Origin of the sequence: Lacticaseibacillus yichunensis, assembly GCF_003946405.1 — a bacterium.
Lineage (GTDB): Bacteria > Bacillota > Bacilli > Lactobacillales > Lactobacillaceae > Lacticaseibacillus > Lacticaseibacillus yichunensis.
In genome coordinates, this window is sequence record NZ_RHOG01000004.1 from 1 (window position 1) to 57,671 (window position 57,671).

General features: G+C 56.2%; 49 protein-coding genes, 1 pseudogene and 1 riboswitch. Of the genes and pseudogenes, 12 read left to right on the top strand and 38 right to left on the bottom strand.

Going from position 1 to position 57,671, the window contains the following annotated elements:
- Positions 1-94: 94 nt before the first annotated feature.
- The 5 genes from EKM95_RS02115 to EKM95_RS02135 form a co-directional block, all read right to left on the bottom strand.
- Entirely contained in the window at positions 95-1,384 is a 1,290-nt protein-coding gene (locus tag EKM95_RS02115) for an exonuclease domain-containing protein (RefSeq protein WP_125696186.1), read from the bottom strand.
- A gap of 2 nt (positions 1,385-1,386) precedes the next feature.
- Positions 1,387-1,758: a hypothetical protein gene (locus EKM95_RS02120; protein ID WP_125696187.1), complete on the bottom strand. Its 372-nt coding sequence runs from the start codon at positions 1,756-1,758 to the stop codon at positions 1,387-1,389.
- Positions 1,759-2,106: 348 nt separating this feature from the next.
- Positions 2,107-2,676 carry a hypothetical protein gene (locus EKM95_RS02125; RefSeq protein ID WP_125696188.1) on the bottom strand — a complete coding sequence of 190 codons (570 nt, stop codon included), beginning with the start codon at positions 2,674-2,676 and terminating at the stop codon, positions 2,107-2,109.
- The gene (locus EKM95_RS02130; protein ID WP_125696189.1) at positions 2,673-3,173 is read right to left on the bottom strand and encodes an immunity protein YezG family protein; all 501 of its coding nucleotides are present in this window, start codon (positions 3,171-3,173) and stop codon (positions 2,673-2,675) included. The genes EKM95_RS02125 and EKM95_RS02130 overlap by 4 nt, the downstream gene beginning before the upstream one ends.
- 121 nt (positions 3,174-3,294) lie before the next feature.
- Complete coding sequence (locus EKM95_RS02135; protein ID WP_449818787.1) at positions 3,295-4,200, bottom strand: DUF7916 family protein; 906 nt, start codon at positions 4,198-4,200, stop codon at positions 3,295-3,297.
- Between the two features lie 331 nt (positions 4,201-4,531).
- Between EKM95_RS02135 and EKM95_RS02140 the strand changes: the two genes are divergently transcribed.
- The gene (locus EKM95_RS02140) at positions 4,532-5,725 is read left to right on the top strand and encodes an ROK family transcriptional regulator (protein WP_125696190.1); all 1,194 of its coding nucleotides are present in this window, start codon (positions 4,532-4,534) and stop codon (positions 5,723-5,725) included.
- A 129-nt stretch (positions 5,726-5,854) separates the two neighbouring features.
- Here the strand turns inward: EKM95_RS02140 and EKM95_RS02145 are convergent, their stop codons facing one another.
- The 8 genes from EKM95_RS02145 to rpsO form a co-directional block, all read right to left on the bottom strand.
- Positions 5,855-6,409 carry a DUF6508 domain-containing protein gene (locus EKM95_RS02145; RefSeq protein ID WP_125696191.1) on the bottom strand — a complete coding sequence of 185 codons (555 nt, stop codon included), beginning with the start codon at positions 6,407-6,409 and terminating at the stop codon, positions 5,855-5,857.
- A gap of 114 nt (positions 6,410-6,523) precedes the next feature.
- Complete coding sequence (locus EKM95_RS02150; RefSeq protein WP_125696192.1) at positions 6,524-7,285, bottom strand: hypothetical protein; 762 nt, start codon at positions 7,283-7,285, stop codon at positions 6,524-6,526.
- Positions 7,278-7,559, bottom strand: coding sequence for a PadR family transcriptional regulator (locus EKM95_RS02155; protein WP_318530890.1), 282 nt, complete (start codon positions 7,557-7,559; stop codon positions 7,278-7,280). The genes EKM95_RS02150 and EKM95_RS02155 overlap by 8 nt, the downstream gene beginning before the upstream one ends.
- Positions 7,560-8,194: 635 nt before the next feature.
- Positions 8,195-9,385 carry an elongation factor Tu gene (gene tuf, locus EKM95_RS02160; RefSeq protein WP_125696194.1) on the bottom strand — a complete coding sequence of 397 codons (1,191 nt, stop codon included), beginning with the start codon at positions 9,383-9,385 and terminating at the stop codon, positions 8,195-8,197.
- Between the two features lie 201 nt (positions 9,386-9,586).
- Entirely contained in the window at positions 9,587-10,501 is a 915-nt protein-coding gene (locus EKM95_RS02165; RefSeq protein ID WP_125696195.1) for a hypothetical protein, read from the bottom strand.
- Positions 10,502-10,564: 63 nt separating this feature from the next.
- Positions 10,565-11,107, bottom strand: coding sequence for a GNAT family N-acetyltransferase (locus tag EKM95_RS02170; protein WP_125696196.1), 543 nt, complete (start codon positions 11,105-11,107; stop codon positions 10,565-10,567).
- Between the two features lie 164 nt (positions 11,108-11,271).
- Positions 11,272-12,954: a ribonuclease J gene (locus EKM95_RS02175; protein ID WP_125696197.1), complete on the bottom strand. Its 1,683-nt coding sequence runs from the start codon at positions 12,952-12,954 to the stop codon at positions 11,272-11,274.
- 1,025 nt (positions 12,955-13,979) lie between these two features.
- The gene (rpsO, locus tag EKM95_RS02180; RefSeq protein WP_125696198.1) at positions 13,980-14,249 is read right to left on the bottom strand and encodes a 30S ribosomal protein S15; all 270 of its coding nucleotides are present in this window, start codon (positions 14,247-14,249) and stop codon (positions 13,980-13,982) included.
- A 249-nt stretch (positions 14,250-14,498) separates the two neighbouring features.
- On the opposite strand from rpsO, the gene rpsT reads away from it, so the two are divergent.
- A complete protein-coding gene (rpsT, locus tag EKM95_RS02185) occupies positions 14,499-14,753 on the top strand; it encodes a 30S ribosomal protein S20 (protein WP_125696199.1) in 255 nt (84 codons plus the stop codon).
- Between the two features lie 102 nt (positions 14,754-14,855).
- On the opposite strand, the gene EKM95_RS02190 is transcribed toward rpsT, so the two are convergent.
- The 10 genes and pseudogenes from EKM95_RS02190 to EKM95_RS02235 form a co-directional block, all read right to left on the bottom strand.
- Positions 14,856-15,359, bottom strand: coding sequence for a hypothetical protein (locus EKM95_RS02190; RefSeq protein WP_125696200.1), 504 nt, complete (start codon positions 15,357-15,359; stop codon positions 14,856-14,858).
- 80 nt (positions 15,360-15,439) lie between these two features.
- Entirely contained in the window at positions 15,440-16,465 is a 1,026-nt protein-coding gene (gene holA, locus EKM95_RS02195; RefSeq protein ID WP_125696201.1) for a DNA polymerase III subunit delta, read from the bottom strand.
- Positions 16,466-16,485: 20 nt separating this feature from the next.
- Positions 16,486-18,651 carry a DNA internalization-related competence protein ComEC/Rec2 gene (locus EKM95_RS02200; protein ID WP_125696202.1) on the bottom strand — a complete coding sequence of 722 codons (2,166 nt, stop codon included), beginning with the start codon at positions 18,649-18,651 and terminating at the stop codon, positions 16,486-16,488.
- Positions 18,648-19,307 (bottom strand): helix-hairpin-helix domain-containing protein, encoded by a 660-nt coding sequence (locus EKM95_RS02205; RefSeq protein WP_125696203.1) that lies wholly within the window; start codon positions 19,305-19,307, stop codon positions 18,648-18,650. Before EKM95_RS02205 ends, EKM95_RS02200 begins: the two co-directional genes overlap by 4 nt.
- A 225-nt stretch (positions 19,308-19,532) precedes the next feature.
- Positions 19,533-20,612: a SepM family pheromone-processing serine protease gene (locus EKM95_RS02210; protein ID WP_125696204.1), complete on the bottom strand. Its 1,080-nt coding sequence runs from the start codon at positions 20,610-20,612 to the stop codon at positions 19,533-19,535.
- The gene (coaD, locus tag EKM95_RS02215; RefSeq protein ID WP_125696205.1) at positions 20,599-21,102 is read right to left on the bottom strand and encodes a pantetheine-phosphate adenylyltransferase; all 504 of its coding nucleotides are present in this window, start codon (positions 21,100-21,102) and stop codon (positions 20,599-20,601) included. The genes EKM95_RS02210 and coaD overlap by 14 nt, the downstream gene beginning before the upstream one ends.
- Positions 21,099-21,659, bottom strand: coding sequence for a 16S rRNA (guanine(966)-N(2))-methyltransferase RsmD (rsmD, locus tag EKM95_RS02220; RefSeq protein ID WP_125696206.1), 561 nt, complete (start codon positions 21,657-21,659; stop codon positions 21,099-21,101). Before rsmD ends, coaD begins: the two co-directional genes overlap by 4 nt.
- A gap of 268 nt (positions 21,660-21,927) precedes the next feature.
- A pseudogene (locus EKM95_RS11770) lies at positions 21,928-22,194 on the bottom strand (YlbG family protein); the annotation flags it as partial.
- 212 nt (positions 22,195-22,406) lie between these two features.
- Positions 22,407-25,844 (bottom strand): pyruvate carboxylase, encoded by a 3,438-nt coding sequence (locus EKM95_RS02230; protein WP_125696208.1) that lies wholly within the window; start codon positions 25,842-25,844, stop codon positions 22,407-22,409.
- Positions 25,845-25,894: 50 nt separating this feature from the next.
- Entirely contained in the window at positions 25,895-27,091 is a 1,197-nt protein-coding gene (locus EKM95_RS02235; RefSeq protein WP_225423133.1) for an FtsW/RodA/SpoVE family cell cycle protein, read from the bottom strand.
- Positions 27,092-27,365: 274 nt separating this feature from the next.
- Between EKM95_RS02235 and EKM95_RS02240 the strand changes: the two genes are divergently transcribed.
- Entirely contained in the window at positions 27,366-28,688 is a 1,323-nt protein-coding gene (locus EKM95_RS02240) for a C1 family peptidase (protein WP_125696209.1), read from the top strand.
- A 241-nt stretch (positions 28,689-28,929) separates the two neighbouring features.
- Here the strand turns inward: EKM95_RS02240 and typA are convergent, their stop codons facing one another.
- From typA to EKM95_RS02285, 9 genes are all read right to left on the bottom strand, one after another.
- A complete protein-coding gene (gene typA, locus EKM95_RS02245) occupies positions 28,930-30,774 on the bottom strand; it encodes a translational GTPase TypA (protein WP_125696210.1) in 1,845 nt (614 codons plus the stop codon).
- An 890-nt stretch (positions 30,775-31,664) separates the two neighbouring features.
- The gene (locus EKM95_RS02250) at positions 31,665-32,444 is read right to left on the bottom strand and encodes an inositol monophosphatase family protein (protein WP_125696211.1); all 780 of its coding nucleotides are present in this window, start codon (positions 32,442-32,444) and stop codon (positions 31,665-31,667) included.
- Position 32,445: 1 nt separating this feature from the next.
- Positions 32,446-32,727 (bottom strand): UPF0223 family protein, encoded by a 282-nt coding sequence (locus EKM95_RS02255; RefSeq protein ID WP_125696212.1) that lies wholly within the window; start codon positions 32,725-32,727, stop codon positions 32,446-32,448.
- On the bottom strand, positions 32,717-33,598 hold the full coding sequence (locus EKM95_RS02260; RefSeq protein ID WP_125696213.1) for a Rossmann-fold NAD(P)-binding domain-containing protein: 882 nt from the start codon (positions 33,596-33,598) through the stop codon (positions 32,717-32,719). The genes EKM95_RS02255 and EKM95_RS02260 overlap by 11 nt, the downstream gene beginning before the upstream one ends.
- Before the next feature lie 107 nt (positions 33,599-33,705).
- Positions 33,706-35,109, bottom strand: a complete 1,404-nt coding sequence (lpdA, locus tag EKM95_RS02265) for a dihydrolipoyl dehydrogenase (protein ID WP_125696214.1) — start codon at positions 35,107-35,109, stop codon at positions 33,706-33,708.
- 4 nt (positions 35,110-35,113) lie between these two features.
- Complete coding sequence (locus tag EKM95_RS02270) at positions 35,114-36,796, bottom strand: dihydrolipoyllysine-residue acetyltransferase (protein WP_125696215.1); 1,683 nt, start codon at positions 36,794-36,796, stop codon at positions 35,114-35,116.
- 34 nt (positions 36,797-36,830) lie between these two features.
- Positions 36,831-37,808 (bottom strand): alpha-ketoacid dehydrogenase subunit beta, encoded by a 978-nt coding sequence (locus EKM95_RS02275; RefSeq protein WP_125696216.1) that lies wholly within the window; start codon positions 37,806-37,808, stop codon positions 36,831-36,833.
- 1 nt (position 37,809) lies between these two features.
- Positions 37,810-38,916 (bottom strand): pyruvate dehydrogenase (acetyl-transferring) E1 component subunit alpha, encoded by a 1,107-nt coding sequence (pdhA, locus tag EKM95_RS02280; RefSeq protein ID WP_125696217.1) that lies wholly within the window; start codon positions 38,914-38,916, stop codon positions 37,810-37,812.
- Positions 38,917-39,163: 247 nt separating this feature from the next.
- Positions 39,164-39,976, bottom strand: coding sequence for a hypothetical protein (locus EKM95_RS02285; RefSeq protein WP_125696218.1), 813 nt, complete (start codon positions 39,974-39,976; stop codon positions 39,164-39,166).
- 241 nt (positions 39,977-40,217) lie between these two features.
- A riboswitch (M-box (ykoK) riboswitch) is annotated at positions 40,218-40,381 on the bottom strand.
- Positions 40,382-41,269: 888 nt separating this feature from the next.
- Between EKM95_RS02285 and EKM95_RS02290 the strand changes: the two genes are divergently transcribed.
- The 5 genes from EKM95_RS02290 to EKM95_RS02310 all read left to right on the top strand — a co-directional run bounded on the left by EKM95_RS02290 (position 41,270) and on the right by EKM95_RS02310 (position 45,887).
- Positions 41,270-42,358: a hypothetical protein gene (locus EKM95_RS02290; RefSeq protein ID WP_125696219.1), complete on the top strand. Its 1,089-nt coding sequence runs from the start codon at positions 41,270-41,272 to the stop codon at positions 42,356-42,358.
- Positions 42,355-43,593, top strand: coding sequence for an ABC transporter permease subunit (locus tag EKM95_RS02295; protein WP_125696220.1), 1,239 nt, complete (start codon positions 42,355-42,357; stop codon positions 43,591-43,593). The genes EKM95_RS02290 and EKM95_RS02295 overlap by 4 nt, the downstream gene beginning before the upstream one ends.
- A 16-nt stretch (positions 43,594-43,609) precedes the next feature.
- On the top strand, positions 43,610-44,488 hold the full coding sequence (locus tag EKM95_RS02300; protein WP_125696221.1) for an ATP-binding cassette domain-containing protein: 879 nt from the start codon (positions 43,610-43,612) through the stop codon (positions 44,486-44,488).
- 181 nt (positions 44,489-44,669) lie between these two features.
- Positions 44,670-45,224: a peptide deformylase gene (gene def, locus EKM95_RS02305; RefSeq protein ID WP_125696222.1), complete on the top strand. Its 555-nt coding sequence runs from the start codon at positions 44,670-44,672 to the stop codon at positions 45,222-45,224.
- 150 nt (positions 45,225-45,374) lie between these two features.
- The gene (locus EKM95_RS02310) at positions 45,375-45,887 is read left to right on the top strand and encodes a GNAT family N-acetyltransferase (RefSeq protein ID WP_125696223.1); all 513 of its coding nucleotides are present in this window, start codon (positions 45,375-45,377) and stop codon (positions 45,885-45,887) included.
- Between the two features lie 421 nt (positions 45,888-46,308).
- Here the strand turns inward: EKM95_RS02310 and EKM95_RS02315 are convergent, their stop codons facing one another.
- Complete coding sequence (locus EKM95_RS02315) at positions 46,309-46,764, bottom strand: hypothetical protein (protein ID WP_125696224.1); 456 nt, start codon at positions 46,762-46,764, stop codon at positions 46,309-46,311.
- Positions 46,765-47,058: 294 nt separating this feature from the next.
- Between EKM95_RS02315 and EKM95_RS02320 the strand changes: the two genes are divergently transcribed.
- The 3 genes from EKM95_RS02320 (at position 47,059) to EKM95_RS02330 (ending at position 50,060) form a co-directional block, all read left to right on the top strand.
- Positions 47,059-47,280, top strand: a complete 222-nt coding sequence (locus EKM95_RS02320) for a DNA-dependent RNA polymerase subunit epsilon (protein ID WP_125696225.1) — start codon at positions 47,059-47,061, stop codon at positions 47,278-47,280.
- Positions 47,277-48,959, top strand: coding sequence for a ribonuclease J1 (rnjA, locus tag EKM95_RS02325; protein ID WP_125696226.1), 1,683 nt, complete (start codon positions 47,277-47,279; stop codon positions 48,957-48,959). The genes EKM95_RS02320 and rnjA overlap by 4 nt, the downstream gene beginning before the upstream one ends.
- 144 nt (positions 48,960-49,103) lie before the next feature.
- A complete protein-coding gene (locus EKM95_RS02330) occupies positions 49,104-50,060 on the top strand; it encodes a diacylglycerol/lipid kinase family protein (protein ID WP_125696227.1) in 957 nt (318 codons plus the stop codon).
- Between the two features lie 331 nt (positions 50,061-50,391).
- On the opposite strand, the gene EKM95_RS02335 is transcribed toward EKM95_RS02330, so the two are convergent.
- The 4 genes from EKM95_RS02335 to EKM95_RS02350 are packed head-to-tail and all read right to left on the bottom strand — an operon-like array spanning position 50,392 to position 55,485.
- Positions 50,392-51,603: a GNAT family N-acetyltransferase gene (locus EKM95_RS02335; RefSeq protein WP_125696228.1), complete on the bottom strand. Its 1,212-nt coding sequence runs from the start codon at positions 51,601-51,603 to the stop codon at positions 50,392-50,394.
- A gap of 1 nt (position 51,604) precedes the next feature.
- Positions 51,605-54,154 (bottom strand): SF1B family DNA helicase RecD2, encoded by a 2,550-nt coding sequence (gene recD2, locus EKM95_RS02340; RefSeq protein WP_125696229.1) that lies wholly within the window; start codon positions 54,152-54,154, stop codon positions 51,605-51,607.
- Positions 54,147-54,812, bottom strand: a complete 666-nt coding sequence (locus EKM95_RS02345) for a tetratricopeptide repeat protein (protein WP_125696230.1) — start codon at positions 54,810-54,812, stop codon at positions 54,147-54,149. Before EKM95_RS02345 ends, recD2 begins: the two co-directional genes overlap by 8 nt.
- A gap of 10 nt (positions 54,813-54,822) precedes the next feature.
- Positions 54,823-55,485 (bottom strand): histidine phosphatase family protein, encoded by a 663-nt coding sequence (locus EKM95_RS02350; protein WP_125696231.1) that lies wholly within the window; start codon positions 55,483-55,485, stop codon positions 54,823-54,825.
- Positions 55,486-55,696: 211 nt separating this feature from the next.
- Between EKM95_RS02350 and EKM95_RS02355 the strand changes: the two genes are divergently transcribed.
- Positions 55,697-55,951, top strand: a complete 255-nt coding sequence (locus tag EKM95_RS02355; protein WP_125696232.1) for a hypothetical protein — start codon at positions 55,697-55,699, stop codon at positions 55,949-55,951.
- A 219-nt stretch (positions 55,952-56,170) separates the two neighbouring features.
- On the opposite strand, the gene mnmA is transcribed toward EKM95_RS02355, so the two are convergent.
- Complete coding sequence (gene mnmA, locus EKM95_RS02360) at positions 56,171-57,301, bottom strand: tRNA 2-thiouridine(34) synthase MnmA (RefSeq protein WP_125696233.1); 1,131 nt, start codon at positions 57,299-57,301, stop codon at positions 56,171-56,173.
- Between the last annotated feature and the right edge of the window lie 370 nt (positions 57,302-57,671).

Genomic DNA, 57,671 nt, shown 5'->3' on the forward strand with positions numbered 1-57,671 from the left:
AGCCGGCAAAACATATCAAATTAACTATAAAGTCATCACTGAACGGTCAAAGTCAGCAGCCTAGTTCAGTACTGACTAGAGTAGTTACAACTCTCTATTCAAATTGTTCTTTGGAAGTCCTCAACAGTTTATCGAAATCCTGGCCATTCAGCTTATAGATATTGACGCCAGCTTGCTTTAGTGCCTGAAATTTTCTTTGCGAAGCGCTAGTTTTTCCATCGGTCAGATTGTGCGCTGTTTGGATTCCTTCAACATAATAATCAGTCTTAGCTGTTAAGTTTTTGCCGTGGGTTCCCCCGTGAGACTCAACAATATATTCCATTTGCTTTCGGGTGTACTGTCCATCATTGAAAGAACCTGTAAAGACAAAATGTAAATTTTCAAACAGCGGCGTAGTATCAGTATAGTTGAATACTGCGGGGCTGGTAGAAGCCATCTTGCCGCCTGTTGCCGCTGCTGCAACAGAGGGTAATGATAATAATAAAGCATACAGAACCGCCGTCGCTCTCGCGTCCGTTAATGCGTTATGCGAGAGTGCTTCGACGCCAAGCATATGCTTCACCGTCGTAAGTTGCGAATTGACCCCTTGATGCTTACGCCGGCGAGCGAGCATCATGACATCCAAGATCGTATTAGCTGTCAGATCAATACCTTTTGCGTTGAGGAACGGTAGATCGAAACTCTTTAAATTCCAGCCGATAACAAGGCGGTCTCCAATAAAGCTCATCAGCTCATCAGCCAATTCATTTAGCTTAGGGGCGTTATCGACGTCCTCTTGTCGAATTCCAGTAAGGGTAGTGATATGCGCTGGTACCGACCGACCGGGATCAACAAAACTTGTGAAATTTTCGGTTTCCAAGCCATTCATTACGTGCGTGGCCGAGACCTGAATCACATCGTCATAGGCATAATTCGTTCCCGTTGTTTCAATATCAAGCGAGATAAAATCCGAAGCTAGATCCGGGTGGCTCGGTAACTGGTAAATCGAGGCATTCCCTAGATTCCGCGAAATATCCCTGCTAGCCAAAGCCCTTCTCTTCTCATAGAAAAGATCCTGGCTGCCTTCTCGATGAGCCTTGATGATCCATTCAAATTCGCTGATCAAGGCGGACGCACGATTGGTCCCAATCAACCGTTCACCCTGCCTGACAAGGTATCCATCTTGGATGAATTTACCTAATTCTTTGGGCAGATCCACGGCGTAAATTCGACGGAAATATTTCGGCGCATAGACGTCTGGAAATTTTGGGTGTTGTGTAAACCACCAGAGAGCGACCACATCCCCAACCAATAAATTATTTTCGTCAATTCGGTCAGTTGGATATGGCGCATAGCTGGCAATCGTTTCATCAAATTCAGTTTTCGTTGTAGGTTGAACAAACATTATTAACTCTCCTCCACTTTGGTGTCATTATAACGGGTCGGATGAATCTCTTTTCCTGACCACGGATCGAAATTCGGCAACTGACTCCATAACGCAAAGGGAAGTGTCATGTCCAGCCCCATACTTTCCTCCAGTTCCGTCAACGGAAGAAAACGAACAACTCGTCCCTTTGCCTCTTGCCTGGTAACAACTCGGTCAAGCGTCTTGTTATGAAGAGCTCTCTCTTCTTCCGTCGCAAAAACAATGATGTCAATGGCCGCGCCTCGATCGGCAAGCTTAACGATTGTTCCCCCAAGTGCCTGAATCCGGGACGTTGTATCAATATCGACTTGCGTTTTCTTAAAATAGATGGACTTGCCAGAATACTTCCACACATCAATCCCCCCCAAATGTTTGCATATCCAAAATTTTCCGAATGCGGTATATCGTAACAATCATAGTCTTCACCGTTTGAAAACGGTACCAAAACGGAACAAATATTTGCAGTGCCCCGCCTATTAGTCATCACTCCTCAATGACATGGCATTTACGAGACCGTTGTCCCCATTGCGCTGACCCTAAGAGATTTCGCAAAAATTCAACAGAATTCCCGCATCCCCAAAATCAAAAACTGCACGTAAAAAAGGCTGAACCCCTTCTCTCCCAAGGCGTCCAGCCGTTTTCCCGTGTAGCTTTTGAATCTTTTCTTCTATTAAATAGGCAACAATCCGCCCGCCAACAACCTACTTCTTCTTCCGGCCCCAATCCTTTGCTGGGCCTGGCTTTGTGTTAGCCTTGGCTTTCGAAGTAATGGTCTTGTACTGATAATGGCCGTTGCCAAACAGGAACACACGGCGCGTATGGAGGGCGGCGCGGACTTCGCGCTCCCAGGTGCGGACGTATTTGTTGCCGGCCATTGGGGGGAGGTAGCCGTTCAGCTGGATTGGATCGCCATTTTCGATGGTGAACTCGACTTTCCAGCTACCAGAGTCCGTGACAAATTCCTCGAGGCCGGCCTCTTCGTTGAAGATCCACTGGAGGTCGTCCAGAATCTGAGCCGCAGCCGCAAGATCGATTGTCTCTTCGTCGACTTTGCCGATGCGATACTCACCGTTGTCGTATAACAGGCGGGTCAGGCTGGCTGTGCCATCACGGCGAACGACCAGCGTCTGGGCGACCTCCGCCCCTTCTGCTGGCTTAGCGCCACGCCAGACCAGATCTGTTTCCAGCCGCAACTGTGTCACCGGCTGTTCAATAATTGGCCGAATCGGTTTGAACGGCCGTCCGTATTTGGATGAATATGCACGCGTCATTGTTCACCTGCTCCCTTGCTGGCAAGTTTCGCCATTTTCTTCAACTTGTGATTGGCGCCCCAGCCGCTGAATGCCGTGCCGAGGTAGGTTGCCTGAAAATACATCATCTGATCATCGGGCGAAAAATTCGCTGCCGCCCAATCCACGTAACCGAGGGTGGTTTTCATGTCTGCCTGATAAACGGCGTGCAGCACGAGTTCATGAAACGCCGGATCACCGGCGGCTACCACCTGTTTTTGCAACGCCAAGGCCTGCTCGCGGAGCTTGGCCATGGCGGCGTCGAAGAGCTTCTTGTCCCCGCCGTAATCCCATGGCAGGCTGATGCCGCGCAGGTAGCGGGTCGGATCGTTGGCCGCGGTGTAAAAGAAGAACAGGACGACCTGCTCATCAGCGGAAATATTGGCGCCGAGCACCACGTCATGCCAGCCGACGGGAATCACATCGGTGGCGGTCTTCATCATTTGCGCTGTCGCGGTGGTCATTGCAGTCTCATCCATCTGTGTCGCTCCTTGCTTGTTGATGATTTCACTTGCTATCGTAGCACGGAATGCAAAAAAAAACAGCGCTGTTATGCAACACGCTGTTAAATAATTGTTGTGATGTCAACTCACCGAGGGCTCAGCGGTTGATGGAGCTGGCCATGCGGGCGATCGCGTGGCTTTCCCCGCGAATGGCGCGGCTGAGCGCATAAATATTTTCAAATGGGGATTGGATGTGCCAGGCGGCGTCCCCGACGTGCTGGATGTCTACGCCGTCAATCTTGTTGCGAATAGCGATGCTTTCGATGTAGCGGGCGCCGGAGCCTTCCTGGCTGGTGCCGATGGTGCTCATCACCAGTGCGCCTTGGCTATGAGCGAGCTTGACGATAGCCTTGATTTCATCGTCATCCAGGCCTGGCACGGTGCCGACCGCCGGAACGAGGATCACGTCGGCACCGGCGTCCAAGAAGGCCTGGGTCGCTTCTTCTGAGACAACGGGTTCGTTAACGCCGGCTGCGTGCATTTTGCCAGCGATGATCAGGCCGTGGAAAACACGCTTGGCAATGGCGATGTTCGCTGCGATCGCCGCATTAGTGACGCCGGTGCCGGGGTTGCCGGTCAAGCAGACAAAATTGAAGCCGAGGCGCTCGACTTCTTTCAGCGTTGTTTCGGAGGCTTGGTGGCCGGCGGAGATCACGCGACGCTCGGAGTCCATGTCGGCGTTTGGATCGACGGGTTCAAGGTTCACGCCGATCGGCCGGCCGACGAGGTGCTGGAGGCGGTGGATGCTTTCGCCGTCATGCCGGGGCTCGGTCTCGTTTTCGTCGTACAGGCCCATGATGACGGGGTTGAGGACGTCGAGGTCGTTGAGCAAAATCAGGTCCGCGCCGAATGCGGCCGCAACTTCGGATGTGGTGAGGCCTTCGATGCCGGGCTCCACGACGACATTTTCGCTGAGGACGACGCGCCCTTCGCTTGCTTTGATGCTTTGTTTGAGTTCGGCGCCTGTCATTGCCAGCACCTCGCTACTTGTGGTTGAGATCAATCATTTGACCATGTGAGTTCTCCTTTTCTGAGTGGGGCTCTCTCGCTTGATGACGAAGGCGCAAGCGCCACGCGCTGCCAATTCGCCTGCACCGGCACGCCGCCCCCTTGTTGCCTCTACCTTACCAAAGTGGCCCACACAGTCAAGATGGCGGGCGAAGCGCCGCGTGTAGACCACCGCCCGCCTTTTTTCCCAGACCCCGCAATGGCGCCGGGGCTTGCGGTTCTCGACCGATTAATTATTAAAATGCAATTTTGCGTAAAAATGTAACCGCTTGTTGTTTATATATTAGACATAATTCGCTATAATAAGCGCAAAGAAGGTGTCCAGTTTGAAGTTGACGAAAAAGCAAACGGAGCTGCGCCAGCGCATTCTCGATCAGATCTACGCGCGCGGCCCGATCTCCCGTATCGATATCGCCCATAATACGGGCATTACCCCCGCCACGACTAGCGATGTGACCGGCCATTTGATTCAGGAAGGGTTCATTCAGGAAATCGGCCAGAGTCAGGTCGACACTGGGCGCTCCGGGCGCAAGAAGATTATGCTCGCGATCGCCAATGGCCACGCGTATTATGTGGGCGCGGAGCTGACGGCGCGCAGCTACACCTTCTGTATCACGGACGACGCGGGCAAGGCCTATGTTGAAAAAACGGTGACGGCCAACGCCTCATACGACCCGGAAGTTATTCGCGGCGATGTGTTTGCGGCGAGTTTGCGCGACTTTATTGCGGATAACGCGAGCTATCGGCCGGTCGCGGTCGGCATCGCGCTGCCAGGGCATTTTGTCCCCGAAACGGCGAAAATCGCGACGATCAACCCGACTTGGTCCGAGTTCAAGCTGCAGCCCACGATCGATGCCATCGACTTGCCGCTGTATTTTGAAAACAACGTGCATTGCATGGCCTTGACGGAACGCCTGCTGGGGCCGGATCAGACGGATGACAATTTCATCTTCCTGCACGCGGCGCGCGGCCTGTTCGCGTCGGTGATGTACCGCGGCCACCTGTACAGCCCGGAAAACGCGTTGGTCGGCGAGATCGGCCACACGATCGTCAACCCGAACGGCGAGCTGTGCGATTGCGGGCGCCACGGCTGTCTGCAGACCTACGCCAGTCAGGAGTGGATCGTGAAAAAGGCGCGGCTTCTTTATCGCAACGCGGATCACACGTTTTTGCGCCAGCTGTCCCCGGATGTCTCGCAGCTGGACTTTGAAACGGTCCTGAAGGCGTATGAGCTCGGCGACGATGGCGTGATCGACCTGCTGGACACCGCGATCAAATACATCGCGATCACCGTCAACAACCTCGCCCTTGAAGTCGACGCGCGCCGCATCATCATCCACGGCCGAATTTTCGACCCGGCGGCCCTGCAGACCAAGCTCTCACAGACCTTGAATGAAAATATGTTCCAGCTGACCCCAGTCACGCCGCAGCGCCTGACCATCAAGCCGTACACCCAATACAATGGCGCGATTGCCGCCAGCATGTTGGCCGTGTCGGAGCAATTGCTCGGAACGGAATGACCGGCCACTGAAAAATAGGAATAGCCCGCCTCCACTTGGTTGTGAAGGCGGGCTATTTATGTAGTCTCGCGTAGCCAAGCCGCCGGGGTCACGCGCTGTCAAAGTTACCGGGCTGCGGGCGTCATCTGCCTAGTGGTCCACTTCCGCCAGTCGTGTCAGCCATGTGTGCAGATGTCCATCCTGTGCGAATTCCGCCAGCAGGCCATCCGAAAATCGATCGAGGCGGCTGATTGCGACCAGCATCGCCAGAATCACAGCGGCTGGGGCCTCCGCCACATCCGCCTTGGCCAGCGCGGACCGAGAGAAGCCAAGCCCCGCATCCGTCAATGTGGTCGAATAATCCGCGATCTCCGTATGCGTGAGCGCAAAGGTGTCAAAGTCATGCATAAAACTGTCCAGCGTCCATCTCACGCGGCCGTTGATCTCGATCTCGGGTTCCGCCTCTTCTGGAGTTTGGCCCAGCGCTTTCATGATGTCGCCATCATCGTCTTGGGTCTGTCCCAGGGCTTTGAGAATGTCCCCATCATCGTCTTGCGTTTGACCCAGCGCCTTGAGGATATCGCCACCGTCATCTGGCTTTTGGTTCAATGCGTTGTGCAGATCATCGTCTGCCGATATTTCCTCAGCCGAAGCGGCCGGCGCCGGGAAGCGGGATGCGTATTGCGTCAATAATTCGTATGCCATTTTTTCCTCCTAATTATCCGTTGCCGTGGCGGCAGACCTGACCCACCAGGCAACGTTCACGGCCAACAGCGCGATCCACAATGCTGTGAATAATTCGTATGCCATTTGTCCCCTCTAATTATCCGTTGCCTGAATGGCCGTCCACACCAACCAGCCGGCGTTCACGGCCAAAAGCGCGAGCCACGAGCCTGTTGGAAGCGATGGGCCGACCGCGGCGGTGATGGTCATCAGGCCCCAGAGCACAGGCCAGTAGAACCGAAGCGACCGGCGCCACAGATACGCGACGAGCGAAACGACCGTCATCGCGCCCCAGAAAATAAGCAGCACGCTGGCGCCGATCACCTGGTGGTCCAGCCGCGTCACCACCGCCGCAAGTCCCACGAACCCGCCGAAATACAGGAGCAGCCAGACGCCCAGTCGCAGCGTTGTTTTCCGCTTCAGCTGATTGAAGCCTCCCCCACGCACGACAGCGCCGACCACCCAGATGAGCAGAAACAGCGCAAACGTGGTCAGATCCGCCAAGTGCCAAGCGGGCGGCCGGCGCCAAAAAGCATCCAACGTCGCCCCCACCAGCGATAAATTGATCAGCGGCCACAAATAGTCGAGCCATTGCGCGCGACTGCGATTGGGCAACTCAGCGATGATCTCGTCTGCGGCGGCTTGCGGATCCTCGCCAAAATTATCGGGCAGGCGCTGGCCGGCTTGTTGCGCATCGATCATGTCATCCAAAATGGCCTCGATCGTGGTGGCGACTTCGCGTGGATCCTTGCTGGAAAAGCTCAGGAGATACCTTACCAGCGTTTCGGCGTACACGTGATCGACGCCATGAATTCCCGCCAATTTTGCCTGCATCGGCTTCGTCAGTTCCCTACTCATTGCCCTTGTCCCCCTCCAATTGCGCCATCGCGCCCACCAATTGCCGCCAGCTGGGTAAAAATTCTGCGATGCTGGCCTCACCTGTTGCGGTCAAATGATAATACTTGCGATCCGGGCCACTGGCAGAAGGATGCCGAACCGCTTCGATCTGCTTGTTGCGCTGCATCTTCAGCAGCAGCGGATAGATCGTCCCCTCAGGCACCTGCCCGAAGCCAAGCTCGGCCAGCGTTTCCTGAAGCGCGTACCCGTATGTCTCGCCGCGTCCAATGATCATGAGCAGCGCCCCTTCCAGCGTACCTTTCAGCAGCTGGCTTGGAATCTTCGCCAATGTCCTCACCTCCCGCGGGTTGCTATCTTGCAAAGCAAAGTATAGCCCCACGGAGGTACTTTGTAAAGCATGATAGTTGAAAGTTCGCTGACTGAAGGGAGACATCGCATACCTGGGGGTCCACCGGGGATTGCGACGTTGACGGGCCTCTGAGGACTGTGACAGCTGGAGAGTTCTGAGATCGGCGATTTCTCTTTTTGATGGGCGAAGCGCGAATTCGCGAACTCATGCAGCGGTGCGGTCCGGGCCGCTCTGTCGCCGGGGCGACCGGCTAGTGGCGTGGCGCCGGGGCGGCTGGCGCAGGCGAAAATTGGGCTCAGCCCTGAAATTATCGTTAGCGGCTCGGCCGCTAACGATAAGGCCGAGCTTGGAGACGGACGCGGCACCTTTCCGCGGGCGGCTCCAAGTCGTGCCCAGGGCGTTCCAGCCCGATTTTCGCCAAGCCAGCAAGCCCCTGTGCCCGCCACTCGCCGTCGCCCCCAACGCACCGCAACAACAGACGGCACCCGGCACCACACCAACCGCAAAAAGAGTGCAAAAAAAGCGCCCCACCGGAGTGAGACGCAATTGAAGGCTATTGATTAGTCGAGGATCTCGGAAACGACACCCGCGCCAACCGTACGGCCACCTTCGCGGACCGTGAACTTCGTACCCTTTTCAAGGGCAACCGGAGCAATCAGGTCTACTTCGAAGGTAACGTTATCGCCAGGCATAACCATTTCAACGCCGTCTGGGAGTTCGATGACACCCGTAACGTCGGTTGTATGGAAGTAGAACTGCGGACGATAGTTGGAGAAGAACGGTGTATGACGGCCGCCTTCTTCCTTGCTAAGGACATAAACTTCACCCTTAAACTTGTTGTGGGTCTTGATCGAACCTGGCTTTGCCAAAACTTGGCCACGCTCAACCTGATCGCGGTTCACACCACGAAGCAAGACACCAACGTTATCGCCGGCTTCGCCAAGGTCAAGGGTCTTACGGAACATTTCAAGACCGGTAACAGTGGACTTGATAACCTGTGGCTTCAAGCCGATGATCTCGACTTCATCACCAATCTTGACAGTCCCACGATCGATACGACCAGAAGCAACAGTGCCACGGCCGGTGATGGTGAAGACGTCTTCAACAGGCATCAAGAAAGGCTTGTCGGTGTCACGGACTGGCGTTGGGATATATTCGTCAACGGTGTCCATGAGTTCCTGAACAACGGCTTCCTGTTCTGGGTCGCCCTGAAGAGCCTTCAGCGCAGAACCACGGATAACAGGAATATCGTCACCAGGGAAATCGTATTCGGACAGAAGTTCACGAACTTCCATCTCGACCAAGTCAACCAATTCGTCATCGTCAACAAGATCAGTCTTGTTCAGGAAGACAACGATGTAGTCAACGCCGACCTGACGCGCAAGCAGGATGTGTTCGCGAGTCTGAGGCATCGGGCCATCAGTAGCGGCAACGACCAAGATCGCACCATCCATCTGAGCGGCACCGGTGATCATGTTCTTAACGTAGTCAGCATGCCCTGGCGCATCGATATGTGCGTAGTGGCGCTTTTCCGTTTCGTATTCAACGTGGGCGGTGTTGATGGTGATGCCACGTTCCTTTTCCTCAGGTGCGGCATCGATTGATGCGTAGTCCTGAGCTTCGGCCAATCCCTTTTCAGAGAGGACCTTGGTGATCGCCGCGGTCAGAGTAGTCTTACCGTGGTCAACGTGCCCGATGGTACCGATGTTGACGTGGGGCTTAGTGCGTTCATAATGTGCTTTTTCAGCCATGAAAAACGAACCTCCTGTATTTTATCGTAAAGATACGGGCAAACCCCGCAATCCTTTACGTACTAGTGTACTACATTTGCGCGCGAATACCAAAACAAATATTCCCGCGGGAAATGAATTCCGAAAACGATTATACCGAGAACCGGCGGCTTTGTAAACAGGCGGCGTCAAGAATTTTCTGTTTACACCTAAAAGCCGAACTTACGCCATATCGGCCAGTTTCGCTGTCTGTTCGCCCAGCCAGGCCAGCAGCGTTTGCATCGCCGGTGACAATGGCGCGCTGTCCTTATGTAGGTAATCATAAGCAAATTGCTTGGGATCGGTAATGGTCTGGTCAATGAACGGGTATAAATAACCTAATTCAAAGCGCAAGACCTGCACCGTCGCGCGCATCAATTCGGGATCGCCCAAGCCCACTTGCCGCTGGACCTGGTCGAGCACAGCCAAAAGCGTCGGATCATTCAGCACCCCTGGCAGCTCATCCGGCACCACCTCACCGGATGTCTGATAGCCCAACACGGTCACGGGTTCGCGATCACCCACCGCCGTCAACGCGTCGAGCAGCGAAATGCGCACCGCCGGATGGACGTCCTCGTCTGTCAGATTTGGCCTGGCCGCCTCGATCATTAGCTGGCGTGGCAGACGACCGAGCTCCTTGATCACCTGTTCCTGTTTGTGGGCATCAAAGCCGCCGAGATGTTTGAGTTCCTTGGCCAATTTTTCCAACGCCGGTTCGTTAGCCGCCAGATCCGCCGCCTCGGCGTCTTCGATGCGCTGCTGCAATGGCGGCCGCTGAATCACGGCGACATGTGCCAGCATCGCCCATGCGAAGCGGTAATCTGGTAGCGCGAGCAGTGTGTCATAAAGCAGCTCGGTGTCCTTGGCCGAGGCCAAAAAGTCTTCCATGTACTCGGACACGATCGGCAGCGCCGAGGCACTTTGCTCAAGGCCGTTATACGCCTGCACGAGCTCGCGCCCCACTTCAAAAACAGGCGTGCGCTGATAGGCTTTTTCCAGATGCGGAACCGCGGCCGCAAAATTGCTGTTGCGAAGCGCGCTTTCCCCGAGGCTGAGATGCCGGTCCACATTATCCGGCAGCGGGACGATTTTTCCCATGATAATAGCTCCTTTGTCGTATTCACCGTTCAGTTTCCGCCAACACGCGGGCAAAGGCAAGCCCTACCGCGGATCCGCTGAGCGCTTCGCCTCATATTCCGCGCGCGTCAGGCCAAAGCGCTGCTGGACCCGATAGCGCCCGTGCAGCAAAAAGCCGAAGCGACTCTCCCCTTCGCGTGTGAAGCCCAGGCGCGCGAGCACGTTTTCGGAAGGCCGGTTGCCCGCGGTCACATTGGCGTACACATAGGGCGCCTGGTTCTGGTCAAAAAGATACTGGAGCTCGCCCCATGCGGCCTCGGTTGCGTAACCCTGATGCCAGTATGCCGAGGTAAAAGTATAGCCGATCTCCCATGTTTTGAGCCAGGGATCCTGGTCCATGTTCAGCACGCCGATCATCCGGCCATCGCTTTTGCGGGTCACCGCGACAGCCGGCAGCACCAAATACAGTTGGGCAAACGTCTCGCGCGCCCGCTTTTCCGTTTGGGGGCGCTGGCTGCCCATCGCACCCCAAGCCATGCTGGCGGGATCGGAGACGAGCGCCAAGTAATCCGCAAAGTCTGTTTCGCGCCCCATCCGCATGATCAGGCGTTCTGTCTCAAATAGCATCGCAGGTCCTCCCTCTATTTTGGACTTAGCCTGTATTCTGAGCCGCTGTCCGTTTTAGCTTAGATCACAGGCCTGGCCGCTGTCCGTTTTGGCTTGGACGGCCACACACGGTCCTTATTCGTTGAAAGCAAAAACGCCAGCAAGGACTCGCTGACGTTCGCGTTTTACTGACGTTTGGTGCTGTTTTGATTGACTTCCATGATCACCGGCAAGATCACTGGCCGGCGCTTGGTCTGGTCAAACAGGAAATGGCTGAGGTCCTCGCGCACGGATTGTTTGAGCGTGCTCCAGTCGAATTCCTTGTTGTCGAGCTGCTTTTGAACGGTCTTGGTGACGAGATCGCCCGCTTCGGCCAACAGATCCTTGGAGGTCTTGATGTAAACGAAGCCGCGACTTGAGATCTTCGGGGTGGACACGATGCGTTTTTTCTTGCGATCGATGGTGACCACCGCGATGAAAATACCGTCCTCGGCCAACATCTTGCGGTCGCGCAAGACGATGTTGCCGATGTCGCCGACCCCGATGCCGTCGATCATGGTGTTGCCGGCATCGACATGACCCGCGTTGTGCATCTTCCCTTTTTCATAAGAAACAATGTCGCCAGGGTTCAGGATAAAAATATTCTGTGCCGGAATGCCAACTTCTTCCGCAATCTCCTGATGCGCCGCAAGCAAGCGGTATTCGCCTTGCACCGGAATGAGGTACTCCGGCTTGAGCAAGTTGAGCATCAACTGCAGGTCCGCCTTGTTGGCATGACCGGAGGCGTGGATGTCGTCCGAGATCGCCTTGACCTCGCCGCCTGCGCGGTAGATCATGTCGCGAGTCTTGGCCGCCATTGTCTCCATCGCATGGGAGATCGAGGTGGTAATGAAGACGAGGTCCCCTTCGTGAATGTGGACCAAGCGATGACGCGAGGTCGCCATCCGCTGAAGGGACTTGAGTGGCTCGCCCATCCGGCCCGTTTCAAGAATGACAACTTCTTCATCCTTGAGGGTCTTGAGTTCTTTCGTCGACGCCAAGATGTCCGGTTTTGGCAAGGTGATGTCCTTCAACCGAATGGCGGTGCGGACGATCTTTTCCACTTCCCGGCCGGTCAAAACAACGCGGCGATTGGTGGCGGCGGCTGCGTCCAACACCTGCTGGATGCGTTCGATGTTGCTCGCAACGCTGGCCACGATCACGCGGCCCGGCTGATACTTAATGGTCTCCTCGATCTTGGTCGCAATCTCGTGCTCACTCGCGTTTTGATAAGGCGACTCAGCGTTGGCGGAGTCGGATAACAGCGCGAGCACCTTGCCGTCCCCAATCTTCGCGAGGCGCGACAGGTCCGTTTGATACATCGGGCTTGCGCTTTGATCGAACTTGAAGTCGCCGGTGTAAACGATCTGGCCACTCGGGGTCTCGATATCGATGCCTAGCGACCCAGGAATACTGTGGGTCGTGCGGAAAAACGAGACTTTGTTCTTGCCAAAATCGATTACGGAATGCTCATCAATGACATGATAGTCGTTGAATTTTTTCGCCTGCGGATTGCCAGCCGCGGCCAGCTTCGCAAGCGCGATGGTCAGCTCGGAGCCAAACACCGGAACCGGATGCTCGCCGACAAAATATGGCAAGGCACCCACGGCATCCGCATGGCCGTGCGTGAGGAAAATGCCAGCGATCTTGTCTGCATTTTCTTCCAAATAGGTAAGATCCGGAATCACGATGTCGATGCCCAGCAGTTCGTTGTCCGGGTACTTCAGGCCGAAGTCCCCGACAAAAATTTGACCGTCCACGTCGATGGCGTACATGTTTTTTCCGTTTTCGCGGACGCCACCGAGTGCGATCACTTTGATTTTGCTCATGTGAAATACACCTCAGAAAATTTTATTGAATTTTTCTCGAGACTCGCGACCGGCTTCAACGTGGGGCTTCGCCTGCCACCGCCATGGACGCGGACTCAACGATAAACTTCTGTTATTAGTGTACCACACTCCGAAATGCGTTGCGAAAAGTGGCATATTGTGTAAAAAAACGAGTAAACGCCCGGGTGGGCTCCGGCCGAAAATCGGCTGGAACGCTCCCAAGCAACTTTGAGCCCGCGGAAAGCGCGGTCTTAAAGCTTGCTTTCGGCGTAAGCGGCACAGCCGCCAACGCCGACGAGGGGGCTGAGCCGTTTTCGGCCGGAGCCCACCCTACATCAAGCATTATAGATATGGCACTTTTGGCCGTCATTTCGCTGGATCGGTACGCTGTCATTTCGCGGGTCGGAGCCGGGACGTCGTGTGTCCCGAATTGTGTTGTGCTTGCTAGATATGTCCACCTCTCCTATCGATCTCGGCGAATTGAGAAGTCCAATCATTACCAGTTCTATTATTCCCCAGAATCAAAACAGGCACCGACTGTTATTGTCGGTGCCCATTATGTAGGTTAGTGCTTAACTGGAATTGGGATGAGGCGCCGGCTCTTTTGGTGCCAGACCACGGCGGCGGTGGTGGCTAGGACGGCGGCAGCGGCTGGGACAGTGATCAATAAGACTTTCATATAGGTCAGCTCCTTTGTTTTGATGAGTTCATCGTAACTGGGAGTTGTGCGCGTATTTTGCGCAGAAGATGAAGGTCTTGTGGTGTTTTGCTTGCGTTTTGGTTAAGCGGCCACGGGCACACCAATCAGAGTTTGGTGACGCAGCCTAATTCGAGTTGAGCTTCGCCGAGCAGGGGTGAGACATGTAGTCGCCCTAGTCGCCTGATGGCCAAGTGCGCCATCAACCGCCCAGGGCGAACTACCTGCCCACCCCTATGCGCTCGGCTGCGCACCCTAAAGTTGGGCTCCGGTGCGCACCCTAAAAAAAGAAGCACCCGCTGACGGATGCTTCCCATGATTTTTCAAATTAACGACGCAGGCCGAGGCTCTTGATCAGGTCGCGGTAACGCTGAACGTCTGTCTTACGCAGATAGGCGAGCAGGTTACGACGATGGCCGATCTTCTTCATCTGGCCGACATAGCTATGATGGTCCTTCTTGTTAGCCGCCATGTGATCCTGAAGGTTCAGGATGTCCGCAGTCAAAACCGCGATCTGGACCTCTGGTGAACCAGTGTCCCCTTCGTGACGTGCATACTTCTGGATGATCTCGTTCTTTTGTTCTTGTGAAATTGCCATGGTAATTTCCACCCTTCTTATAAATTGCCTGAGACTGAGCGAGGCGCGGTGAACCGCCAGACCAAGCGACAGGTTCGTAGTACTTGACTACTTTACCGGAAGGCCCGAGCAAAAGCAAGCTTTTCCCGCCTATCAAGCCATTTCCCTTTACAAGTTTTTATTGCATTGATAGAGGCGCTCCGGTATAATCGTTCCTGTTGAAACGAAATCAGTTCATCGAAAAATCCACTTTGCGGAGGTGAAATGCACATGCCACAAATCAAATCTGCGATCAAGCGCGTTAAGACCGCGACGGCTGCCCGCGAGGCAAACGTTGCGCAGACCAGCGCGATGCGTACCGCGGTCAAGAAGTTCAAGGCTGCGCAAGAATCTGGCGCGGACAACGCCCAGGACTTATTCAAGGCTGCGACCCGTTCGATCGATATGGCTGAGACCAAGGGCCTGATCACGAAGAACAAGGCTGGCCGCGACAAGAGCCGCCTGTCCGCTTTGATCAACAAATAATCAGTAACCTTAAAAATAAGCGACCTGCTTTTGCGGGTCGCTATTTTTTTGTGGAAAATTCGGTGCGGCCGGCCGCCATCAGCCGACGCTCGCGCTATTTGCCTAGTTCAACACAAACGCAAACACCGCATCCCCCGGCCACCAATACTGGTCATCGCAAACATACCCGCGCAGATGCAGCTGGCCCGCGACGTTGCGCAGGTAAAAGCCCCGCGGTGCGTCGAGGTCGCCGGGGGTGGCGGTGGCCACGGTGACAGCAAGATCAGGCACTGCTTGACGGTGCATCTCAAGGTCCTGGCTGGCCGGCTGATCACGCCACTGGAGGCGGAGAAAAACAGCCAGCGCAAGCGGCGCCAATTTGAGCCCCGCCCCGATCGCCGCCCGGTAGATCTGAGGTAAGGTGGCGCCGCCGGTCAGCCCCAGCGCCGCGATCGGCACCAGGCCGACGCGCACCTGATATGGCGGCTCTTGTGGATACAGTGGCATCATCTCAAGCAATTGGGCAGCATGCTTGTTGAGCTGAATATGCGCGGCGGCCAATTGCGCACGCAACTCGTCGCGCGTGGCACCGCCCATTTTGATCGTGATCACCATCATATCGGCCATTGTGCGCACCCCCTGCCTGCGAGCAGACCGCCTCAGTGCCGTCCGAACGCCGCCGATTTTTCCCCGACGCCTCTGACCCGTTACCGATGTTGCCCGCAATATTTCAAGACAAATAATTCAAACGCCAATTCCTTGTCGATGCGCCCAGTCTTCATAGCCGCCTCGGTGTCGACGAGCCCCAGATACGCGGCCCGCAGCGCAGAGCCTTCTACACCACGGCTTTCACGCATCGCCATTTCGATGCGGAACGGGGCGGCTTTCAGCGCCGCCGCAATGCCGCCCTGGTCGTAGCCTTTTCGCATCAGAATCTGCACCTGAAGCAACAGCCGAAATTGGCTGAGAAGCAGGCTGTTGAGCTTGATCGGTTCCTCTTTTTGCAAAAGGAGGTCGCGATAAATGGCCAGTGCCACATCGGCCCGCCGCCGAACCACCGCGTTGACCATGTCAAAGACCCGGTCCGTCAGTTGCTTGGGCACCAGCGCGCTCACCGCCTGTTCATCCAGCGCGCCGCCATTTTGCGCGTACAGTTCCAATTTTGGCAGCTCATGCATCATGACGGAATAATTGGCGTTGGTGCGCTGGGTGAAGGCCGCCATGCCGTCTCGCGTGAGCGCAAGTCCCTGCTTTTTCAGCTCGCGATTGATGGCCGCGGTGGCCTCCCCGCTTTTCATCAATTGGGCATCGACCGTCACGCTATTTTTCACCAGCGCGGTCGTGAGCTTCTTGCGCCGATCGAGTTTCGCGTAAGGCGCGACAATGACCATCACCGTTGACGGCGCCGGATCCTTGAAGTAGCGCTCAAGGCCGGCGAGGTCATGCTCGATCTTGCCAGCGTTTGTTTCACCAGTCAAAAAATAGGGCTGCGTGATCACGACTTCGCGGAGGTCGCCAAAAAACGGCTGCGAGGTGGCATCATCCAGCGCCACGCCGACCGGGGTTTGGCGCATGTCATAACTAGCCATGTTCATCGTCTGCTGGTCGTCCGGAATAAGCGCAGCCAACGCGGCCAGAGCCTCTTGTTGAAGGGCCGTTTCTTCGCCCAGCAATAGGACGAGCGGTGGTACCTTGCCTGTCTTCAATTGTTTTGCCAAGTCCGCAACGCGCATGATGGCCTCCTTCAGAAAGATCACTTGCCGGCTGCTGCGCCGGTCAATTGGGTGAAAACTTGCTGGCCGCTAACCCAGATCATTCCGCGGTCGGCGGTATTCAAAACTGGCACCCCCTGCGCCGCAAACGTTTCAAGCGTCTCTTCATGGGGGTGGCCGTACCGGTTATTGACGCCGGCCGAGATCAGCGCCAATTTGGGGTCGATCTGGGCGATAAACGCCGGGTCGCTGGAGGTGCGTGAGCCGTGGTGGCCGACTTTGAGCATGTCGACTCGGCCGATCAAAGGCGCGATCTTGGCCTCCACCGCCCGGTCCGCATCGCCGGTCAACAGCCAAAAATACTTATCTATCTTACCATAGAGCACCAGCGAGTCGGCGTTTTTCTCCTTGGCGTCTGCGGACTCTGGCGCGACAACTTTGAGTTTGAGTGGTCCCACGGTCAGGATGGCCGGCGCAAGCAGTGGCGTGTGGCTGGCGACCTGACCGGCTTTGGCGGCCAAAATATAGCGGTGGCGCGCGGCCAGCGTGGTGGTGACCAGCCGGCGAACTGGCATCAGTTGCGCCAACAGGCCCGCATCGCCCACGTGATCCGCATCCGCATGCGTCAACACCAGTATATCGAGGTGGTTCAGCCCGCGGGCATGCAAATAATTGACGATCGCCCGTTTGGCTGGCGGCTCACGCACTGTGCCAAAGCCCCGTCCGCCGGTGTCCACCAACACCGCCGCCTGCTTGAAGGGTGCCTCAATCAAAATGGCATCCCCTTGCCCCACATCAAACAACGTGACGCGCCACTGCGGATGGACATTGGCCACGAGCCACGCCGCCACCAGCCAGGCGATGAGCCATCTTTTCTGCCGGCGCGCCAAACTGACCAGTACGACCCCGACGCCCAGCACCGCAAGCGCCGCCGGGACCGCCCCGAAGATCACGTCCCCCGGCAGTGCCGTCAGCGCGTGCAACCCCTTCTCGCCTAGCTGTAAGCCCGGTTCCAGCGCCTCGGTCCATGGGCCGCCAGGAAAAATCAGGGTCACCAGCACCAGCGGCATCACGGCCAATTCAAATACCGGCACCAGGAGCCAATTGAAAAAGACCTGAAGTAAATGAAACCGAAACGTGTGCGCCAAGATCACGGGCAGCCCAATCAGCCCCAGGTGAAAATTGCGCTTCAGCCGCGGACCGGCTGGCAGGAGATACAAGGCCCCCGCGAGCAAATAGGTCAACTGGCCGCCAAACGTGTGCAGAATATACGGCTGAAGTGCGAGGTTCCCCATCAAGACCAGCGAAAAGCCATCCAGGCGTGACAGGGGCAACCGCATGCGCGCCGTCAACAATCTGACCTCACTGAGCCACACCGCCCGCACGATGCCGGCCCCGCCGCCGAGCAGAAGTGGCAACAGTGGCAACAGCGCGATCAGCGTCCACTCCGCCGCCTCTTTGGGAATGCGCAGGCGGTCCGTCAGCCAGATCAGCCCCGCAAGCAGTGCAAATAAATGCAGCCCGGACACGGAAAAGAGATGGAAAATGCCCAACTGCACGAGGTCCTCGCGCATGTCGTCCAGTTCTTCGTCGACCTGCCCCAGCAGCAAGCCTTTTGCATAGCGTCGAATCGTTTCCGGCAGCTGCTGGACCCGCGCCAACAATTTTGCCCGAAGCCCTGTGAGATGCTCGGTCAAGGTGCGCGGGGCAAATGCGGTGACCACCAGCGCCTGACGCGGACTCTCATAGGCCAGTCCGTCGTGAAACCAAACATACTGCGCATAATCAAATTCATATTGATTGCGCGCCGGCTGTAATCTTGTGAGGTCACCATGCCACTGCACCACTTGCGGCTGGGTCGTTGCGCGCAGGCGGTCGGCCTCTTCTTTGGTGACCACGGCACTCCCGCTCACTGGGACGCCATTCGCCGCGATGCCGGTATAGCGCAGCAGTGTGTCTGTACCACCCCAGTTCGTCGGGAGCACAATCACCGACCCGCTTGGTTTGGGCGGATCTCGGGTGGCCGCCGCCCCGCGCCAGCCAACGCTCATGCCCACCACAAATAGACCCAGCATCAGCGGCCACTTCGCCCAACGATTTTTCACCAACGCCCAGCCGACCAGTACGGCCCCGATCCACCACGGCTCCAGCCACAGGTACAACCCGCCGGCGAAAAAGGCAGCCGCAAATACCCAGCGGCGCGTCATGGGGACACCGTGATGCTGCCGGCGAGCTTTTCAAACGTTTTGTCGCCGATGCCCGAGACTTTCTTCAGGTCCTCGGTCGTTTGAAAGCCCCCGTTTTGTTCGCGATACGCGATGATGTCGGCCGCTTTTTTGGCCCCGATACCGCTGAGTGTCTGTAGTTCTTCCGCCGTCGCATGATTGAGATCCACCACCGCGCCAGTGGCCGGCCCAGCGCCAGACGCCGAGTTCCCGATTGCGCTTCCGGTACCCGCAGTTGACCCAGGTGGCGGCGTTTCGCCGGCCTTTGGAATATAGAGGCTTTCCTGATCGACCGCGACCTTCGCCAGATTGACGGCACTCGCATCCGCATTTTTCAACAGGCCACCCGCAGCTTTGACCACAGCCGCCCAGCGCGTGGTGCCATCGATTGGGTAGAGCCCCGGATGCGCCACCGCGCCTTTGAGCTCGACAAACCCGGGCGCGGTGGCGGCGCTTGAGCTGGCCGCCGCACTCGCGCTGGTCGAAGAACTGCCACTTTCGGCGCTACTTGAAAATTCCGCTATCGGCACAGGTGGCGGGCCGCTATTTTGTTGTTGCCACCAGAAATAGCCGACCAGCACGACAACCGCCAGCGGCACGAACCAAAATTGCCGAATCCATTCCTTCACCGTCTCCATCTCGCCACTCCCTTACCCAATTATTGGTGGATAAAAGAAATTACGCAAAAAGGGTGCGGAGGCTCGCGGAATGGTGGGCCAGCTAACTTGGCTTGGGGCGGATGGCGCGCTTTGCCATCAGGTCCGGGCCAATTAGATGCCCCGCCATGCGAGCCGAAGCCCGACTGGGAAAGTGGGCACGCCAAAAAAAGCGACCCGCGACATCTCATCGCGGATCACCTTCCTCTATTTCGCGTGTGCCTTCAAATAATCCAGTGCATCTTGCAGCGTCTTGACCGGGACGATCTTCATCTTGGACTTGAGCTGCTTGGCTGTTCTGACGGCTACGTCGTAATTATTTTCATAGGTCGGATCGAGCTTCAGCAGGGCCTTTGTCGCGGGTTCATCCGGTGCGAAAAAGACTTTGGCGCCGCTTTTTGAACAGATGTAGACCTTTTTATCGATGCCGCCGATCTGGCCGACATTGCCCTTCGCGTCGATGGTGCCGGTGCCGGCAATCTTTTGGCCATTGCGCCAATCCTGATGCGTGATCATCGTGTACGTCTGGACTGCAAACATCAGGCCAGCGCTTGGCCCGCCGATGTCACCGGCGTCAATCGTCACTTTTGGCGTGCTGGTGACGGTGGTATTTTCCGTCAGGCTGATGCCGATGCCGGGATGTTTTTCACCTGGCAACTTGGTCAGCTTGCCGGTCTCCGTCAGTTTCTTGCCATCACGCAATATGCTGAGTGTGACCGTGTCGCCGACCTTGTGCGCGCCGATCGCCTTGATGTAAGCGTCCGAGCTTGTGTAGGACTTGCCGTTGACCGCGGTGATGGTATCGCCTAGCTTCAGCTTGTCCTTGAAGGCAGAGGTGTCCATGATCGACATCACGTAAATGCCCTTGAGCTTCAGGGTCACCGGCTGCTTGGCCGCCTTGAACGCCGCGACCACCGCATTATTGGCGGCGCTGGTGATGTACCATTCCTGCAGCAAGTTGTATTCGTCGCTGTCATCATCACCCATCAGCTCTTCTTGCGTGTAGGTCTCAGAGTATGGCTGAAACTTGCCCCACAAGAGTTCCGCTGGGCTGGCCGGGCCGATGATGCCCACCGTCGTCAGCATGTACGTCCCTTTTTTGTCGTCCTTAATGCCCTCGACTTTGACAAATGGTTTCAGCGAATTGGCCCCGCCCGGCACTTCAATGTACCGATTTGTGCGCACGAAAAACAGCAGGCCAATCACGATCAGTCCCACCAGCAAGGCGATCAGCCAGGGAAAGGGGCACAGTGCGTTGTGCTTTTTTAGCGGCTTAGGTTGGATCATGGCGGTCACCTCCAAAATGGGCCTTCAGCGCGGCATTCACATTCGCCGGAACCAGCGTCGCCACATCCCCGCCAAAACTCGCGACTTCCCGAATGAGGCTCGAGGACAAAAAGCGCCACTTTGGATCCGCCGGCAAAAGCACCGTCTGAATGTCGCTAGCCAGCGTTTGGTTCATGGCCGCGATATCATTTTCGTAATTGAGGTCGGCGGTGTTGCGCACGCCGCGGACCATGTACTGCGCCCCGCTTTGCTTGGCAAACGCCACCGTCAGCATGTGCGGCTGTTCATAGACCTCGACGTTGGCAAGCCCCGCCGTAGCCGCCTCGATCATGGCCACTTTTTCCGCCCCGCTGAACACGGCGTTTTTATTGGTGTTGGTCATGACGGCCACCACCACTTTGTCGAACAGCTGGCTAGCTTTGGTCACCGTATCCAAATGGCCATTGGTGAACGGATCAAAGCTGCCGGGAAAAATCGCGATCTTTGTCATGCGTCTTCGCCTCTTTTTAAGATCAACACCTGTGCGACCCCATACGTCTGGTGGCGCAGCTTGGTGTAGCCGGGGATCACCTCGGGATAATCGACATCAAGGCCGGTCTCGAGCAACACCCGGCCGGCTGGTGCCAGTAGGTCCTCAGCCAAAAAAGCGGCCAGCTGGTCCATCACTTCCTGCTTGGCATACGGCGGGTCAGCCAAAATGAGGTCGAATTGCTGCCCCGCTTCGGCCAGTGTCTTGATGGCCTTATCCACTGGCATTTTCAAAACAGTGAACCGGTCCTCAGCCTTTGTCGTCGCAACATTTTGCTTGATTGCCTGAATCGCCGGGTACGCCTTGTCGACCAGCGTCGCGTGGGCCATCCCGCGGGATACCGCCTCGATGCCAAGCGCCCCGGTCCCAGCGTAAAGGTCCAGGGCCGAGCCCCCAGCGAAAAACTGGCCCAGCATGTTGAACATCGAGCCTTTGACTTTATCGGCTGTGGGACGCGTATTGTTGCCAGAAACGGCGACCAACTTGCGCCCACCGAAATCACCACTAATGATGCGCATGGGCCTTGCCCTCCTGTCGACTTGGCCGCCGATTGCGACTCGGGCGGGCGGCGCGGCGCGAGGATGGCGCGCCAGGAGTTTCACCCGCAGCCGGCGCGACTGTTGGTTCAGGCGCCTGTGCAGTCTGAAGCAGCGAAGCCGGCTCTGTGGCCTGAGAGGTCGCGGCCGCCTTGGCCACCGCAGTCTGAACCTCAGCCTTGCCTTTCGCATGCGCCAACTCGCCCTTGCGCGCCTGGACTTCTTCGACGCGTGCTTTGATGGCGTCATCGTCTTCTTCATCGTCGAGCGCCGCCCCGCTGGCTTGCCCAAATGAGGTCGCAAGCTCCGGCCGGTGCGAGACTTCCACGCTTTTGACGAAGCGCAGTTTAGCCAACTTGCCCATCGTCGCCTCGACATCTTTTGCATCCAGGTATAAATAGACATATTTCATGCGCCGCGACACGTACATGACCGTGCCATAATGGCGTAATGCCTTGATCTGTTTGAGCGAATAGACCCAAACGACCAGGCCTTGACGTTGCGTGATCTCCATAATGCCTCCTGAATGTTTCCGTTGATGCGTGACCGTTCAAACTTAGGTGGTGGGTACCGCCTCGCAGTATCGTGTATTGCTGTTACGGCAGTGTCGTGAGGCAAATGTCCGGGTCCGAGCAACTAAGGCTCCAATCACCTAGTCCAAAAATCGGACCTGGCGCTTGGAACACTTACCTGTCGGACCCAATAACGACATTTGCCTCACTTCTCGCTTTATTGCGCCGTTGCGCTTGGCTTGATGGTCGCAAGCAGCTCCCGCGTTTGCACCAGATCGCCCGCCGCCACATACAGATGCATGATGGTACCGGCAAACGGCGCATGCACGGTCGTTTCCATTTTCATCGCTTCGGTGGTGAACAGCGGATCGCCTTCCGCCACCGTGTCGCCGGCCGCCACTTCAAGACTGACGATGCGGCCACCCATCGGCGCACCGATCTGATTTTTATCCGTCGGCTCCGCCATCTTGATCGTGCTGGCGGTGTGGGCGCTTTTCGCGTCTTGGATCTGCGCCTCACGCTTTTGCCCATTGACGGTGAAATACAAGGTACGCCGCCCAGTCGCGTCGGGTTCGCCGATCGCGTCGAGCTGCATCAGGTACATGATCCCCGGGCGCACCCGAATGTGGATGCGTTCGCCGAGGCGCATGCCTTCAAAATAGGTCGGTGAATCAAGCGTTGTCACCGGTCCATAGACCAATTGGTTGGCGCGATACTGACGCAGGACATCCGGATATAAAATCTCCGCCAGCACCATTTCGTCCGTCGGTTCATGCACGCCGGCTTCGATCAAGGCCTGCTTGACCGCCGCCAGGTCCACAGGCTTGGCCAACGCCCCCGGCCGCGTAGTCAAAGGCTTGCGACCCTTGAGAATCTTTTCCTGCAGCACAGGCGGAAACCCGCCAACTGGCTGGCCGAGATCGCCGGCAAAAAAGTCGACGACGCTGGCCGGAAAATCGATGGTCTCGCCGTGATCCAGCACATCCTCAGGCGTCAGATGATTTTGCAGCAAAAAGAGTGCCATATCGCCCACCACCTTGGAGGACGGCGTCACCTTTACGATATCGCCAAACAGCGTGTTGACCTGCGCGTACATGCGCTTGACCGCCTCGAAATCGGTGATGCCCATGCTTTGCGCCTGTTGCTGAAGATTGCTGTACTGGCCGCCCGGCATCTGGACCGTGTAGATGTCCGTCAGTGGGCCACTGACCTTGTTGGCAAAGTCGGCGTAATACGGCCTGATCGTCTGAAAATAGCGATCGACCAGCTCCACCTTATCGATCTCAAGATCTGGCTGGCGCTTGTCGCCTTCCAGCGCGTAATACAAACTCGCCATGCTCGGCTGGCTCGTGGTGCCGGAAAAACTGGATTGCGCCACATCGACGACATCGACGCCGGCACGCACCGCCTGCACATAGGTGGCCACACCATTGCCGGTAGTGTCATGGGTGTGCAAATGCAGCGGCACAGCCACCGCGTCTTTCAGCGTGCTGATCAGTTCATAGGCCGCCTGTGGTTTCAACAGGCCCGCCATATCCTTGATCGCCAGCACGTTGGCGCCAGCATTGACCAACTCTTTAGCCAAATCCACGTAATAAGCCAAATCATATTTCGGATGGCCCGTCCCCAAGATGTCGCCCGTATAGCACATGGTTCCTTCGGCGATCTTGCCGACATTGCGCACCGCGTCGATGGAGTGCGTGAGCTGCGGCACCCAGTTCAGCGAGTCAAAAATTCGAAAGATGTCGATGCCATCGCGGGCGGCCACGTTGATGAACTGCTTGAGCACATTGTCCGGGTAGTTCTGATAGCCGACCGCATTGCTGCCGCGAAACAGCATCTGAAGCAGCGTGTGCGGCATCGCCTCGCGCAGCGCCGCCAAGCGCTGCCACGGATCTTCATTCAGGAAACGATACGCCACATCAAACGTCGCGCCGCCCCACATTTCCATGGAAAACAGGTTTGGCATCGCATTGGCCATGTCCGGCGCGATCGCCGTCATGTCCCGCGTCCGCATGCGGGTCGCAAACAAGCTCTGATGGGCATCGCGCAACGTGGTGTCCGTCAGCAGCACTTTTTCCTGGGCGCTTAGCCACTTGGCCACCGCATCCGGCCCCTCGTTGTGAAGCAGCGCCACCAGATCTGTTTTCGGCAAAGCGGTCGGCAACTGACTGCGATAATTCAGATCCGGGAAAGCCTTTTGCTCATGCCGGTCCAGCCCCGGGAAGCCGTTGACCGTGATCTCGCCGACATACGTCATCAGCTGCGTGGTTTTTGACAGCAGTGGCTTGAAGGAAAAAAGGCTCGGGGTGGTATCCAGGAAGGTGGTTTCCGCCTGGCCCGCCTGGAACGTCGGGGCGGCCAATACATTCAGCAAAAATGGCAGATTTGTTTTAACGCCGGTGATGCGGAATTCACGCAACGCGCGCTGCATTTTCCGCACGGCCGCCATGAAGCTTGCGGCATAAACAGAGGTCTTCACCAACAGTGAGTCAAAATATGGGCTGACAACGGCGCCGGCATATGCATTGCCGACATCCAGCCGCACGCCAAAGCCGCCCGGGCTCCGGTACGTCTGAATGGTGCCGGTGTCCGGCATGAAATTATTCGCCGGGTCCTCGGTGGTAATGCGGCACTGAATCGCCGCCCCGCGCATGGTCAGGTCTTCCTGGTGTGGCAGATGGAGGTCGTCAAACAGATCCGCGCCGGCCGCCACGCGCAGCTGACTTTGAACGATATCGACGTTGGTGATCAATTCCGTGATCGTGTGCTCAACTTGCACGCGCGGATTGACTTCAATGAAATAGAACTGGTCGCCTTCGACCAAAAATTCGACCGTCCCCGCATTTTCATAATGCAGGCTGGCCATCAGCTGTACGGCGGCGTCGCAGATCTTGTTTCGCAGGGCTTGGGGCAACCCGACAGCCGGGGCGATCTCGATCACTTTTTGATTGCGCCGCTGGACTGAGCAATCACGCTCAAATAGATGTAGTAGATGCCCGTGCTGATCGCCGAGCACTTGGACCTCAATATGTTTGGCGCTTTGGATATCCTTTTCAACATACATGCGGTCGTCGCCGAAGCTCGCCATCGCCTCGTTCACCGCATTCGGGTACACGTCGCGCAGCTCTTGTTCGGAGTGGACCACGCGCATCCCCTTGCCGCCGCCACCGGACGCCGCCTTGAGCATCACCGGAAAGCCGTGCGTCTGGGTAAACGCAAGGATCTCGTTAAAATCGCGGGTCGGCTCAGGCGTCCCAGGAATGACCTGAAGCCCCGCCTTGACTGCCGCCTCCTTGGCCGCCACCTTGTCACCGAAAATCTCAAGCAGCTCTGGGCGCGGCCCGACAAACGTCAATCCCGCGGCCGCAACCTTGCGCGCAAACGTCGCATTTTCCGACAACAAGCCGTAGCCCGGGTGAATGGCGTCCGCGCCGCTTAATTTGGCGATGCGAATGATATCGTCCATGTCCAGGTACGCCGCGATCGGCGCTTTGCCGGCCCCGACCTGATAACTTTCCTGCGCCTTGAATCGGTGAATCGATAATTCATCCTCTTTGGCGAAAATCCCGACCGTTTGCAATCCAAGTTCTTCAGCAGCACGGAAAATGCGAATCGCGATCTCGCCGCGATTGGCGACCAACACTTTTTTCACGTCACGGACCCCCTCAATGACTAGTGACTTTACAGTTGATTGGCGATGACTTACTTCGCTGGCTGGGCGGCAGCTTTCTTTTCGCTCACACGTTTTTCTGAAGCGGAGATGTTGAGCATGATGCCCATCGAAATGGCGAGCACGATCATCGACGACCCGCCATACGAGATGAACGGCAACGTGACCCCGGTGACTGGAATAAGCCCCAGCACCGCCCCGACGTTGAAGAACGTTTGAATCAACATCATCGTCGCGATCCCGTAAGCAAGCAGGGAATGATACGGGTTACGCGAGCGCACCCCAATCAGATAGCAGCGCAGGATGAGGAAAAAGATCAGCGCGATAACAAGGATGGCGCCGATCGCCCCAAGCTCCTCAGCGATGACCGCCAGGATGAAATCGGTATACGGCTGGGACAGATACCCCAATTTCTGTGAGCTCATGCCCAGTCCGACCCCAAAGAGGCCACCATGGTCGATCGCGACTAGGGAATTGAACACCTGGTTGCCGTCATTCGCCCGCGTCTGAAACGGATGAAGTGAGGAGACGATCCGGCGAACCCGGTAGTTGGTGATGATGCTCTTTGGCAGGTTCACGTTATCCAAGACCCAGTACACCGCTGCGACCAGGGCACCCACCAGCGCCATCCAGCTGAAGCCATACCGCAACGAGATGCCGCTTGCCGCCAACATGACGACCATGATCGCCGCGATGATCAAAAAGCCCCCAGTGTCAGGTTGGAAAAAGACCAAGATCAGGCAGATACCGACTAAGAGGATTGGTGCATATAAGTCGCGCACGTGGAAATCGGGTTGCCGCATCGCGTCTTGGCGCTGGGTAAAAATATGCGCCAGATAAATGATCACGACGAGTTTGGCAAACTCAGTTGGCTGAAGATTGAACGGGCCAATTGGAATCCAGGCACTGGCACCGTTGACGACTGAACTCGGATCAAGTCGGCCGATCAGAAACAGATAGACGAGCAATCCCAATAACACAAGCCAAACGAACCCGATCAGTTTATGATTGCGAAAATTACTCAGTTTAAAATAGAAGAAAAAGAGTGCCACGACTAGGCCGATGACCACAAACAGAAGCTGCTTGAGCATCACCGAGTTGGACGCTTGCCCATATTGATTTTGAATCCAAGAGGCGCTGGCGGAATAGTCCATCACAATGCCGATCGCGCAGAGCACCAAGTATGGTACGAGCAGATAATAATCCAGATAACGAAACTTCTTCAGCACAACCGTCGCCCTCTCCCGTACGTCTCACAATACTGAGAATTATAGCATAGATGGCGGCGGTGCGTAGCGTGGCGCTTAGGGCGGACGGTGAATGCCGCTGACGGGAAAAGTCAGCGGGCACGCAGTCATATGACCGGCTCGCCACCTTTTCCTGTGAGGCCCCTCATTTTCCCAGATTATTTTAATGCAGTGGCTGTTGCTTCCATTGATAAAGGCGTAGACTAGCGGTTGTAGCATTTCTGGCGCCACGCGCCAACTTCAAGGAGGTCTCTTAATGTCTAATGCAATTTCGTTTGACCAGATCGATGCGTTTCGCAAAGAACTAGCCGCCAAACCAGCCAGCGATGTTGTCGCCAAGGCCGTTCAAAACGTCGGCCCCAAAGCCACGATTCAATCCGCGCTGCACGACGAAGCCGTCACACCCGTCTTTTCCGTTGAGCTCGACACGGGCGCCGTTGCGAACCAGAAACATAGCGGTCGCTGCTGGCTATTTTCCGGGCTGAACACCATGCGGCATGCCGTGGCGAAGAAGATCGGGGTCAAGGACCTTGAATTTTCCCAGGCCTTCCTTGCGTTCTATGATCGCCTTGAAAAATCCAACCTGTTCCTTGAGGCCATCTTGACCAGCGCGGACAAGCCGCTGGACGACCGCGCGCTGAGTGATCTGTTGAGCCAGCCAAACGGCGACGGCGGCCAATTCGACAACGCGCCGGCGCTGATCGCCAAATACGGCATCGTGCCAAAGTCCGTGATGCCGGAAACGTACAACAGCGAAAACACCACCGAGCTCAACTCGGTGCTCAATCTCAAATTACGCAAAGACGCCAGCGATCTGCGCACCGCTTTTGGGACTGGCGCCTCGGCCGACACATTGGCCGCGACGAAGCAAGCGATGCTCAGCGACATCTACCGCATCTTGGCCTATGCGTATGGCACCGTCCCAGCAACATTTGATTTCGAATATCGCGATGACAAGAAGGAATATCACATCGATCGCGATCTGACCCCGAAGTCTTTTTATGAAAAATATGTCGGCTGGGACCTCGCCGAGTTCGTCACCCTTGTTTCCACACCAGAGGCTGGAAAAGAGTATTATCAGGCTTATACGATTCCATCACAAAACACCGTGGTCGGCGGCCGGCCGATCATCTTTGTCAACGTGCCGGAAGCGGACCTCAAGGAAGCGGCCATTGCGCAACTCCAAGGCGGCGAAGCGGTCTGGTTCGGCAATGATGTCTTGCAGGACATGGAGCGCAAGTCAGGTGCCCTCAAAGGCGGCCTGTACGATTTCGGCCAGCTGTTCGACCTGGATCTGACGATGGACAAGGCGACGCGTTTTGCCACTGGCGAAGCGGAAGTCTCCCATGCGATGACCCTCACCGGTGTCGACTTGGTCGATGGCCAGCCGCGCCGCTGGAAAGTCGAGAATTCCTGGGGCAAAGAAAACGGCAACGACGGGTATTATATCGCCGATGCCAACTGGTTCGATGATTATGTTTATGAAGCGGCCATCAATAAGGAATATCTCTCCGAGAAGATCTTGGCCGCCGCGGCCACCACGCCGATCGAGTTGCCGAGCTGGGACAGCCTGCACTAATCGCAATCTAGCTACCGGTTGAGTCAGCCCCGACGAAGTCATTCATCTGCGAAGGTGGATGGCTTTTTTGCTTCGCTGAAAGTGGGAACTGACCCCTCTGCCACAATGAGGCAACGCGCCGTGGTTCCCGCCCCCTGTCGAACTAAAGAATCGCGCTATTTTCCAGAGGCAACTACCCGAGCTGGATTCAAAAAAAGGCCACCACAGAATTTTTCCTGCGGTGGCCTTCGTTGTCTTTCAATTAGTCGTTCGTGGACATCTTCTTGCGTTTGTCGAACTTGCCACGCTCGTTGGTGTTCAAGATCTTCTTGCGCAGACGGACGCTCTTTGGTGTCACTTCGCAAAGCTCGTCTTCGTTCAAGAACTCAAGGGACTCTTCAAGGGTCAGGTCACGTGGGGTCTTGATAGCCGCCGCGTGGTCCTTACCAGACGCACGGGTGTTGGTCAGGTTCTTCCCCTTGGTCGCGTTGACGGCAATATCGTTTTCACGATTGTTTTCGCCGACGATCATGCCTTCGTAAACTTCAACGCCGGCATTGATGAACAGCGTGCCGCGGTCCTCGATGCTTTGCAAGGAGTACAGGGTCGCCGCGCCGGTGTTGATGGAGACCAACGCGCCGGTGTTACGGCCTGGCTGCCAGTTGCGGATAACTGGCAAGTATTTTTCGAAGGTGTGGTTCATGATGCCGTAGCCGCCAGTGGAGGAAAGGAACTCGGTCGAATAGCCGATCAAGCCGCGAGACGGGGCAAGGAAAATCAGACGAGTCTGACCGTTGCCCTCGTTTTGCATGTCCTTCATTTCCGCTTTGCGCTGAGACATCGCGTCGATGATCGAGCCGGTGTATTGCTCCGGCGTGTCGATCTGGACCTCTTCAAACGGTTCGCAGAGCTGACCGTCGATCTCGCGGTAAATAACTTCCGGACGACCGAGTTGCAGTTCAAAGCCTTCGCGACGCATCTCTTCAATCAAGATCGACAGATGCAATTCGCCACGACCAGAAACCATCCAGGCCCCTGCCTGGTCAGTGTCTTCAACGCGCAGGGAAACATCGGTCTGGAGCTGCGCCTTGAGTCGGTCTTCCAACTTGCGCGCTGTGACCTTGTCGCCTTCGCGACCGGCAAATGGGCTGTCGTTTTGCATGAACATCATCTGCAATGTCGGCGGATCGATCCGCAAGATCGGCAATGCTTCAGGGGTGTCCGCAGCCGCCACGGTCTCGCCGACGTAAATGTCGTCCATCCCGGAAACGGCGATCAGATCGCCAGCCTTGGCCGTCTGAACTTCCACCCGCTTCAAACCAAAGAAGCCGAAGATCTTGGTGACGCGGAAGTTTTTCTTCGAGCCGTCAAGCTTCAAAACAGAAACTTGGTCGCCGACAGAGATCGTGCCACGGAACACACGGCCGATCCCGATACGGCCAACATAGTCGTTGTAATCGAGCATCGCGACTTGGAACTGAAGCGGCTCGTCGGAGTTGTCGATCGGCGCCGGAATCGTCTTCACGATCGTATCAAACAGCGGCACCATCGTATGTTCCTGCTTTGCGGGATCCGAGTCATAGCTGGAAGTCCCATTAACGGCACTCGTGTACACGATCGGAAATTCAAGCTGATCGTCATCCGCACCCAATTCGATGAAAAGGGAGAGCACTTCGTCGACAACTTCTTCCGGACGTGCGCCTGGGCGGTCGATCTTGTTGATCACAACGACCGGGGTCAGATGCTGCTCGAGCGCTTTTTTCAAAACAAAGCGCGTCTGCGGCATGGTGCCTTCGAACGCATCAACGACCAGTAAAACGCCATCGACCATCTTCATGATTCGTTCTACTTCGCCGCCGAAATCGGCATGCCCTGGGGTGTCCACGATGTTGATCGTCGTGTCGCCGTATTTGACCGCCGTGTTCTTCGACAAGATAGTGATCCCGCGTTCCTTTTCGATCGCGTTGGAGTCGAGGGCACGGTCCCCGATCTGCATGTGTTCCGCCAAAGTATCGGATTGCTTCAGCATTTCGTTGACCAGCGTGGTCTTACCGTGGTCAACATGGGCAATGATCGCAATGTTGCGAATATCGTCGCGAGTTGTCAAGTATTCTACTCCCTTTCAAACGTGCACTTGGATGCGTAAACTGGTGACCGCCTGGCCAAAAATGGCTCTGCTTCTGGGAACACCGATGGCAATGCATTCGCACGATGCGTTTGCACTGCAACAACGGCTGTTGACCAAGGCGCGTCCCGCGCCATTGTGGTTCCGTGGTTTGACGGCTCATCGCCAACAAACGGCTTGTAACCGCAATGGCGGTTACGGACAATTCCGCGCTTCCTGAAAGAAATCGTGAATTGTCTTCATTAAAAAAGCGTGTCCTGCGACACAGTATCCGAATTGAAATTATAGCACACCAGCAAGCTTCTGTCTCGTTTTTCTGAAAAGTGCGCAGGTGGCGAAAAGAATGCCCTTTCATCGTGAGACCAGTGCGCAAGAAGAACCGTGCTCTGCCAGTGTCGGGTCGTCGCTGACGAGGCTTTTTGCGCCCTGTCGGAAATAATGTGATGGCATCACACAAGGTATCACGCCACCCAACAAATGTCCCCACGTCACACGAAGATACCGCCGTTTGCCAGATGACCCAGATCCGCCCAGGCGCATTTAACGCTCGGTTTGGATTCAAAAGCAAGATAACTGGTCGAAGCCGACCTTCTAGCGCGTCTCTGAGACATGTTGACCAGCACCCGAAACACCTATCTGACGCGACTTCAACCGTTTTGTCTCCCACCTCGACCCAGTCGCGCCCAAACTTCCTAGGCATAATGCCGATCTAGCAACCTTCCGCTAACCATCTTTCGGCCTGTACGAAACAAAAAAGCCAGCCCCAAAACAACGGTCTGACCCCGACGCAAACGGCCACCTAGTGTGTGATGGCATCACATTATTTTTCCTCCTTGGTGCGAGAATCACTGCGCACCACGCCGGATTTTTCCTTAATCGACCACGATCAACTTGCGAATGTCGCGGTAGGCACTCGGCAGTGCCGCAACCACGAAGCCGGGCTCGAGCATGTTGATTGCCTTGCCATCCGGACGCGTGACCTGAAGGCCGAAATGCGCGCCGATCGCCATCCCCGCCGCCACGTCCCATGGCTGGAGGTAGGAGATGTAGCCGATCTGCTGGCCTTCGATGATCGCCTTGAACTCTATACCGGCGCTGCCCGTGATGCGCGTGCCGGAGCTCGCCTCGTTGATCACCTGCACGTTTAGCTTGTTGTGAATCAGCAGCGGGCCGCTGGCGCCCATCAGCCCGTCTTTCAGTTCATGATCCTTGGGCAGCGGCAGGCGGCGGCCATTGCGTTTCGGCGCCACGGTCGGCCCACCCGTCAGGACCTCATTGCGCATGACATCGAGAATGGCGCCGAACCGCGGCGCCCCATTTTCATAGACCCCGATCATCACGGCAAAATTCGCATGTTGCTTGACGAAATTCATCGTGCCATCGATCGGATCGAGGAAAAAGACGGTGCCAGCCAGATCATGGACTTTTTCAGCGGTGCCCTCTTCGCCTTCAATGCGCGCATCGGGATAAGCGGCCAAGATCTTGTTCGTCAAAAATCGCTGGTTGGCCTTATCGACATTGGTGACCAGATCGTTGCGACCAGATTTCACGTCCACATGCAGCGGGGTGTTCATGGCGTCCAAAATGCGGACCCGCGACTCGCCCAGCCAAGCCATCAATTCATTTTCCAGTCGTTTCAGATCAAGCATCATGTCACCCCACTTTTACTTTGATATGTTTCTCCGACCCATTTTTCGCCAGCTGGACGACCGCGTAAAGCGAGTAACCGGATGCCGCCTCGAATTGTTTGTCGAGCTGCTTTTCCGTGCTCTTGTCCGGCACCACGGTCTTGAAGCCGCGATACGCCGCAAGCAAATTGTTGCGGTCAACGCCTTTTTCGTAGGCATCCTCAACAAGGGAATAAAAGGTGGTGACTTTGACCATTTCGTCTGTGGTCCAGTCGATGTCCAATGGGTATTGATAATTAGGCTTCATTTGAATCTCCTTTTTCGATCGCGGTGAGCTGCTCGGACACCGCGGCCAGCACCTCTGACAGCGCCGCTTCCTCGGCTTCCGAACCCAGCAGGTCACTGAGCCGGCGCACCCCATCGGCATCGCAGACTAAGGGCCGAGCCGCGGCCACCGGCTCGTCACTATTTTCCGGCACGGCCATCAGCGAGGTCAAGAGCGACTCGCCGGCAAAAGCAGCCAACACGCGCTCGACCAACAGAGGCCGCACCGCGGCTTGGTCGGCTTTGGCAAAGGCATCGCAGGCGGTTTGGACCTCTGCCATCAACGGGCTTTGGGTGCCGTCCGCATTTCGCAGCAAGCTCAAGACCGGCGTCGCTCCGACATAGGCGCGGCTCCACATGAGGACAAAATCCGTGGCGGTGCCGACTGCATAGGCGGTCACGCTGGTGCGCGGCACGGCAAGCGAAGTGGCGACTGTGTTCTCAAATGTCCGGGTCAGCCCAAACGTACCGAGCCCCACCACCGCTTTTTTCGCCAGGCCCGAAAAACGCTGGGCAAAATAGGTCAGGATCTCATCCTGCGGCGCAGCGATGAGAATTTTTCCCGTAAAGCCCTTGTCCATCGCCTCGTTGATCACTTGGCGCATGCCGGCCAGCTGTGCGGCCAGCCGATCCGCGTCTTCGGCGACCGGATACGGCGTGATGATGAGAACCGCCACTTGCGGCCAGGCCTTCGCGGATAAAGGCACAACGGTATTGGTCGTCACGGCAGCCGCGGCGACCAGCGCCTCATCCGGATGCGACACGGCGATTGCCAAAGACACGCGACTTGTCAGCAGGGACTGCGCAAGTGCGGTGACGTTTTCTGGTGCCCCACTGATCACGATCTGTTGCATGGCACATACCTCCCCCAAACTCTTAACATAATTTTACCTATTTAATTGTAGGAAGACAAAAAAATGCGACATTTCGCGTGAAATGTCGCACAACTGTAATACTGCGGTCAAATATTCACTGGCATGCTGAGCGCGAGTTCCGCGTCGTCCATGATTGCTTCACCCAGCGTTGGATGCGGGTGAATGGTCAGAGCGAGGTCTTCTGCGGACAGGCCACTTTCGACGGCGACGGTCAACTCGGAGATCAGGTCGGAGGCACCCGGGCCCGCGACCTGCGCGCCGATCACGGTGCCATCCGCGTTGGTCACGAGACGCACGAATCCGTCTGTTTGCGCCAAACTGATGGCGCGGCCATTTGCGGCGAATGGGAACTTCGCAGCCTTGGCATCGATGCCTTTGTCCTTGGCCTCTTTCAGCGTCAGACCGGTCGTGGCCAACTCAGGATCGGTGAAGCACACGGCGGGCATCGCCTTGTAATCGACCGCGCTAGCCTTGCCACTAATGGCCTCGGCCGCGATCTTGCCTTCGTAACTCGCCTTGTGGGCAAGTGCCGCGCCGGCGACCACATCCCCAATCGCGAAGATTGTCGGGATGTTGGTGCGGCCCTGTTGATCCACTTCGATCAAGCCGCGGTCGGTGGTCTTCACGCCGACGATGTCCAGACCCATGTCTGCCGTGTTGGGGCGCCGGCCAACAGTGACCATGACATAGTCGGCGTCGATTGTTTGGTCCTTGCCGTCTGCGGTGTAGGTCACCTTCACGCCATTTTCGGTCTCCTCAGCATTTTTTGCCATCGCCTTGGTGATGACGGTCACGCCGCGGTCTGAAAACGACTTGAGGACCAATTGCACCATGTCTTTTTCAAAATTCGGCAGAATGGAATCGGTGCCTTCCAGAATCGTGACATGGGCGCCGAGATTCGCATATGCGCTGGCCAGCTCAGAGCCGACATAACCGCCGCCGATGACGACAAATTCTTTCGGCACTTCCGGCAGGCTGAGGCCGCCTGTGGAATCCACGATGCGTTTGCCAAACTTGAAGCCAGGGATCTCGATCGGATGGCTCCCTGTGGCGATGATCAGATGCTTGAAGGTATACGTTTGCGCGGAGTCTTTTTGCATCACGCGTAGGCTGTGATCGTCCTTCAAAAAGGCAGTGCCCCAGACTGTGTCGATCTTGTGCTTCTTAAACAGCATCGACACGCCGCCGGTCAAGCGTTCGACGACCTTGTGCTGTTTCCAGTCCTGGGTGGTCGCCCAATCCAGCGTCGCGCCTTTGCTTTGGACGCCAAAGACACTGCCGCCTTTTGCCTCCTGCAGCGCGTGGCCGGCATTGATCAGCGCCTTGGACGGAATGCAGCCGACATTCAAGCAAACGCCGCCGATGAAAGTATTTTCAATGACCGTCACCTTCTGGCCCATTTGCGCCGCCCTGATTGCCGCGACGTATCCGCCGGGGCCGGAGCCGATCACAACTGTGTCCAGATCGATTGCAAAATCACCTACTACCATATTCTCACCCTTCCATCAGCAGCAGATCAGGATCTGCCAGTAGTGTCTTCAGTTCATTCAGCGCTCGCTGTGCCAGGGCCCCGTCGATCAGGCGGTGGTCATAGCTCATCGAGAGCTTGAGCATGTTGCCAACCACGATCTCGCCGTCTTCGTTGACGTAAGGCTCCTTGGCGATCTTGCCGACGCCTAGAATCGCCACTTCCGGTTGGTTGATGACCGGCGTGAACCAGCCGCCACCGATCGAGCCGACATTGGAGATCGTCATCGACCCGCCTGTCATTTCCTTGGCCGAAAGTTTGCTATCCTGGGCCTTTTGCGCGTTGTCCGAGATCTCCTTGGCGATCTCGAACATCGACTTGGCATTGGCATCCTTGATCACAGGCACGTACAGGCCGTGCGGGGTATCGGTGGCGATGCCGATGTTGAAGTAATGCTTATAAACGATCTCGTCCGTACTGTTATCGATCGAGGCGTTCAGTTCTGGGAAGTCGCGCAAAACAGTGACCAGCGCCTTCACCACATACGGCAAGAAGGTCAACTTGATGCCCTTGGCTGCGGCCACTTCCTTGTAACGCTTGCGGTGCGCCATCAGCTTGGACACTTCCACATCGTCAAAGCTGGTGACATGCGGACTGGTGGCCTTGCTGTTGAGCATGGCCTTGGCAATCGCCTTGCGCGTCGGGCTCATCTTTTCGCGTGTCTCAAGCGCGGCGATGCTGGCATCCGGCACATACGGCTTGACCGACGTGGCTTTTGGCGCAGCCGCGGCAGAGGCGGCCGGGGTTTGGGTCGCGGCAACCGGGGTCGAAGCGCTCGAGGCGGCGGTTGCGGCGGCCGCTTGTGGCTGGACGCCGCCTGCCTTGGCCGCGTCCACATCTTGGCGCGTGATGCGGCCGCGTTTGCCACTGCCGCTGACTTGCGAGATGTCCACGCCTTGTTCGCGCGCATATTGACGCACAGATGGCATGGCCAAAATCTCACGGTTTGGATCGGCGACAGCCGGAATCGCCGTTGTCGGCTGAGCACCGGCTGGGGCTTGGGCCGACGCGGAGTTCCCGGCGGCCGCGGGTGTCGGTGCGGCGGCCGGGGCCGCGCTGGCCGCACTATTATGACCAGGCGCGTCCATCTCGATCAGAACTTGGCCCACAGTCGCGGTCTCGCCTTCTTGCACCAAAATATGCAAGACCGTGCCATCGACCGGCGATGGAATCTCTTCAACGGATTTGTCGTTTTGCACTTCCAGCAAGGTGTCGTCTTCTTTGATGGCGTCGCCTTCCTTGACGTGCCACTTGACGATCTCGCCTTCCGCGATGCCTTCGCCGATATCCGGCAGTTTGAACTGATAAACACCGCCTGCAGCAGGACTTGGCGCAGAGGCAGGCGTCGCGGTCGGTGTCGGGCTGGCCGGTTTGATTGGTTCGACCGCCGCCGTATTTTGCACAGGGCCACTGCCGTCATCGATCTCAACGAGGCTTTGGCCGACCGTGGCCGTTTCGCCTTCCTGAACTAAGATCTTCGTGACCTTCCCACTGACAGGCGATGGAATCTCTTCGACCGACTTATCGTTTTGCACTTCCAGTAAAGTATCGTCTTCCTTGATCTCGTCGCCTGGCTGCACATGCCACTTGACGATCTCACCTTCCGCGATGCCTTCACCAATGTCTGGTAGTTTGAATTCGTAAGCCATACTTTGGCATCCTTTCTATTGATCGATTCGCAGGTTAAAAATCGAGCGTCGCTTTGACTTTTTCCTCGATGTCCTTCGCATTTGGCAGCCAGATGCTTTCGGCCTCGCCAAATGGGAATGGGGTGTCCGGCGCCGCCACGCGACCAATCGGGGCCTCAAGCGACAAAATGGCGCGCTCGGAGATCTCACTGATCACGCTGCTGGCGACACCGCCCATGCGCTGCGCCTCCTGAACAACGACGGCGCGATGCGTTTTTTCAACGGAGGCGATGATTGTCTCCACATCCAGCGGCGCGATCGTGCGCAGATCGATGACTTCAGCGGAAATATTTTCCTTGGCCAAGTCATCGGCGGCCTTGAGCGCCTCGCGAACCATCGCGCCATACGTGATGATGGAGACATCGCTGCCTTCACGACTCACCGCGGCCTTGTCCAACGGCACCTCGTAACTTTCATCCGGCACCTCACCGCGGAACGACCGGTACAGTTTCATGTGTTCCAAAAACAGGACCGGGTCATTGCTGCGAATCGAGGCGATCAACAAGCCTTTTGCATCATAGGGATTGCTCGGCACGACCACGCGCATCCCAGGAAACTGGGCGACGAGGCCTTCAAAATTATCCGAATGCATTTCCGGCGTGTGGACGCCACCACCAAACGGCGCGCGAATGGTGATCGGCATGTTGCGCGTGTTGCCCATGCGGTAGCGCATGCGCGACATCTGCCCGCCGATGCTGTCCATCACCTCAAAAATGAAGCCGTAGAACTGAATCTCAGGAATCGGCCGCCAGCCGGTCAGCGCAAGGCCGATCGAGAGGCCCCCGATGCCGGATTCTGCCAGTGGCGTATCGAACACGCGGTCTTCCCCATGTTTTGCCTGTAAGCCATCGGTGGCGCGGAACACCCCGCCGTTTTTCCCGACGTCCTCGCCAAATACCAGCGTCTTCGGGTCGGCCGCAAGTTCCAGATCAAGGGCGTTGGTGATCGCCTGAATCATTGTCTTTTGAGCCATCCTACTTCGCCTCCTTCGCTTGATATTGTGCGAGCTGTTCGGCCACGTTTTGCGGCTGAACTTCATAAGTGTCTTTCAGGAACCGCGAGACCGTCTGTTTGCCGACCTGATCCGCCTGGGTGATCGCGGCCTTGATCTCATCTTTGGTCTTCTCGATCAACGCGTCTTCCTGGTCCTGGGACCAAAGCCCCTTGTCGGTCAAAAAGTTGCGCATCCGGACCAGCGGATCACGTTTTTGCCAAAGGTCATCGGTCTCCTTGCTCCGGTAGCGGGTCGGATCATCGCCCGACAACGTGTGCGGGCCGTAACGATAGGTCAACGTCTCGATCAAAACAGGGCCGTTGCCCGCGGCGGCATAGGCGCGCGCCTCTTTCATGACTTCATACACTGCCAGCGCGTCCATCCCATCGACTTGAATGCCTGGAATGCCTGCCGCGACAGCTTTTTGCGCCAGGGTCTTGGCCGCTGTCTGTTTGTCACGCGGCACGGAGATCGCAAAGCCGTTATTTTGCACCACGAAGATTGCAGGCGCCTTGAACGCCCCTGCAAAGTTGACGCCTTCGTAAAAATCACCCTGAGACGTCCCACCATCACCGGTGTAAGTCCACGCCACCTCATCGCTGCCATTTTTCTTCAGGCCAAGCGCGATGCCGGCGGTCTGCACATATTGCGCGCCGATGATGATCTGCGGCGGCAGTGCGTGCAGGTCCTCAGGATATTCATTGCCCACGACATGCCCACGGGACCACAGAAACGCCTTGTAAAGCGGCAGGCCATGCTGAATCAGCTCAGGTACATCACGATACCCGGGCAAGAGCCAGTCTGTTTTCTTCATCGCAAAGGTGGTGGCGAGCTGCGACGCCTCTTCCCCGGCTGTCGGGGCGTAAAAGCCAAGGCGCCCCTGCCGATTAAGGGCGGTCGAGCGCTGATCGAGCACACGCGACCAAACCATCTGGGACATCAGGGCAACCAGTTCGTCATCTGTCAGGGTCGGCATGATATCGCCATTGACGACCTGCCCGACCTCATCGAGGATCTGAATCATTGGAAAATCCGCTGTTTGACCCGATACCAACTGATCAAAATCAATTGCTGGATGTAATGCCATCTTCAGGACTCCTTTTGTTGGGCTGTGTTTAAAATCGGTTTGAACTGTATCAGTTCGAACCCCTACAGTAAGACTCTACCATCATGGCGAAACCATTGCAAGCGCTTTACATTGCGGTTATCGTAAAATAAAAGCCGCCGTATCAACCGTGAACCTTTTCACGGAAAACCTGATACAGCACAAAATCAAAAATGGTACAAAAAAATAGCACTGTCCTTCACAAGGACAGTGCTTATTGGTTTTTGAATCAGCCCAAGGCCCACGAGACTGGGTCCTGGTTGTAACGGAATGCGGCTTCTTTCAACTGATGCCGCGTGTGACCAACCAGGGTCATGTTTGCCATGAAGGCAGCGAGGGCAGTCATTGCACCCTTTACATTTGTGTTCCTTGTCACTTGCAGCTGGATGCGCTTGAGGCCGATTGATACAGCCTGCACACCCGCGTTCAGCGTCCGCCCTGCGAACACCAAGATCAGGTGCCCCAGCGCTTTGCCAAAAACGCGGCGGTTGTCTGTGGTGCCCAGCAAAGCGTCTGCCATTTGGGCGGCGAAAACATCGCACCCAGTGGCGGACACTTGCAGCTGCCCATCTGCCAGGGCGATTGCGCCTGCCGGCAAAACAGTGGCGTTGCCATCGACCATCGTCAGCAACTTCAGCCAAACATTCCGCCGAACCGCCATGTCGCCAAGACCATCGACCGGCAAAACATCGCCTGCCGTGATCTGCAGGACATCGCCGACAACCAGTTCCTGAACCGTGATCGCCCGAAGCAAGCCATCCCGCACAACCAAAACAGTGCGGTCCTCTTGCTTGAGTCCTTCGAACCAACGGGTAAATGCCACATGAGCCGCGCCCATGCCAATCAAAATCATCATCACCAACGCCAACGCGACCAATGGCTGGTCGAAAAGCCCCATGCAAACCAGCCCAGCACCCAGTCCCATCATCAGGATGGAGCGGCGCTGCTGCTGCAGGGTGATCGCTGTGTTGGCTTGGCGCAAGTCGTACTTTGCTTTTTGAACCTGATAACGCGTCAGGCCACTTTGTACTTGCATCAACATCGTGATCTCCTCTCTTCCCCAGAGAGGTTTGCGATGCGCCTATTACTTATTTGAAGTGAAGTTCACTTGAAGTGGCGGCACAATAACAAACCTTCGGGGATCGCCATTGTCGCTACTATTACCATCGATCGCATTTGTCATTCTACCCACCACCTTTCATTCACTTTCCGGAGGCACGTTTTCGTTGCTGGCGCTAGCTTCCAACAAAAAACGCGCACACCAATTGAGTATGCACGCGATACTTGCATCCCAATCGTTTAGTTTTAGCACTATACGCCTAGAAGGAGAACTTCAGCGGCATTAGCACAAGCCTTTATGGGCAAGCGCTGCTGACTCATTGGCATCTCTGGATGTTTCTGAGCAGTCGCATTGTTCGTATAGGAGCCTCACCTAACGGAAAGCACTGGATTTAATTTCAACTAACATATTATCAGTGAATGCACGCAATGTCAAGGATGAGCCCTTTCTTCTTCTTTCAGAAAAACGGAAGGAAAAGCGAAGCGTCTACGCACACGGGGGTGATCCGGGTAGAAATTGGCTGGAACGCTCCCAAGTGACTTTAAGCCCGCACAGGCCACGGTCTTAAAGCTCACTTTCGGTGTAAGCGGCAGAGCCGCTAACACCGACGAGGGGGCTGAGCCATTTCTACCCGGAGCACCCCCTTAAATCCAACACTCAATTGATCTGGCGGAAGGACCATCGCTGTACCTTTGTCATAAGGCCGTCTCAATCTGACATTGAGGTAATTGAATCAAAATTAGTTTTGCAAACTCAGCATCCGTCTATCAGATGCGACCGCAGACTCTAATCGCCTTGCTCAAGTCGAAAAAGGTTGCAAGTTTGGCTCATCTGGAAAGCACCATAGTTATCACGAATACCAGCGTTCAGGCCCAGCCTCCCATAATTTCCCGTAGCGGTTATGGCCAGCAAATGTACAACTTGTGAAAATGCTCTGTCCAATGCCAGCAACAAGGAGGTATCAAGCCACATGCCCGCCTGTAACGTATGTGGCTTGAGAACTGGATCAGAGGGTGGGCTCCGGCCGAAAATGGCTCAGCCCCCTCGTCGGTGTTGACGGCTCTGCCGTCTACACCGAAAGCAAGCTTTGAGACCGCGCACTTTGCGGGCTCAAAGTTGCTTGGGAGCGTTCCAGCCACTTTTCGGCTGGAGCCCACCCGGGGGGTTACGCCAATTTACGAGTCTGTTTTCGTTAAAACCGCATGGGAAACTGGTTTGACAAGCCTCATCGTTGCGCGCATCATTTGTCTTAGTATTCTCACAAGGAGGCTGCTTATGCGCCATCAACTCAGCTTTGAGATCTCTCGGCTGATCCATTCGAAAACCACCCGCGTCCTGGCCCTGCTGTTGGTGGTGCTCCCGAGCCTGTTTTGGTTCTGGGCCCGCTATCAAAACGTCGACAACGCGCGGACAGCTGCCTCGCATGCGGAAGTGTCGATCAACGCCAACCTCAGTCGGTACAACGATCAGACAATGAAGCTCCCTGAAAACAAGGCGATGTACAACAACTTGATTGCCCAGTGGAACGCCGCAACTGGCATCCCCACCGGCATTCAATTCGGGGCCGCCGATATTTTGACTGAAAGCACGTTGGAGCTGGCCAAGTTGCAGCAAAAGGCCTATTCGCTGAATCGAAGCGGCACCGAGGATCTGGTGCTGCCGAGCAAGATTCAGCTTGCGGATACGTTGCTGGTCACGCGCACCGTCCTGAAACAGCATAAACACCTTCAGACCAGCGTCCAGGACGCGTCGAGCCTGCTCAAGACCGCGATGAAATATGGCGGCTCGATTCTTTTCTTCCTTATATTATTGTTTGCGATGACGCTGGGCATGGACCGCTGGCGCCATCCGAGTTTGTTGCGCGATCTGCCCGTGCCCCCGCTGAACCGCCTGCTGGGAAAATTGCTCGGCATGCTGCTGGTCGTGCTTGTTCCGCTGGCGGCCGGGTTGGGACTGGCGACGTTGTGGATCGGCCTCGTTTATGGCTTCGGCGATCTCACCTATCCGCTGACCTTCAACGTTGGCCACCTCACCACCCTGCCGCTGATCGGCTACCTGACGCTCTTTTTGCTGGCGGCCGCGGTGCTAACGATCTTCACCGCGCTACTAGCGATGCTGCTCAACCGCCTGACAAAAAGCGTTTATCTGACGCTGTTCATCGGCGCGGTGATCGGTGCGATCGGCCAGTTCTGGTCGCCTGGAAAATTGGGCGCGTGGTTGCCATTTTCGGCGCTTGATCTAACCAAACTCTTGGCGCAGCCCACCGCAACAGCCGGCGTGCCGTGGTGGGGCAGCTTGCTGATCCTGCTTGGTTGGAGCCTGGTGATGGCCCTCATCGTTGGAAGGGAGGACAGTGATCAATGACATTTCGTGCCTATTTTTCCCTGCAGTGGCAACGGTTGTGGCATGCGCCAAAAACGATCGCGCTGACCGTCATTGCGCTTCTCGCCTCGCTATTCTTCGCCATTCATGTGGCGCCGCAGTTCGTGCCGACCCAGGCGGTGGATTCGGCGGCCATTCAGACCAGTAAGCAAAAACATATGCTCTACATTGATCATTATAAGGAAAACGTGACCACCAAGCCGATGTATGCGGCGCTGATGAGCGGGCCGGCGAAGACCTATGAGGCGTTTGTCAAACAGGAAAATGCATCGCTGCAGGCAATCAAGGCTGGCGACTTCGCCAAATACGCCGGGGCGCAGCAAAAATGGCTCGCGCTGCTCGACCAGCAGATCTGGGTGATCGGCGATGACCGCTCTTACTCTTATCCGCCTGTGTATTATGCGGATGGCGTCGATTTTCCAAAAATTCCTGGGCATTACTGGAACAACGAAACACAGGCCCGCTTCAAGGCGCTGGCAACGCGCAAGCATGTCACCAAGGCAGAGGTCGAAACGCGCACCGCCACGCAAACACTGCAGCGCGGCTTGACTAGTGGCCTGGCACTGTTGTTGCTGGCGTTTCTGGTCCTGCTGGGCAATGACGTGATCAGCCGCGACCATCGGCATCATACCGTGCTGGCCGCGATTCCGCTGACGGCCGGCCAAGCCTTGTTGGCCAAGGCGTTGGTGCTTTTGGCAAGTTATCTGGTGATTGTTTTGTCGTGCGGACTGATCTGTTTTGGCATCATCGCCGCGCGCGATGGTACCGGTTGGCAAACGCCACTCGCCATTTTCACCGGCACGCACACCGTCAGCATGCGCACCAGCAACCGCTTCACCACGATGCCGGGATGGCAGTTCACGCTGGAGGCAATCGTCTTGTTGGTCGTGGCCGCGTGGCTGTTCATTCGGCTGATCGAATTACTCGGCGCGTTCAGCCGCAGCGAGTATGTGGCACTAGCCGGGGGCTTGGGCTTACTGGTCGTCGAGCAGGCGTATTGTCAACAAGACATTGGCGCCGTGCACCCCTGGCTGGCCTGGCTGCCGACCGGATTTTTCGACTTCGGCGCGATCTTATCTGGGTACCAGAATTTCCGTTACGGCACCGAGAACTTCACCTTTGGCACTGCATTTTTGATGCTGGTAACATGCTGGCTCGTCGTTGAAGTCCTGCTGTTTAGCCTGACCCACCGCAAGAATTACCAACTGGTCCGCTGAGGAGGCGTAGAAGAATATGCTGACATTAAATGATATCTCGCTGGATTTTCCAACAAAAAAACAGGTGATCGATCATCTGTCGCTGGCGCTTGACGGCGGCCAGATCGTCGGCCTGGTCGCCCCCAACGGCACCGGGAAAACAACGCTGCTGCGCGTGATTTTGAATGAGTTGCAGCCAAAAGAAGGCAGCGTCACGATCGACGGGCTGCAATACACCAGCCAGGCCAACGCGCGCCGCATTCACCGAAAGCTCTGCTCGTTTCCGGTGCAAGATGACCTGTTCAATGACCTCTCCGGCCTCGCCCATCTGCGCTACTACTGCGATTCTTGGGGCGCCGACCGAGCCAAGTTGCCTGCGTTGATCGAAGAGCTCCAGATGATCAACTATGTGAAAAACCCGGTGCACACCTATTCACTTGGGATGCGCCAGCGACTGTGTTTTGCCATGGTCGTCGCGTCGGATGCGCCAATCATGTTGCTGGACGAATTGATGAACGGCCTGGATCCCGTGAATGTCGAGCTGGTCTCCAAAGTCCTCCTGCGGCTCAAGGGCCAGGGCAAGCTACTGCTGATGGTGTCGCATCTGTTGCCGAATTTGGAGGCCTACGCCGACCAAGTGCTATTCATGCAAGATGGCCGGTTTGCGCTGACTGTATTGCCTAAGGACGCCCGGCCCCAGTTTCTGCGCGTGGCCACCGGCGTGCTCGACGGTGCCAATGAAGCGAAGCTGCGAATGCTGGGCGCAACGGAGATCGGCGGCGCGCTGTTCATTGACAGTGCGCGCGTGGCCGAAGTCGCGCCCTTGTTGAAAAAAGCGGACGGGTCGCTCCTACCATTTGCGATTGGCCCGCAGTCGCTGGTCGACCACTACCATGTTGTCTACGGCGAAGCATGAGGCCCCCCCCTGCGCGCAATTTTTCCTAGCAGTCGCCTGCGCCCTGCACCTGATCGAGTCTGGCAGCTGCCTGCGACCTGACGCTATTTTTCATGACAACATGGCCAAATTGCCCGGCGCGCGCGGACGTGTTAGTGTAATATAGATGTGAATGTAATTTGTCCAAATGGAGGTCACAGTTGTGTATTTAATGAAAGATATCACCCGCGACGGCGATCCGGTGCTTCGCCAGGAAGCCAAAACGGTCACGTTCCCGCTGTCCGAAGAAGACAAGCAACTCGCCCACGATTTGATGGAATATCTGATCATCAGCCAGGACGAGGCGGAAAACGAGAAATACAAGTTGCGTCCGGGTGTCGGCCTGGCTGCACCGCAAGTCGGCGTGTCGGAAATGATGGCCGCCGTGCTGGTGCCGGGCCCGAATGACGAGATTCTGTTCAAGGAAGTCCTCATCAACCCGCGCATCGTTTCTCACAGTGTGCAAGATGCCGCGCTTTCTGAAGGCGAAGGTTGCCTGAGTGTCGACAAGGACGTGCAAGGCTATGTGCCGCGCCACGACCGCATCACCCTCACCTACCAAAATGTCGATGGCGAAAAGAAAAAGGTGCGCCTTAAGAATTACCCGGCAATTGTTTGCCAACATGAGATCGATCACCTCCATGGCATCCTGTTTTACGACCACATTAACAAGGAAAAACCGTTCACCCTCGACCCAAACGCCGTGGTGATCGAATAACTGACTATTTTGACTCGGGAAGCTTGCGTGGCGGCTCGAGTCTTTTTTGTCCACTTTTTTGCGCCGCGCCGCTGGACTTTTCGCCCTTCTCCGTTATAATTTAGGTGTACCTAAACAAGGCTGCGAACCAACGATTGAAGGAGGATCTATATGCTGAGTTTGAAATCTGTGACCTCGATGCCTGATCGTCAGGCGTGTCTTGATGTTTACCGGCAATCACTGGACTACTATCAGGCGGCGAACTTGCCCTTTCCTGATCGGAGCACTGTGCAGTCAGATCGCACCACCGCGCCGGACGGAATCCTGCCAAGCCGCATGCGATACCAACTGATCATGCTGGACAACAAACCGGTCGGCGTGGTGAAAGTCGTCCGCGACTATCCCGTGCCCCACGCCGTCACGTTGGCCCTGTTGTTGATCAAACAGCGCTATCGGCGGCAAGGAATCGGCAGTGCCATCGTCCGCCAACTGGCCTCGCATTATTCTGAAAATGGGTATGCGGAACTCCAAGCGACCGTCCTTGCGCCGACAGAAGAGCGGCTGGCATTTTGGCGCAGCCAGGGCTTTGACATCCTCGATGCGCGTCGCCTGATGTTGGCGTCCGGTGACATCCAATCCCAGGCGCTGCTGGGGCGATCATTGTCGGATCTAGTGACTGTTTGAGAATCTGTCTGCATAAAATAGGCTGGCCGAGACAAGATTTTGTCCCGGTCAGCCTTTTTGGTCGCATTTCAAGGGTGTGAGGCGGTCACATTATTTTTTGGCGGACGCCCCTGGGCCCACAATAAAACGGCCGCCACATTTCTGCGACGACCGCTCTGACTGAATCTATTTGACTAATCGGACAGGAGTCGCGATCTCCAGCCCGGTCAACCATTGCGTGCACCAATCGTGACGACACTCGACGTTTGGCTTGAACGCCCGTTTAGCGGGCCACCCGAGTCAAAGCGGCGAGTGGCGACCGGCGCAGCGCAAGACTCAAATCATGACTTGGTAAATTGCACGTGGTGACCACCCCCTTTACTTTGAGATGGGGTCATTTTGCCACACTTTTTGCCAAAATGCAAGCGCTAACATTCACCTGCTATTCCTGGTTCACGCGTTCGACATCTTCGACGTATTCGATCGTGGCCGCGTTGGTCACAAAGGCGACATCAAAGTGGACCTCGCCTGAGCGAATCCAAAAATCACTGACGACGAAGGCCGGGAACCGCGGATCCGAGGACACGATATTTTCATCGGCGGCCAATTGGGCGAGCTCGTGATCGAGCAACTTCCGGCTAACGCCAAAATCGGGCGTGGGGGCCGCATACTCAAACGCCATGATGCCATGGCCCCAGACATCCGCGACCGGCGTGCCAGCTAAGGGCTCAGGCGTCTCCCATTTCAAGGCGACCAGCATCCGTTGCACGATGTGGTCAGAAAGTTGACGGCTGCGCAGCAGGAAAATTCGCATCGCGCGTTTGCGGTTTGCGACTCGCCACCAAACAAACCCGCCGACTGCCAGAACAACGATGATCAAAACCACCAGCCAAACCATCTGGCCACCTCCTTTGTCTTCAGTATACGCACCCCTAGAAGTGAAAGGCAATCAGTCGAACTGCCGATTTTGCACATTGCCGGCACCCTCCTGACGCTATTTTCAAAAAATGACCTGCCGTCCGCTGATCCAGGCGGGCCGCCCGCGCTTCCGCTTCCCGTGGCGCTTGCCTTGCAGTTATGCTACACTATTGATAACTGTTGATGTAGTCAACATTTGACCGGCTAATGTGCAAAGGATCCGCGGATGCGGTTGTTTTGTGCGGCGCAAAACTAAATGAAAGGTGTTTTACGTATGATCTATAAAGTTCTTTACCAATCGGATAAGGTCCGCGACCCTCGCCGCGAAACCACCGAAACGCTCTATATCGAGGCGGCCAGCGCCGTCGAAGCACGCGCGAAAGTTGAAGCCAATACCCCCTACAACATCGAGCTCGTGCAGGAACTATCTGGCAACTTCTTGGATTACGAGAAGCAGGAGCCAACTTTTAAATTGACGGAGTTCCCCGCCAAATGAAATTGAACATCAAATCTAACGAGACGGCCGTTTTTGCGATCGGCGGCCTCGGCGAGATCGGGAAAAACATGTACGGGGTTCAATACCACGACGAGATCATCGTTATCGATGCCGGGATCAAGTTTCCGGAAGATGATCTGCTGGGTATCGATTACGTGATTTCCGACTATTCGTATCTCGTTCAAAACCAAGACAAGATCAAGGCCCTTGTCATCACACACGGACATGAAGACCACATCGGCGGGATTCCCTACTTTTTGAAGCAGGTCCCAAATGTGCCTGTCTATGCCCCGCCGCTGGCTGCCGCGCTGATTCGCGGGAAGCTGGAGGAACACGGCCTGACCCGCACCACCAAGATGTTTGAGCTCAAAGAAGATAGCGTGCTGAAATTTGGGCCGATCACGGTCGACTTTTTCCGCACGACCCACAGCATTCCAGATACGCTGGGGGTTGCGGTGCACACCCCTCAAGGCGTCATCGTTGAAACTGGGGATTACAAGTTCGACTTGACCCCAGTTGGCGATCAGCCGGCGCCAAACTTGCAGAAAATGGCCAAGCTTGGCGAAGAAGGCGTCCTACTTTTGATGAGCGACTCGACCAACGCCGAGGTGCCAAACTTCACGAAGTCCGAGCGCTTTGTTGGCCACAGCATCCGCCACATTTTCGATGGGATCGAAGGCCGCATTATTTTCGCGACATTCGCCTCCAACATTTCACGGATGGCGCAGGCGATCTCCGCCGCGCGTGAACACGGCCGCAAGATCGCGGTGTTTGGGCGGTCCATGGAAACAGCGATGATCAACGGCCGCGAGCTCGGTTACCTCGACGTCACTGACGACGAGCTGATCGACCCGCATGAGCTCAACCACCTGCCGGCCAACGAGGTCATGATCTTGTGTACCGGCTCGCAAGGTGAACCGATGGCGGCCTTGTCACGTATCGCAAACGGCACGCACCGACAGATCTCCATTCAGCCCGGCGATACTGTCATTTTCTCGTCGAACCCGATTCCTGGCAACACCGTTTCGGTCAACCACGTGATCAACGAACTCGAAGAAGCTGGTGCCGAAGTCATTCACGGTAAGGTCAACAACGTGCATACTTCTGGTCATGGTGGCCAGGAGGAACAGAAGTTGATGCTCCGCCTGATGAAGCCGAAGTTCTTCATGCCGATTCACGGTGAGTACCGGATGTTGAAAATTCACACTGAGCTTGCTCAGGAGTGCCACGTCCCTGCTGAAAATTGCTTCATCATGGACAACGGCGATGTCTTGGCCCTGACTAAGGACCACGCCCGCCGCGCCGGCCATTTTCCTTCCGGCGATGTCTACATCGACGGCTCCGGCATCGGCGACATCGGCAACGCGGTCATCCGCGATCGCCGCATGTTGTCTGAGGAAGGCCTGGTCGTGGTCGTTGCCACGATCAACATGCAAAAACAAGCAGTGCTGGCTGGCCCAGATCTGCTTTCCCGCGGCTTCATCTACATGCGTGAAAGCGGCGAGCTGATCAACCAAGCTCAGCGCCGCGTTTACCGGACGATCAAAAATACGTTCCAGCAAAACGAAAAAGTCACAGAAGGCATGTTAAAGGATGCAATTACGTCCAAACTGCAGGAATTCCTGTTTGATAAGACTGAGCGCCACCCCGTGATCTTGCCAATGCTGATTCTGTTATAACATTAAGCCGCGAAGTGAGTGGACCACCACTTGCTCAGCGGCTTTTTGCATGCGAAAAAAATTGCTTCACACCCTGCTCCGTTATTGTGTTTGCCAGGTTCAGCCGGTATAATCAAGGCTAGTGATTCTGAAAGGGGCATCGAGATGGGCGCGGCGTTTTTCTATATAATTTTCAATCCGGCAGCAAGCTCAGGGATGTCCGTCAACATTTTCAAAAAGGTGCGCGCGCGCCTGGACAATGAACACATTCCATACGAGATCAAAGTTTCGCGGTACGCAGGCCACGCGGTTCAACTGGCGCGGCAGATCGGCAGCTTTGGCAAACAGGAAAATGCTGTACTGATGGTCATCGGCGGCGACGGGACGCTTAATCAGGCGATCTGCGGACTGCGGAAAACAAGGCAAAAAGACATGCCGGTGGCCTACATTCCGGCGGGGTCTGGGAATGATTTTGCCCGAGGCATCAAAATGGCGCAGGATCCGATGAAGGCACTGGACCAGGTGCTTGCGGCAGACAAACCATTGCGGCTGGACATTGGCCAATACACAGAAGCGACCCGCGACGAAAGCGGCATTTTCGTCAACAACATCGGCGTTGGCTTTGATGGCTCCGTGATCGCAGCCACGAACCGCAGTCGCTATAAACGCGTGTTGAACCGGGTGCACCTCGGCTCGCTCTCTTATGTGGCCGGCGTGATCCGCGTCTTTTTCTCCCGCAAGCCATTTCCGGTCGCAGTGACGGTCGATGGCCAGCGGACGCTGATTCAACGCGCGTTTCTCGTCACGACGACGAACCATCCTTATTTTGGCGGCGGCATCAAGATCTTGCCCATCGCCACGCCGGATGACGGCAAGCTCGACTTGATCGTCGTGGAGCAACTAAACATCCCCTACTTTTTCTTTTTGCTGGTGCAAATGTTGCGCAACAAGCATCTCAAGTACAAAGCCGTGCATCACTTCGCCAGCCCGCACATCCACCTCGAGACCACAAGCCTCGAGTTTGGCCAAATGGACGGTGAGGAAATGGGCAGCCGCCCATTTGAACTCGACTTCACCGTCACCCAGCAAAATTTCTGGATCAAAAGAGAAATGGACAAATAAAGGGTGCGGAGGTGCGCGATTATGGTCGAGCAGGTAGGCTAGCCCAGCGCTTGATGGCGCTCTTAGCCATCGAGTGCTGGGCGTACCTAGCTGTCTCGACCATGCGCACCGGAGCCCAACTGTAAGGGTGCAGAGGTGCGCGCTTATGGTGGGGCAGCTAACTTGGCTCGGGTGCTTGGTGGCGCACTTAGCCACCGAGTGCCCGAGACAGTTAGATGTCCCCACCCAACACCAAAAGCTCAAATAAACAGCCGGTCCCCGCGATTTCCATCCTCGCAGGGGCCGGCTATTTCAATTTCTCAAAACGTGTTTTCTATTGAATAGATGTCACTCAGAAGTAATCCGAGAAGTAAGGCTCATCCATTGGAATGACGTTCTCAAGAATCTTCAATGCCTTCTTCGACGCGGTCAAGCGCTCGATCGTGGCTAAATACGACGGCCGCCGGTAACTCATCAACATGGTTGTCAGCGTCTGAATGTCCAGCTCGACCGCCTCGCCCACCGGCCGCCGGGTGACATGCGGACTGCCATCGGGATTCCAGTAAAGGCCAAAGATGCCGTTGTTCCATTCCGCCAGCGGATCGGACACGATGAAGTGCACAGGCTCGCCTGGCTCCGCAAATGGGTAGCGTTTCAGGAACTCGGCGACATCCACGATGCGCGCCATATAATACGGGTGAATCGTCTGGTAAATATCGCCATCCTCAAGCAGAAAATGAAGCGGCTCATTTTTATAAATATTGCCTTTGACATGCTCGACCATGGAAAAATGGGCCGCAATAAAATTCCACAATCCCAGCCGGGCTTCCTGCGTGATGTAGACCATTTCCTTGACGTGAAAGACCTCGTCGGCGATCCAGTACAGCACGAAGCCTTGGGGCACATCGTTTGCGTCATAATAAACGCCCGCGGTGCGCTCCTCTTCATTTTCCCAGCGCCAGTATTCATCCCAGTTGAGCTGGTTGCGGATCATTGCGCCGTGGGTGTGCACGGCAAAGCGGTCATAGATCTCGATCACATCCGCATCATCGGAATCGAGGCGTTCGACATGGCCAGGCACCTCGATGGCCTTGGGCAGCTGCGTGTCTTTGACGTCAAAGGTCAGATGATCGGACATGATCTCCCAACCTTTTTTCCGGTAAAACGGAATGCTGTATGGATAAAGATACGAGATCCACTGATGATGTTCCCGCATGTGATCCAGTCCCAGCTTGACGAGGTCGTGCATCAGGCCATTGCCGGCGTATTCGGGATACGTGCCGACGCCGGTCAGCCCGGCCATATCAAAAACGGTGCCGTGAATATTCACACGACACGGGTAGATCGCCAGTTGCGAGATCAATTCATCGCCATGAAACCAGCCGATCACATCAGATTTTTCAAGGACTGGGCGCTTGGCGCGTTCCAGTTCCCCGTCTTCGTAGCCGCTTTCCTCAACTTCTTTGGCGGTCACTTGAAAAACATAGGCGAGCAGGTCGTTGAACTGCTCAAGATCATCCGTCGTCACCCGTCTGATCTCAAGGTCATCGCGGATATTGGACATGTTATGACTCACTTTCCTTTTCTGGGCGAATGCCCTGCATGCCGATCATCGGGTCGATCGATTGCGCGAGTACCAGATCCGGCGTCAAGCGCCAATCGTTCGGCATCGCAGCATCCCCGACAGGTGCAGGCTCTGAATCTCCGACTGGCACGGGTTCTGTAGCTTGCGCAGGGCCTGCCGCATCGGCACCCCCAGTCCTCGCTTCATCATGAGGACGCGCTGAATCTGTGGTTGGAACCACTCCCGATTTTGCCACCGGTGCGTCATGCGTTTCTTCTTTATTATCCGGAGCTGGTTTGGCCTTGTCAACCGCGACCCGTCCAGGCATGGTCTCCTGAAGCCGGGCAACGAGACTGGTATGGCGGTTATCGGCCACTTCCTGCACCGCCAATTCAAACGCACGCGGGTCACCCATCAGGATCAAAAAGTTGCGGGCGCGCGTCACCGCGGTATACAGTAAGTTTCGCCGCAACATCCGCCGACTCTGCAGGGTCAGCGGCAAGACGACCACGTCAAATTCGCTCCCTTGGGCTTTATGAATCGAGGTCGCATAAGCCAGGGTGATCTTCGTCCAGTCATTGCGTTTATATTGTAATTCGTTGCCGTCAAAATCGATGGTCAGCTCATCGGTCTTGCTGTCGGTATATTTGCCCTCCATGATGCCTTGAATGATTCCGATCTCGCCATTAAACACATTATTTTCCGGATCATTGACCAATTGGAGCACCTTGTCGCCGATGCGGTAGCGGACGTTGCCAAAAACAACTTCCTTGGCCCGGGCATCACGCAGCGGATTCAAAATATCTTGAATCATCGGGTTCAGCTCGTCGATGCCGGCCACGCCGCGGTACATCGGGGCCAGCACCTGAATGCCGGTATGGTCGAATTTTCCCCCGGCCTTGGCGACAACTTGGCCGACTGCTTTGGGCAGTTGGTTCGGCGGGCACAAAATAAAGCTGCGATCCGCGGCTGGGCGCTGCCAATCCGCCGGGAGTTTGCCTTCGTTGATCGCATGGGCGAACGGAATAATCGAGCTCGACGCGTCCTGGCGGTGAATGTGCGTCAGCTCCATGGCGGGCAACACGCCGGCGCGAAGCAGATCCGCAAAGACCTGGCCGGGCCCGACGCTTGGCAGCTGATCCTTATCCCCCACCAAAATCAATTTGATGCCGGGATGAATCGCGGCCAAAAGCGTGCGGAAGAGATAGGTATCGACCATCGACATTTCATCGATGATCAGCAGCCCATCCGGCAGGTCCTTGGGTTCGTACTGGGTGCTGTCCACTGCCAATCCCAGCAGGCGGTGAATAGTGCCGGCGGGCAAATTCGTGGTCTCGGCGATGCGCTTAGCAGCTCGACCAGTCGGTGCCGCCAACATGATTGGAAACGTCTCGTCTTGGTAGCTGTTCACATCAAGGCTCAAGTCATTGAGCGCGGCATAGGTGTGGACAATCCCATTGATGACTGTGGTCTTTCCTGTCCCTGGTCCGCCGGTGAGCAGAAAAACAGGCGCAGCCATCGCGCTTTTGATTGCCGTTTCCTGCGACTCATCGTAAGTGACCCCGCTGGCTTTGGCAGCGGCGCGCAACGCTTTTTTCATGCGGGCCGCCTTGACTTTCTTAGTGTCGCCTTCCGTCATCTGGCGCAGCCGTGTCGCGATCTCCCATTCCGCGTCGAACAAGCGCTTGGGATAGACCTTATCGCCATCTGCTACGACCTTGTTGGCATTGGCCAGGGCCAGCACCGCATCCGCCACGGCTGTGGGCGCGATCTCAACGTTGCGCGCACTTTCAAGTAGCCCGATGCTTTGGTCCAGCAGCGGCTTGAGCGCGACATAGGTATCCCCTTCGCCATCGGTCAAGCTGGACAGCGTGTCGAAAACAGCGCCTTGCAGCCGGGTCGGGTCATCGGGCGCAATATCCAGCCGCGCCGCAATGGCATCCGCACGCTTGAACCCGATGCCGTCGATGTCGGCGATCAGCTGGTACGGATTTTCCTTGATCACTTCCAGCGCGTCGGTGTCATAGGTCTGATAGATCTTCGCGGCCATGTTTGACGTGAAGCCAAAATCATTCAGGCCAATGATCACCTGCTCCATCCCCAGATTGGCCTGAAGCGTATCGATCAGCGTTTTGCGCCGGTCCGCCTTGGGCACCAGCGGCACCAAGACAGCTGGGTCCTTCATGATTTGATCGATCGCGGTGACACCCAGCGCCTCAACAATGCGCTCGGCTGTTTTGGTGCCGATGCCCGGAAATTTATCTGAACTCAAATAATTGACCAGCCCCTGTTTGCTGGTCGGGCGGTCGGCGTGATAATTGTCCGCGGCAAATTGCGGTCCGTATTTCGGATGATTGACGAGCTTGCCCGTGAACGTGTACGCCTCGTCTTCTTTGATGTCGCCAAATGAGCCGGTGACCACGATCGTCGGTTCCGCCCAGGTGAAACTCGCGGTACCGACTGCGACTTCCATGATCTTGAAGAAGTTCGCCGCATTTTCAAAATAAATGCTTTTCACCCGGCCGGACAGCGTCGCCTCGTCATCACTCATCGCTGTCTCCCTGCGCCTTCAAAAAGCCCGCGATGTCGCGGACATGGCCGGCCTCTTGATCATAACCAGCCGGATCGAGTTGTTTCGCCTCATCGAGCCACTGACTGCCATCCTTACCTTGCGCCGCCTGACTCATCGCATAGGTGAACAGGATGCGCGCATTTTTCCGGGCCAAAAGCGGCGCCAGCACTTCATCCGCCTGGGTAAACGCACCGACTGCCAGCATCAGCTGCGCGCACAACAGCGCGGCATCGACCTTGTGCGGCGCGGCCTCATGGGCGGTGAGCGCAAACGCCAGTGCCTTGGCCGGCTGCCCCGCGCGCTGATAGGCCAGGGCGGTCATGTATTGCGCGTCTTCACCAAGCGTCCCCTTCGCGCCGGTGACTTGTTGAAAATAGGAAAGTGCCAGCTGATCATTGCCCTGCGTATACGCGAGCACGCCAAAATCGTACAGGAGCTCCGGGTCGTTTGGAAAAAGGCCCAGCGCCTGGACCAGCAATTCCCGCGCCTCATCATCGGCGGAGATGCTGATCAACATCATCGCCAGCGTCGCATAATTTTTCGGGTCATGTGGGTGGTCATCAATTGCCTGGACCGCGCGATGAATCGCCTCATCGTGGTCCCCGCGTTGAAATTGTTTGACGAGATCGTTGGTCATCTCGCGCCTCCTAGATCGTGTCTGTCGCCTCAAGCGGCTTGGTCAAAAATTCGGTGTCGTTCCATTTCAATAGCGTGAATGGCAAATTCGGGCCATGTGCCTCTAAAATGGTGACACTGCTGTTGGTCAGCCCGCCGTCCTTGCGCATATCCTTGATCGGCGTGCCAAGCAGACTTTGAATCAGGGCCACAAGCGCGGCGCCATGGCTGACAAATAAAAGATTCGCAGTGCCGGTCGTATCTGCCCGGACCGCATCCAAGACCACCGGCTGCATCCGCTTGATCAAGGCCTCAAAGGATTCGCCTGCCACCTCTTCGGCGTGATACTCGCCCGGAGCATGGCGAAACGCGTGCAACGCATCTGGATATTTTTCGGCGACCTCGGTGAATTTGAGGCCTTCCATTTTGCCCAGATCAAACTCCCGCATCCCCACCGTGACGGTCACGGGAATGGCCTGCGCCAGGTCTTTAAGCAGCACATTGGCTGTCGTTTTCGCCCGCGGCAAGGGACTGACATAGGCATGCGCAAACGGCACCTTTTTCAAATACTGGGCGAGCTGATGAATCTGATCAAAGCTCTCAGGCAACAGCGGACTGTCCCCGTTTGCCCCCTGATAGCGGCCCTCCAGGTTCCATTGGGTCTTTCCGTGGCGCACAAAATATAACCGAGTCAAAGCATGTCCTCCCGCGGCCGCACTGCGGCTGTATATCTTCCTATTATGGTGAAACAACGCCGGGATTTCAAGGCAGGCCGGCGATCGGTCGTCAACGAAATGGCTACCAATGTTGGTTTTTGCGCGCCTGGGGACTTGGGTCGGTTCCTTTCTTGTTGACAAAGGCCATTGGTTGGCGCGACGTGCTACGATATTGCCGGGGAGTGATGACATGGGACTATTCTTGTTGATCGCGCTTGGCGGCGGCGTCTTGACCGCGGGCGCGGGATGGCTGGCCGTCATCCGCGACAGCCAATGGCTCGGGGCGCTGACAGGCTACCTGGCTTTTTGCACGCTGATCAACGCCTCGATCGCCGGGCTCGATGTGAAAATGATGCCAGGGGCGCTGGCCATCAGTGGCTTGGCTGGCGTTTTGTTTTTTGTCTGGCTGGGCGTAAGGGTACTGTGGCAACGGCGTAAAAAATAGGGTGTGAAGGTGCGCGGTTATGGTTGAGCAGGTAGGCTAGCCTGGCGCTTGGGGCCGTCCTTAGCCCCGAGTGCCAGGTGTACCTAGCTGTCTCAACCATGCGCACCGTAACCCAACTGAGAGTGTGAAGGTGCGCGGTTATGGTCGAGTCCCTTGCAAAAAAGAGGTCAGACAATTTTTCGTCTGACCCCTTTTTATTTGCTCGCACCTCAGAATGAATTATACGTACTGCAAGACGCGTGCGTCGTTGTAAGCCACGTCAATGGTGCCCCCACCGAGGCACTCCTCGCCGTCATACAAGACAACGGCCTGACCCGGCGTGATTGCGCGCACCGGCTCATCGAACGCGATAATGGCCTTATCGCCGTCCAGATGAACGGTGACGCCGGTGTCTTTCTGCCGATAGCGGAACTTGGCCGTGCAGTGAAACTCTTGTGCCGGCGCCGCGCCGGTGAAGAAGTTCATACCAGACGCATCAAGGCTGGTCGCCATCAGCGCTGGGTTATTGTAACCCTGGCCGACATACAGCACATTGGCCTCGAGATCCTTGCCGATGACAAACCACGGCTCAGAATTTTCCGAATTACCGCCAATGCCGAGGCCGGAACGCTGGCCGATGGTGTAATACATCAGGCCATCATGCGTGCCCTTTTCCTCGCCGTCCACCGTCATCATCTTGCCAGGCTGAGCCGGCAGATACGTCGACAGGAACTGCTTGAAGTTGCGCTCGCCGATAAAGCAGATGCCCGTGCTGTCCTTCTTATGCGCGGTGGCCAGCCCATACTGCTCGGCCAAGGCGCGAACGGCAGGCTTTTGCATGCCGCCGATCGGGAACATCGACTTGGCGAGCTGGGCCTGGGACAGCTGACTGAGAAAATAGGTCTGATCCTTGTTGGCATCGGCGCCGCGCAACATGTGGCGCACCCCATTTTCGTCGGTGGTCAGCTGCGCATAGTGCCCCATCGCGATATAGTCGGCATCGAGTTCCTCGGCATAATCCAAAAACGCCTTGAACTTGATCTCCTTGTTGCACATCACATCGGGGTTCGGCGTGCGCCCAGCCTTGTACTCAGCCAAGAAATACTGGAAAACGCGGTCCCAGTACTCCTTTTCAAAATTGATCGCGTAATACGGAATGCCGATCTCGGCTGCAACTTTCGCCACGTCCTCGTAATCGGTAGTCGCCGTACAGACGCCGTTTTCATCGGTGTCATCCCAGTTCTTCATGAAAACACCGACAACATCGTACCCTTGCTGCTTGAGCAGAAGCGCGGTCACCGAGGAATCGACGCCGCCCGACATGCCCACGACAATGCGGGTGTTGGAATTGTCCAAAACTATCACCATCATTTCGTGTAGAATCTGAAAATATTCGATTTGAAGGTCGAAATTCCAGTACGACTCATTATACCAGTGCAGGGCAAAATCACAATGCTTGGCAAAAGTAAGCGGTAGAAGAGTCTATTGCCTTTTCAGTGCCATTGAGATTTCCCAACACTTGAAATGAGCCATGCCTGGCAGATATATAGCCCCTTTGCTGGGTGAGTCCTACCAAATTTATCGTTGCATCATTTCTTCCCAGCTCTGCCAAACGAATTCGACTTGTGCAGTCCTTTTTTCGGTGTTGCTAGTCCGTTTCCTCAGCACTCTCTCAGTCTGCCCTTTCTCCCCACCTCTCAAAATCAAAAAAGCGACCCGCCTCCATTTGCCGCAGAGGTGA

Excerpts from the sequence above, each read along its gene's own strand:
- EKM95_RS02295 (WP_125696220.1), top strand. The coding sequence starts at position 42,355 with ATGACATTTCGTGCCTATTTTTCCCTGCAGTGGCAACGGTTGTGGCAT.
- EKM95_RS02335 (WP_125696228.1), bottom strand. The coding sequence starts at position 51,603 with ATGTCCAATATCCGCGATGACCTTGAGATCAGACGGGTGACGACGGAT.
- EKM95_RS02125 (WP_125696188.1), bottom strand. The coding sequence starts at position 2,676 with ATGACGCGTGCATATTCATCCAAATACGGACGGCCGTTCAAACCGATT.
- EKM95_RS02250 (WP_125696211.1), bottom strand. The coding sequence starts at position 32,444 with ATGATGCTTGATCTGAAACGACTGGAAAATGAATTGATGGCTTGGCTG.
- EKM95_RS02330 (WP_125696227.1), top strand. The coding sequence starts at position 49,104 with ATGGGCGCGGCGTTTTTCTATATAATTTTCAATCCGGCAGCAAGCTCA.
- EKM95_RS02285 (WP_125696218.1), bottom strand. The coding sequence starts at position 39,976 with ATGTTGATGCAAGTACAAAGTGGCCTGACGCGTTATCAGGTTCAAAAA.
- EKM95_RS02130 (WP_125696189.1), bottom strand. The coding sequence starts at position 3,173 with ATGGATGAGACTGCAATGACCACCGCGACAGCGCAAATGATGAAGACC.
- EKM95_RS02115 (WP_125696186.1), bottom strand. The coding sequence starts at position 1,384 with ATGTTTGTTCAACCTACAACGAAAACTGAATTTGATGAAACGATTGCC.
- EKM95_RS02145 (WP_125696191.1), bottom strand. The coding sequence starts at position 6,409 with ATGGCATACGAATTATTGACGCAATACGCATCCCGCTTCCCGGCGCCG.
- EKM95_RS02345 (WP_125696230.1), bottom strand. The coding sequence starts at position 54,812 with ATGACCAACGATCTCGTCAAACAATTTCAACGCGGGGACCACGATGAG.
- EKM95_RS02255 (WP_125696212.1), bottom strand. The coding sequence starts at position 32,727 with ATGAAGCCTAATTATCAATACCCATTGGACATCGACTGGACCACAGAC.
- EKM95_RS02165 (WP_125696195.1), bottom strand. The coding sequence starts at position 10,501 with ATGGGAAAAATCGTCCCGCTGCCGGATAATGTGGACCGGCATCTCAGC.
- EKM95_RS02175 (WP_125696197.1), bottom strand. The coding sequence starts at position 12,954 with ATGAGCAAAATCAAAGTGATCGCACTCGGTGGCGTCCGCGAAAACGGA.
- rsmD (WP_125696206.1), bottom strand. The coding sequence starts at position 21,659 with ATGCGCATCATTAGTGGTGATTTCGGTGGGCGCAAGTTGGTCGCCGTT.
- mnmA (WP_125696233.1), bottom strand. The coding sequence starts at position 57,301 with ATGATGGTGATAGTTTTGGACAATTCCAACACCCGCATTGTCGTGGGC.
- EKM95_RS02155 (WP_318530890.1), bottom strand. The coding sequence starts at position 7,559 with ATGATCATTGGACGCGGCGAGACATACGGGTACGCGCTTCAGGAAACG.
- EKM95_RS02170 (WP_125696196.1), bottom strand. The coding sequence starts at position 11,107 with ATGCTATTTGAGACAGAACGCCTGATCATGCGGATGGGGCGCGAAACA.
- rpsO (WP_125696198.1), bottom strand. The coding sequence starts at position 14,249 with ATGGCAATTTCACAAGAACAAAAGAACGAGATCATCCAGAAGTATGCA.
- EKM95_RS02200 (WP_125696202.1), bottom strand. The coding sequence starts at position 18,651 with ATGACGCGCCGCTGGGTATTTGCGGCTGCCTTTTTCGCCGGCGGGTTG.
- EKM95_RS02315 (WP_125696224.1), bottom strand. The coding sequence starts at position 46,764 with ATGGTTTGGCTGGTGGTTTTGATCATCGTTGTTCTGGCAGTCGGCGGG.
- coaD (WP_125696205.1), bottom strand. The coding sequence starts at position 21,102 with ATGACAAAGATCGCGATTTTTCCCGGCAGCTTTGATCCGTTCACCAAT.
- EKM95_RS02190 (WP_125696200.1), bottom strand. The coding sequence starts at position 15,359 with ATGGCCGATATGATGGTGATCACGATCAAAATGGGCGGTGCCACGCGC.
- EKM95_RS02275 (WP_125696216.1), bottom strand. The coding sequence starts at position 37,808 with ATGGCTCAAAAGACAATGATTCAGGCGATCACCAACGCCCTTGATCTG.
- rnjA (WP_125696226.1), top strand. The coding sequence starts at position 47,277 with ATGAAATTGAACATCAAATCTAACGAGACGGCCGTTTTTGCGATCGGC.
- holA (WP_125696201.1), bottom strand. The coding sequence starts at position 16,465 with ATGCGCGTTGCGGACTTGGCAAAACAATTGAAGACAGGCAAGGTACCA.
- EKM95_RS02210 (WP_125696204.1), bottom strand. The coding sequence starts at position 20,612 with ATGATCCAACCTAAGCCGCTAAAAAAGCACAACGCACTGTGCCCCTTT.
- EKM95_RS02260 (WP_125696213.1), bottom strand. The coding sequence starts at position 33,598 with ATGCAACAGATCGTGATCAGTGGGGCACCAGAAAACGTCACCGCACTT.
- EKM95_RS02240 (WP_125696209.1), top strand. The coding sequence starts at position 27,366 with ATGTCTAATGCAATTTCGTTTGACCAGATCGATGCGTTTCGCAAAGAA.
- EKM95_RS02150 (WP_125696192.1), bottom strand. The coding sequence starts at position 7,285 with ATGAGTAGGGAACTGACGAAGCCGATGCAGGCAAAATTGGCGGGAATT.
- recD2 (WP_125696229.1), bottom strand. The coding sequence starts at position 54,154 with ATGAGTGATGACGAGGCGACGCTGTCCGGCCGGGTGAAAAGCATTTAT.
- EKM95_RS02290 (WP_125696219.1), top strand. The coding sequence starts at position 41,270 with ATGCGCCATCAACTCAGCTTTGAGATCTCTCGGCTGATCCATTCGAAA.
- tuf (WP_125696194.1), bottom strand. The coding sequence starts at position 9,385 with ATGGCTGAAAAAGCACATTATGAACGCACTAAGCCCCACGTCAACATC.
- rpsT (WP_125696199.1), top strand. The coding sequence starts at position 14,499 with ATGCCACAAATCAAATCTGCGATCAAGCGCGTTAAGACCGCGACGGCT.
- EKM95_RS02320 (WP_125696225.1), top strand. The coding sequence starts at position 47,059 with ATGATCTATAAAGTTCTTTACCAATCGGATAAGGTCCGCGACCCTCGC.
- pdhA (WP_125696217.1), bottom strand. The coding sequence starts at position 38,916 with ATGGCATTACATCCAGCAATTGATTTTGATCAGTTGGTATCGGGTCAA.
- EKM95_RS02205 (WP_125696203.1), bottom strand. The coding sequence starts at position 19,307 with ATGGAGACGGTGAAGGAATGGATTCGGCAATTTTGGTTCGTGCCGCTG.
- EKM95_RS02300 (WP_125696221.1), top strand. The coding sequence starts at position 43,610 with ATGCTGACATTAAATGATATCTCGCTGGATTTTCCAACAAAAAAACAG.
- EKM95_RS02355 (WP_125696232.1), top strand. The coding sequence starts at position 55,697 with ATGGGACTATTCTTGTTGATCGCGCTTGGCGGCGGCGTCTTGACCGCG.
- EKM95_RS02310 (WP_125696223.1), top strand. The coding sequence starts at position 45,375 with ATGCTGAGTTTGAAATCTGTGACCTCGATGCCTGATCGTCAGGCGTGT.
- EKM95_RS02270 (WP_125696215.1), bottom strand. The coding sequence starts at position 36,796 with ATGGCTTACGAATTCAAACTACCAGACATTGGTGAAGGCATCGCGGAA.
- lpdA (WP_125696214.1), bottom strand. The coding sequence starts at position 35,109 with ATGGTAGTAGGTGATTTTGCAATCGATCTGGACACAGTTGTGATCGGC.